The 57,435-nt window shown below is 60.3% G+C and carries 50 protein-coding genes and 3 pseudogenes (2 of these 53 running past the window's edge); 26 read left to right on the top strand and 27 right to left on the bottom strand.

Going from position 1 to position 57,435, the window contains the following annotated elements; all coding sequences use genetic code 11:
- Positions 1-886 carry the 5' portion of a GGDEF domain-containing protein gene (locus AB4N91_RS03550; protein ID WP_145309188.1) on the bottom strand. 221 nt of this gene lie to the left of the window's left edge, so the window shows 886 of its 1,107 coding nt (coding positions 1-886); its start codon is at positions 884-886; its stop codon lies off the left edge, out of view.
- 570 nt (positions 887-1,456) lie between these two features.
- Between AB4N91_RS03550 and AB4N91_RS03545 the strand changes: the two genes are divergently transcribed.
- The 8 genes and pseudogenes from AB4N91_RS03545 to AB4N91_RS03510 all read left to right on the top strand — a co-directional run bounded on the left by AB4N91_RS03545 (position 1,457) and on the right by AB4N91_RS03510 (position 9,607).
- Positions 1,457-2,980: a fumarate hydratase gene (locus tag AB4N91_RS03545; RefSeq protein WP_010457560.1), complete on the top strand. Its 1,524-nt coding sequence runs from the start codon at positions 1,457-1,459 to the stop codon at positions 2,978-2,980.
- Positions 2,981-3,141: 161 nt separating this feature from the next.
- Positions 3,142-4,908: a sensor histidine kinase gene (locus AB4N91_RS03540; protein WP_042932628.1), complete on the top strand. Its 1,767-nt coding sequence runs from the start codon at positions 3,142-3,144 to the stop codon at positions 4,906-4,908.
- Complete coding sequence (locus tag AB4N91_RS03535; RefSeq protein WP_102688722.1) at positions 4,902-6,227, top strand: sigma-54-dependent transcriptional regulator; 1,326 nt, start codon at positions 4,902-4,904, stop codon at positions 6,225-6,227. The genes AB4N91_RS03540 and AB4N91_RS03535 overlap by 7 nt, the downstream gene beginning before the upstream one ends.
- 121 nt (positions 6,228-6,348) lie before the next feature.
- Positions 6,349-6,549: pseudogene (locus tag AB4N91_RS03530) on the top strand (helix-turn-helix domain-containing protein); the annotation flags it as partial.
- Between the two features lie 121 nt (positions 6,550-6,670).
- A pseudogene (locus AB4N91_RS03525) lies at positions 6,671-6,871 on the top strand (helix-turn-helix domain-containing protein); the annotation flags it as partial.
- 121 nt (positions 6,872-6,992) lie between these two features.
- Positions 6,993-7,193, top strand: a pseudogene (locus tag AB4N91_RS03520) (helix-turn-helix domain-containing protein); the annotation flags it as partial.
- 311 nt (positions 7,194-7,504) lie between these two features.
- Positions 7,505-8,824, top strand: coding sequence for an MFS transporter (locus tag AB4N91_RS03515; protein ID WP_010457563.1), 1,320 nt, complete (start codon positions 7,505-7,507; stop codon positions 8,822-8,824).
- Between the two features lie 153 nt (positions 8,825-8,977).
- Positions 8,978-9,607 (top strand): flavin reductase family protein, encoded by a 630-nt coding sequence (locus AB4N91_RS03510; protein ID WP_010457564.1) that lies wholly within the window; start codon positions 8,978-8,980, stop codon positions 9,605-9,607.
- Here the strand turns inward: AB4N91_RS03510 and AB4N91_RS03505 are convergent, their stop codons facing one another.
- Both AB4N91_RS03505 and AB4N91_RS03500 read right to left on the bottom strand, forming a co-directional pair.
- Entirely contained in the window at positions 9,608-9,841 is a 234-nt protein-coding gene (locus AB4N91_RS03505) for a hypothetical protein (protein WP_077750449.1), read from the bottom strand.
- A 41-nt stretch (positions 9,842-9,882) separates the two neighbouring features.
- The gene (locus AB4N91_RS03500; protein WP_077750448.1) at positions 9,883-10,236 is read right to left on the bottom strand and encodes a putative quinol monooxygenase; all 354 of its coding nucleotides are present in this window, start codon (positions 10,234-10,236) and stop codon (positions 9,883-9,885) included.
- A 335-nt stretch (positions 10,237-10,571) separates the two neighbouring features.
- Between AB4N91_RS03500 and AB4N91_RS03495 the strand changes: the two genes are divergently transcribed.
- The gene (locus AB4N91_RS03495; RefSeq protein ID WP_460112129.1) at positions 10,572-11,501 is read left to right on the top strand and encodes an AraC family transcriptional regulator; all 930 of its coding nucleotides are present in this window, start codon (positions 10,572-10,574) and stop codon (positions 11,499-11,501) included.
- A gap of 153 nt (positions 11,502-11,654) precedes the next feature.
- On the opposite strand, the gene AB4N91_RS03490 is transcribed toward AB4N91_RS03495, so the two are convergent.
- The 6 genes from AB4N91_RS03490 to AB4N91_RS03465 form a co-directional block, all read right to left on the bottom strand.
- Entirely contained in the window at positions 11,655-12,710 is a 1,056-nt protein-coding gene (locus AB4N91_RS03490; protein ID WP_010457573.1) for an ABC transporter ATP-binding protein, read from the bottom strand.
- Positions 12,711-12,725: 15 nt separating this feature from the next.
- Positions 12,726-13,574, bottom strand: coding sequence for an ABC transporter permease (locus AB4N91_RS03485; protein ID WP_010457574.1), 849 nt, complete (start codon positions 13,572-13,574; stop codon positions 12,726-12,728).
- Complete coding sequence (locus AB4N91_RS03480; RefSeq protein ID WP_010457577.1) at positions 13,571-14,479, bottom strand: ABC transporter permease; 909 nt, start codon at positions 14,477-14,479, stop codon at positions 13,571-13,573. Before AB4N91_RS03480 ends, AB4N91_RS03485 begins: the two co-directional genes overlap by 4 nt.
- A 194-nt stretch (positions 14,480-14,673) precedes the next feature.
- The gene (locus AB4N91_RS03475) at positions 14,674-15,777 is read right to left on the bottom strand and encodes an extracellular solute-binding protein (protein WP_010457579.1); all 1,104 of its coding nucleotides are present in this window, start codon (positions 15,775-15,777) and stop codon (positions 14,674-14,676) included.
- A gap of 217 nt (positions 15,778-15,994) precedes the next feature.
- Positions 15,995-17,443 (bottom strand): aldehyde dehydrogenase family protein, encoded by a 1,449-nt coding sequence (locus tag AB4N91_RS03470; protein WP_083375872.1) that lies wholly within the window; start codon positions 17,441-17,443, stop codon positions 15,995-15,997.
- Positions 17,440-19,077: a 5-guanidino-2-oxopentanoate decarboxylase gene (locus AB4N91_RS03465; protein WP_077750445.1), complete on the bottom strand. Its 1,638-nt coding sequence runs from the start codon at positions 19,075-19,077 to the stop codon at positions 17,440-17,442. The genes AB4N91_RS03470 and AB4N91_RS03465 overlap by 4 nt, the downstream gene beginning before the upstream one ends.
- Before the next feature lie 159 nt (positions 19,078-19,236).
- Here AB4N91_RS03465 and AB4N91_RS03460 point away from each other — a divergent pair, with 159 nt between their 5' ends.
- Positions 19,237-20,118 carry a LysR substrate-binding domain-containing protein gene (locus AB4N91_RS03460; RefSeq protein ID WP_010457585.1) on the top strand — a complete coding sequence of 294 codons (882 nt, stop codon included), beginning with the start codon at positions 19,237-19,239 and terminating at the stop codon, positions 20,116-20,118.
- 129 nt (positions 20,119-20,247) lie between these two features.
- Here the strand turns inward: AB4N91_RS03460 and AB4N91_RS03455 are convergent, their stop codons facing one another.
- Both AB4N91_RS03455 and AB4N91_RS03450 read right to left on the bottom strand, forming a co-directional pair.
- Positions 20,248-20,862: an NAD(P)-dependent oxidoreductase gene (locus AB4N91_RS03455; RefSeq protein ID WP_083375870.1), complete on the bottom strand. Its 615-nt coding sequence runs from the start codon at positions 20,860-20,862 to the stop codon at positions 20,248-20,250.
- A 212-nt stretch (positions 20,863-21,074) separates the two neighbouring features.
- Entirely contained in the window at positions 21,075-21,962 is an 888-nt protein-coding gene (locus AB4N91_RS03450) for an MBL fold metallo-hydrolase (protein ID WP_169857994.1), read from the bottom strand.
- A 115-nt stretch (positions 21,963-22,077) separates the two neighbouring features.
- Here AB4N91_RS03450 and AB4N91_RS03445 point away from each other — a divergent pair, with 115 nt between their 5' ends.
- The gene (locus tag AB4N91_RS03445; RefSeq protein WP_460112124.1) at positions 22,078-22,983 is read left to right on the top strand and encodes a LysR family transcriptional regulator; all 906 of its coding nucleotides are present in this window, start codon (positions 22,078-22,080) and stop codon (positions 22,981-22,983) included.
- 355 nt (positions 22,984-23,338) lie between these two features.
- Positions 23,339-23,515, top strand: coding sequence for a hypothetical protein (locus tag AB4N91_RS03440; RefSeq protein ID WP_010457594.1), 177 nt, complete (start codon positions 23,339-23,341; stop codon positions 23,513-23,515).
- Between the two features lie 9 nt (positions 23,516-23,524).
- Here AB4N91_RS03440 and AB4N91_RS03435 read toward each other — a convergent pair whose 3' ends face one another.
- A complete protein-coding gene (locus AB4N91_RS03435; protein WP_010457596.1) occupies positions 23,525-24,421 on the bottom strand; it encodes a helix-turn-helix domain-containing protein in 897 nt (298 codons plus the stop codon).
- 188 nt (positions 24,422-24,609) lie between these two features.
- Between AB4N91_RS03435 and pobA the strand changes: the two genes are divergently transcribed.
- On the top strand, positions 24,610-25,794 hold the full coding sequence (pobA, locus tag AB4N91_RS03430; RefSeq protein WP_172962138.1) for a 4-hydroxybenzoate 3-monooxygenase: 1,185 nt from the start codon (positions 24,610-24,612) through the stop codon (positions 25,792-25,794).
- A gap of 79 nt (positions 25,795-25,873) precedes the next feature.
- Positions 25,874-27,391 carry an MDR family MFS transporter gene (locus AB4N91_RS03425; RefSeq protein ID WP_083375866.1) on the top strand — a complete coding sequence of 506 codons (1,518 nt, stop codon included), beginning with the start codon at positions 25,874-25,876 and terminating at the stop codon, positions 27,389-27,391.
- A gap of 136 nt (positions 27,392-27,527) precedes the next feature.
- On the opposite strand, the gene AB4N91_RS03420 is transcribed toward AB4N91_RS03425, so the two are convergent.
- The 4 genes from AB4N91_RS03420 to AB4N91_RS03405 all read right to left on the bottom strand — a co-directional run bounded on the left by AB4N91_RS03420 (position 27,528) and on the right by AB4N91_RS03405 (position 31,455).
- Positions 27,528-28,376 (bottom strand): cache domain-containing protein, encoded by an 849-nt coding sequence (locus tag AB4N91_RS03420; protein WP_077750482.1) that lies wholly within the window; start codon positions 28,374-28,376, stop codon positions 27,528-27,530.
- Positions 28,377-28,469: 93 nt separating this feature from the next.
- Complete coding sequence (locus AB4N91_RS03415) at positions 28,470-29,345, bottom strand: ATPase (protein ID WP_077750481.1); 876 nt, start codon at positions 29,343-29,345, stop codon at positions 28,470-28,472.
- Positions 29,346-29,466: 121 nt separating this feature from the next.
- Positions 29,467-30,459 carry an NAD-dependent epimerase/dehydratase family protein gene (locus AB4N91_RS03410; protein ID WP_010457606.1) on the bottom strand — a complete coding sequence of 331 codons (993 nt, stop codon included), beginning with the start codon at positions 30,457-30,459 and terminating at the stop codon, positions 29,467-29,469.
- A 96-nt stretch (positions 30,460-30,555) separates the two neighbouring features.
- Entirely contained in the window at positions 30,556-31,455 is a 900-nt protein-coding gene (locus AB4N91_RS03405) for a LysR family transcriptional regulator ArgP (protein ID WP_200666899.1), read from the bottom strand.
- A gap of 95 nt (positions 31,456-31,550) precedes the next feature.
- On the opposite strand from AB4N91_RS03405, the gene AB4N91_RS03400 reads away from it, so the two are divergent.
- The 3 genes from AB4N91_RS03400 (at position 31,551) to AB4N91_RS03390 (ending at position 33,334) form a co-directional block, all read left to right on the top strand.
- Positions 31,551-31,952 carry an ACT domain-containing protein gene (locus AB4N91_RS03400; protein ID WP_010457610.1) on the top strand — a complete coding sequence of 134 codons (402 nt, stop codon included), beginning with the start codon at positions 31,551-31,553 and terminating at the stop codon, positions 31,950-31,952.
- Between the two features lie 6 nt (positions 31,953-31,958).
- Positions 31,959-32,561: a LysE/ArgO family amino acid transporter gene (locus AB4N91_RS03395; RefSeq protein ID WP_010457612.1), complete on the top strand. Its 603-nt coding sequence runs from the start codon at positions 31,959-31,961 to the stop codon at positions 32,559-32,561.
- A gap of 176 nt (positions 32,562-32,737) precedes the next feature.
- Positions 32,738-33,334, top strand: coding sequence for a superoxide dismutase (locus AB4N91_RS03390; RefSeq protein WP_010457614.1), 597 nt, complete (start codon positions 32,738-32,740; stop codon positions 33,332-33,334).
- A gap of 200 nt (positions 33,335-33,534) precedes the next feature.
- On the opposite strand, the gene AB4N91_RS03385 is transcribed toward AB4N91_RS03390, so the two are convergent.
- Positions 33,535-34,482 (bottom strand): IS110 family RNA-guided transposase, encoded by a 948-nt coding sequence (locus AB4N91_RS03385; RefSeq protein WP_460112641.1) that lies wholly within the window; start codon positions 34,480-34,482, stop codon positions 33,535-33,537.
- A 245-nt stretch (positions 34,483-34,727) separates the two neighbouring features.
- A complete protein-coding gene (locus tag AB4N91_RS03380; RefSeq protein WP_010457616.1) occupies positions 34,728-35,084 on the bottom strand; it encodes a DUF6124 family protein in 357 nt (118 codons plus the stop codon).
- Between the two features lie 1,312 nt (positions 35,085-36,396).
- Between AB4N91_RS03380 and AB4N91_RS03375 the strand changes: the two genes are divergently transcribed.
- From AB4N91_RS03375 to AB4N91_RS03345, 7 genes are all read left to right on the top strand, one after another.
- Positions 36,397-38,448 (top strand): putative bifunctional diguanylate cyclase/phosphodiesterase, encoded by a 2,052-nt coding sequence (locus AB4N91_RS03375; RefSeq protein ID WP_010457618.1) that lies wholly within the window; start codon positions 36,397-36,399, stop codon positions 38,446-38,448.
- Between the two features lie 232 nt (positions 38,449-38,680).
- Complete coding sequence (locus AB4N91_RS03370) at positions 38,681-40,024, top strand: imelysin family protein (RefSeq protein WP_010457619.1); 1,344 nt, start codon at positions 38,681-38,683, stop codon at positions 40,022-40,024.
- 538 nt (positions 40,025-40,562) lie between these two features.
- The gene (locus tag AB4N91_RS03365; protein WP_460112120.1) at positions 40,563-41,990 is read left to right on the top strand and encodes a di-heme oxidoreductase family protein; all 1,428 of its coding nucleotides are present in this window, start codon (positions 40,563-40,565) and stop codon (positions 41,988-41,990) included.
- A 26-nt stretch (positions 41,991-42,016) separates the two neighbouring features.
- A complete protein-coding gene (locus tag AB4N91_RS03360) occupies positions 42,017-43,081 on the top strand; it encodes an imelysin family protein (protein ID WP_010457623.1) in 1,065 nt (354 codons plus the stop codon).
- Positions 43,082-43,095: 14 nt separating this feature from the next.
- The gene (locus tag AB4N91_RS03355) at positions 43,096-44,193 is read left to right on the top strand and encodes a DUF1513 domain-containing protein (protein WP_154501502.1); all 1,098 of its coding nucleotides are present in this window, start codon (positions 43,096-43,098) and stop codon (positions 44,191-44,193) included.
- Positions 44,194-44,433: 240 nt separating this feature from the next.
- A complete protein-coding gene (locus AB4N91_RS03350; RefSeq protein WP_010457626.1) occupies positions 44,434-45,582 on the top strand; it encodes an efflux RND transporter periplasmic adaptor subunit in 1,149 nt (382 codons plus the stop codon).
- 13 nt (positions 45,583-45,595) lie between these two features.
- The gene (locus AB4N91_RS03345) at positions 45,596-48,628 is read left to right on the top strand and encodes a multidrug efflux RND transporter permease subunit (RefSeq protein ID WP_460112118.1); all 3,033 of its coding nucleotides are present in this window, start codon (positions 45,596-45,598) and stop codon (positions 48,626-48,628) included.
- Positions 48,629-48,803: 175 nt separating this feature from the next.
- Here AB4N91_RS03345 and AB4N91_RS03340 read toward each other — a convergent pair whose 3' ends face one another.
- The 5 genes from AB4N91_RS03340 to colR all read right to left on the bottom strand — a co-directional run bounded on the left by AB4N91_RS03340 (position 48,804) and on the right by colR (position 52,528).
- Entirely contained in the window at positions 48,804-49,031 is a 228-nt protein-coding gene (locus tag AB4N91_RS03340) for a hypothetical protein (RefSeq protein ID WP_077749882.1), read from the bottom strand.
- A 2-nt stretch (positions 49,032-49,033) separates the two neighbouring features.
- Positions 49,034-49,747: a lipopolysaccharide kinase InaA family protein gene (locus AB4N91_RS03335; RefSeq protein ID WP_077749883.1), complete on the bottom strand. Its 714-nt coding sequence runs from the start codon at positions 49,745-49,747 to the stop codon at positions 49,034-49,036.
- A gap of 4 nt (positions 49,748-49,751) precedes the next feature.
- Positions 49,752-50,420, bottom strand: coding sequence for a class I SAM-dependent methyltransferase (locus AB4N91_RS03330; RefSeq protein WP_077749907.1), 669 nt, complete (start codon positions 50,418-50,420; stop codon positions 49,752-49,754).
- Positions 50,421-50,580: 160 nt separating this feature from the next.
- Positions 50,581-51,855: a sensor histidine kinase gene (locus AB4N91_RS03325; protein ID WP_083375858.1), complete on the bottom strand. Its 1,275-nt coding sequence runs from the start codon at positions 51,853-51,855 to the stop codon at positions 50,581-50,583.
- Complete coding sequence (gene colR / locus AB4N91_RS03320; protein ID WP_010457636.1) at positions 51,845-52,528, bottom strand: two-component system response regulator ColR; 684 nt, start codon at positions 52,526-52,528, stop codon at positions 51,845-51,847. The genes AB4N91_RS03325 and colR overlap by 11 nt, the downstream gene beginning before the upstream one ends.
- Positions 52,529-52,746: 218 nt before the next feature.
- On the opposite strand from colR, the gene AB4N91_RS03315 reads away from it, so the two are divergent.
- Positions 52,747-53,490, top strand: a complete 744-nt coding sequence (locus tag AB4N91_RS03315) for a phosphatase PAP2 family protein (RefSeq protein WP_083375857.1) — start codon at positions 52,747-52,749, stop codon at positions 53,488-53,490.
- Between the two features lie 169 nt (positions 53,491-53,659).
- On the opposite strand, the gene groL is transcribed toward AB4N91_RS03315, so the two are convergent.
- The 4 genes from groL to AB4N91_RS03295 form a co-directional block, all read right to left on the bottom strand.
- Positions 53,660-55,303: a chaperonin GroEL gene (gene groL / locus AB4N91_RS03310; protein ID WP_008155543.1), complete on the bottom strand. Its 1,644-nt coding sequence runs from the start codon at positions 55,301-55,303 to the stop codon at positions 53,660-53,662.
- A gap of 49 nt (positions 55,304-55,352) precedes the next feature.
- Positions 55,353-55,646: a co-chaperone GroES gene (locus tag AB4N91_RS03305; RefSeq protein ID WP_007948593.1), complete on the bottom strand. Its 294-nt coding sequence runs from the start codon at positions 55,644-55,646 to the stop codon at positions 55,353-55,355.
- 248 nt (positions 55,647-55,894) lie between these two features.
- On the bottom strand, positions 55,895-56,371 hold the full coding sequence (locus tag AB4N91_RS03300) for an FxsA family protein (RefSeq protein WP_010457646.1): 477 nt from the start codon (positions 56,369-56,371) through the stop codon (positions 55,895-55,897).
- Positions 56,372-56,437: 66 nt separating this feature from the next.
- Positions 56,438-57,169 (bottom strand): HugZ family pyridoxamine 5'-phosphate oxidase, encoded by a 732-nt coding sequence (locus AB4N91_RS03295; RefSeq protein WP_458724927.1) that lies wholly within the window; start codon positions 57,167-57,169, stop codon positions 56,438-56,440.
- Positions 57,170-57,335: 166 nt separating this feature from the next.
- On the opposite strand from AB4N91_RS03295, the gene AB4N91_RS03290 reads away from it, so the two are divergent.
- Positions 57,336-57,435 carry the start of an SDR family oxidoreductase gene (locus AB4N91_RS03290; RefSeq protein ID WP_077749886.1) on the top strand. The gene runs 659 nt beyond the window's last position, so only the first 100 of its 759 coding nucleotides appear in the window; its start codon is at positions 57,336-57,338; the stop codon falls past the right edge of the window.

Below are 57,435 nucleotides of genomic sequence, written 5' to 3'. Positions count from 1 at the left end.
CGGCGTTGCAGTCGGGCAGCAACACCACGAACTCCTCGCCACCATAACGGGCCAGCACATCGCCCTCTCGCAGGCAGGCGGTGGCCACGCCGGCAAAGGCTTGCAGCACCTGATCGCCAGCAGCGTGGCCATGAACGTCATTGATGCGTTTGAAGTGGTCGAGGTCGATCAACGCCAGGCCATGCACCACGCCCGCCTCCATCGCGTTCAGCTCGCGAGAAGCCAGGCGCAGGAAATGCCGGCGGTTGAACAGCCCGGTCAGTTCGTCGGTGGCGACCAGGTCTTCGAGCTGGCGCATCATCCCGCGCAGGGTGTCCTGGTGCGCCTGCAAGGCAAACCGTCGTTGGCGCATACGTTGACGCGAGGCCTGGACGTAACGGGCATAAAGCTCCAGCCACACCAACACGATAAACAGCACGCACACCTGCAACGCGGCCAGCGCCGGGTCGTGCAACTGGAAGTGGTAGCCCTCCCATAGCGTGATCGCACTGAAACTGAAAAACACCAACAGGGCACAGCGCACAAACGCACGGCGCGAAAGATGGAACAGCCCGAACAACATGATCAGCAGGTAGAACACCAGGAACGCGCCGCGCGCCTCATCCAGATTGGCAATCAGCCATGTCTGCCACCCCAGGCCCATCAACACTTGTGCTTCGGTCAGGCTCGGGTCGGAAAAGCGCAGGTTGCAGCCGCTGTAAAACACCGCGAACAACGTCCCCTGGGTGATCACCACCAGCGCGCTGCCGATGGCCACGCTGGTCAGCGGCTCATCGTAATGCCCGGTGAAAAACGCCATCCACAGCAAGACCAAAGCCAGGGCGTAGGTGCCGGCTGCGAGGGCGAAGCGTTTGAGCAAAAGCCGTTGGATGGCGTTATGGGTCAATCGTTGACTCACCGTGCGAAAGGAGGCTGATCGAGTGTCCTACTCTACAGACCGAATGCCACTTTAGTGGGGTGTCTGATAAATGACCATTCAATTTTCGGGGCAGAAAACTGGCGTCAAAAGCATGTCCCTGAATGACACAAAACCTGCGGTGAGGGAGCTTGCCTGTGGCGAGGGGATTTATCCCCGTTCGACTGCGAAGCAATCGCCCATCCGACACACGGGGTATACCTGTCTCACCGAGGTGTAGCTATCGGGGGCGGCTTCGCCACCCAACGGGGCGGGGCGACGTTTCGCTAAATCCCCACACCGCAGATAAATCCGCCTGCCGCAAGATTGACTTTCGGCGGGTGTGCCCGGAACCGAGGCGCGGTATACTGCCGCGCCTTTTTAGCGTCGCGCCAGCAGCCCCGGCGTGCCCTGACTCTTCGAGCCAGCTTCAAGTTGCAAGCTCCAAGCAGCAAGCTCAAAGCAGTACACACACTGCTCTTACTTGCCGCTTGTAGCTCAAAGCTTGAAGCTGGCTCGAAGAGCTATTGAATGTTCCCGTCTTTTAGAGGAGCGCGACTCATGACCGTGATCAAGCAAGACGACCTGATTCAGAGCGTTGCCGACGCCCTGCAGTTCATTTCCTATTACCACCCCGTTGACTTCATCCAGGCGATGCACGAGGCCTACCTGCGCGAAGAATCGCCGGCAGCTCGTGATTCGATGGCGCAAATCCTGATCAACTCGCGCATGTGTGCCACCGGCCACCGCCCGATCTGCCAGGACACCGGCATCGTCACCGTCTTCGTCCGCGTGGGCATGGACGTGCGTTGGGATGGCGCCACCATGGGCCTGGACGACATGATCAACGAAGGCGTGCGCCGGGCTTACAACCTGCCGGAAAACGTCCTGCGTGCCTCGATCCTCGCCGACCCGGCGGGCGCTCGTAAAAACACCAAGGACAACACCCCGGCCGTTATCCACTACTCCATCGTTCCGGGTAACACCGTGGAAGTGGACGTGGCAGCCAAGGGCGGCGGCTCCGAGAACAAGTCGAAAATGGCCATGCTCAACCCGTCCGACTCGATCGTCGACTGGGTATTGAAGACCGTTCCGGAAATGGGCGCCGGCTGGTGCCCACCGGGCATGCTCGGCATCGGCATCGGCGGCACCGCCGAGAAAGCCGCCGTGATGGCCAAGGAAGTGTTGATGGAATCCATCGACATTCACGAGCTGAAAAAGCGCGGCCCATCCAATCGCATCGAAGAGATGCGCCTGGAACTGTTCGAGAAGGTCAACCAACTGGGCATCGGCGCCCAGGGCCTCGGTGGCCTGACCACCGTACTCGACGTGAAGATCATGGATTACCCGACCCACGCCGCTTCGCTGCCGGTGTGCATGATCCCGAACTGCGCCGCCACCCGTCACGCGCACTTCGTATTGGATGGCTCCGGCCCGGCGACCCTGGAAGCGCCACCGCTGGACGCCTACCCGGAAATCGTCTGGGAAGCCGGCCCGTCGGCCCGTCGCGTCAACCTCGACACCCTGACCCCGGAAGACGTGCAGAGCTGGAAGCCGGGCGAAACCGTCCTGCTCAACGGCAAGATGCTCACCGGTCGCGACGCCGCGCACAAGCGCATGGTCGAGATGCTGAACAAAGGTGAAACCCTGCCGGTCGATCTGAAAGGTCGCTTCATCTACTACGTCGGCCCGGTTGATCCGGTGCGCGAAGAAGTGGTGGGCCCTGCCGGTCCGACCACCGCCACGCGGATGGACAAGTTCACCCGTCAGATCCTCGAGCAAACCGGCCTGTTGGGCATGATCGGCAAATCCGAGCGCGGCCCGACCGCGATCGAAGCGATCAAGGACCACAAAGCCGTGTACCTGATGGCAGTGGGCGGCGCGGCTTACCTGGTGGCGCAAGCGATCAAGAAATCCCGTGTCGTGGCATTCGCCGAACTGGGCATGGAAGCGATCTACGAGTTCGACGTCAAAGACATGCCGGTGACTGTTGCAGTAGACAGCAAGGGCGAGTCGGTACACATCACCGGTCCTGCCATCTGGCAGAAAAAGATCAGTGAAAGCTTGGCGGTCGAAGTGCAATAAGCGCGTCGACGACGAAAAAAAAGGCGACAGGAGCTATGCTCTTGCCGCCTTTTTTATTTGCTTTATATATCTATGTCAAAAGGCGGTGGATTTCAGCGTGGGAATGCTTAACACCGTCGTGATATGGTTCGCGCCCTCCGCACACTTGTGTAATCCCCGGCATGCTTGAGTCTTCTCGCTCTTTGCGCATAACTCTATACACCCTCCTTATCTTCGTCGGTGCCGCACTGGCGGCCGGAATTGCCCTGCGTCACACCGAACGCCAAGCGCTGGTCGAGGACGCTGCGCGGGCCAATCAGCAACTGGCGCTCTACGCCAATTCCCTGCACACCCTGATTGATCGCTACCGCGCCCTGCCCGCCGTGCTGGCGCTGGACCCGGAGTTGCGCGCCGCGCTCAACGGTCAGGTCACGGCGGAACAACAGGACGCGTTGAACCGCAAACTGGAAAAAATCAACGGCGCCGCGCAGTCCTCGACCCTGGAACTGCTCGACCGCACCGGCCTCGCCGTGGCGGCCAGCAATTGGCGTTTGCCCAGCAGTTACGTCGGCCACAACTATGGTTTTCGCCCCTACTTCAGCCAGACCCGCACCCAGGGCACCGGGCGCTTTTACGCGGTGGGGGTGACCAGCGGCATTCCGGGCTATTTCCTGTCCAGCGCGGTCACCAGCGACAGCGGCGAGTTCCTCGGCGCGATGGTGGTGAAGCTTGAGTTTCCGGAACTGGAACGCGAATGGCGTCAGGGCAGCGACACGCTGCTGGTCAGCGACGCACGCGGCATTATCTTCATCGCCAACCAGCCGGGCTGGCGCTACCGCTCGTTGAAACCCTTGAGCGACAGCGATCACGCCGAGCTCAAGGCCACCCGCCAATACGACAAACAACCGCTGACCCCGCTGGACTACCAATCGCTGCAGCGCTTTGACGACAACAGCGATCTGACGCGGGTCGTCGGGCCTGACGGCACGGCCAATTACCTCTGGGAATCGCTGCCGCTGAGCACGGAAGGCTGGACCCTGCACCTGCTGCGCCGCCCGCACGTCGCCTTCGAAGACAGCCGCAACGCCGCACTCGCCGCTGCCGGGCTGTGGCTGGCGCTGGTGTTTCTGTTGCTGTTCCTCAACCAGCGCTGGCGCCTGGCGAAAATGCGCCAGCGCAGCCGTGAAGAACTCGAACAATTGGTCGAAGAGCGCACCCGCGACCTGCGCACGGCTCAGGACGGTCTGGTGCAATCGGCCAAACTCGCGGCCCTCGGCCAGATGTCCGCCGCCCTCGCCCATGAAATCAACCAGCCACTGACCGCCCAGCGCATGCAACTGGCCACCTTGCGTCTGCTGCTCGATCACGGTCGGGTCGACGATGCCTACAAGGCGTTGAAACCGGTGGACGACATGCTGACGCGCATGGCCGCCCTCACCGGCCACCTGAAAACCTTCGCCCGCAAAAGCCCCAGCGGCTTGCGCGAACGTCTGGACCTGGCGGCGGTGGTGGACCAATCGCTGCAATTGCTCGACGCGCGCCTGCGTGATGAGCAGGTCAGCACCGTGCTGCACCTGACGCGCCCGGCGTGGGTGCGCGGCGATGCGATTCGTCTGGAACAGGTGTTGATCAATCTGCTGCGCAATGCCTTGGACGCGATGCAGGACAAACCCTGCAAACGCCTGGAAATCCGCCTCGAAGCCGACGAGCAACTCTGGCGCCTGACCGTCACCGACAATGGCGGCGGCATCGCCGAAGAGCATCTGCCGAACGTGTTCGATCCGTTCTTCACCACCAAACCGGTGGGTGATGGCCTGGGCCTTGGCTTGGCGGTATCGTTTGCCATCGTGCACGAATCGGGCGGTCGCCTGAGCGCCGACAATCATGCCAACGGCGCCGTGTTCACCGTGACTTTACCCATCGACCTGGAGGCCCACAGTCCATGCTGAATTCCGTGATGGTGGTCGACGACGAAAGCAGCATTCGCAGCGCCGTCGAGCAATGGCTGAGCCTGTCGGGTTTCGAGGTGCAACTGTTCAGCCGCGCCGATGAGTGCCTGGCGCAATTGCCGGGGCACTTCCCGGGCGTGATCCTCAGCGACGTGCGCATGCCCGGCATGACCGGCCTTGAGTTGCTGGCCGAGGTTCAGCGTCGTGATGCCGACTTGCCGGTGATTCTGCTGACCGGCCATGGCGATGTGCCGATGGCGGTCGAAGCCATGCGCGATGGTGCCTACGACTTTCTGGAAAAACCCTTTAGCCCGGAAACCCTGCTGAGCAGCTTGCGCAGGGCGCTGGACAAGCGCCGGCTGGTGCTGGAAAACCGCGCCTTGCATGAGTTGGCCGACAACCGCGCCAAACTCGACGCGACGCTACTGGGCGTGTCACGCGGCTTGCAGACGTTGCGCCGACAGGTGCTGGATCTGGCGACGCTGCCGGTCAACGTGTTGATCCGTGGTGAAACCGGCAGCGGCAAAGAGTTGGTCGCCCGCTGCCTGCACGACTTCGGGCCGCGCGCGGACAAACCGTTCGTGGCGCTCAATTGCGCGGCGATTCCCGAGCAGCTGTTCGAGGCGGAATTGTTCGGCCATGAGAGCGGCGCGTTCACCGGTGCCTCGGGTAAACGTATCGGCAAGCTTGAATACGCCGATGGCGGCACGCTGTTTCTCGATGAAATCGAAAGCATGCCCCTGGCCCAGCAGGTGAAATTGCTGCGGGTGTTGCAGGAGCAGAAGCTTGAGCGACTGGGGTCGAATCAGAGCATTCGCGTGGATCTGCGGATCATCGCCGCGACCAAGCCTGATCTGCTGGATGAGGCACGGGCCGGGCGTTTTCGCGAGGACCTTGCGTATCGCTTGAACGTCGCTGAGTTGCGCCTGCCGCCCTTGCGCGAGCGGCGTGAAGACATTCCGTTGCTGTTCGAGTCGTTTGCGCAGAAGGCCGCCGAGCGGTTGGGACGGACTTTTCCACCATTGAGCGGCCCGCAGTTGAGCCATCTGCTGAGCCACGACTGGCCGGGCAATGTGCGCGAATTGGCAAACGTGGCCGAACGTCAGGTGCTGGGGCTGGGCGAGCCGGAACCGGCCGGCATCGATCCCGGCCAGTCGCTGGCGGCGCAGGCCGAAGCGTTCGAAGCGCATTGCCTGCGCGCGGCGCTGACCCGGCACAAGGGCGACGTGAAAGCGGTACTTGAAGAACTGCAACTGCCGCGCCGGACCTTCAATGAAAAGATGCAGCGGCATGGGCTGACTCGGGAGATGTTCTCGTAGTGCCTGAACGGCCCCCTTCGCGGGCAAGCCTCGCTCCTACAGGGTTTGCGTCGTTTGCAATATTGTCGAGCAACACAAATACCGTAGGAGCGAGGCTTGCCCGCGAAAAGGCCAATGCAAGGGCGAGCCGGAACCGGCCGGCATCGATCCCGGCCAGTCGCTGGCGGCGCAGGCCGAAGCGTTCGAAGCGCATTGCCTGCGCGCGGCGCTGACCCGGCACAAGGGCGACGTGAAAGCGGTACTTGAAGAACTGCAACTGCCGCGCCGGACCTTCAATGAAAAAATGCAGCGGCATGGGTTGAGTCGGGAGATGTTCTCGTAGTGCCTGAACGGCCCCCTTCGCGGGCAAGCCTTGCTCCTACAGGGTTTGCGTCGTTTGCAATATTGTCGAGCAACACAAATACCGTAGGAGCGAGGCTTGCCCGCGAAAAGGCCAATGCAAGGGCGAGCCGGAACCGGTCGGCATCGATCCCGGCCAGTCGCTGGCGGCGCAGGCCGAAGCGTTCGAAGCGCATTACCTGCGCGCGGCGTTGACCCGGCACAAGGGCGACGTGAAAGCGGTACTTGAAGAACTGCAACTGCCGCGCCGGACCTTCAATGAAAAGATGCAGCGGCATGGGCTGACTCGGGAGATGTTCTCGTAGTGCCTGAACGGCCCCCTTCGCGGGCAAGCCTCGCTCCTACAGGGTTTGCGTCGTTTGCAATATTGTCGAGCAACACAAATACCGTAGGAGCGAGGCTTGCCCGCGAAGAGGCCAATGCAAGGGCGAGCCGGAACCGGTCGGCATCGATCCCGGCCAGTCGCTGGCGGCGCAGGCCGAAGCGTTCGAAGCGCATTGCCTGCGCGCGGCGCTGACCCGGCACAAGGGCGACGTGAAAGCGGTACTTGAAGAACTGCAACTGCCGCGCCGGACCTTCAATGAAAAGATGCAGCGGCATGGGCTGACTCGGGAGATGTTCTCGTAGTGCCTGAACGGCCCCCTTCGCGGGCAAGCCTCGCTCCTACAGGGTTTGCGTCGTTTGCAATATTGTCGAGCGACACAAATACCGTAGGAGCGAGGCTTGCCCGCGAAGAGGCCAATGCAAACAACGCACATCCACGAGCCTGATAAGCAATTTTCCGCTCACGCCCAGCCCGGCATAAGCGGATTTCCGCTCACCCAATCCCCGCAACCCCTCTAAACCAGCCCTCCTTGATCTGGCACACCTTCTGCTATAGCCCATGCAGGCTGCGTTTCAACGCGCTCCACAAAAACAATTAAACGAAGGATCCTTCAATGGATAACTCCAACGCCCTGCCCCTTGGGTCGGCTGCCGTGCCCGCCAAAGAAAGAACCACCGCCAGTCGCATCAAGTCGATCTTCAGCGGCTCTGTCGGCAACATGGTCGAGTGGTACGACTGGTACGTCTACGCTGCCTTCTCCCTGTATTTCGCCAAGGCCTTTTTTCCCAAAGGCGACACCACCGCACAACTGCTCAACACCGCCGCGATCTTCGCCGTGGGCTTCCTGATGCGCCCGATCGGTGGCTGGCTGATGGGCCTGTACGCCGACAAGGCCGGTCGCAAGAAAGCATTGATGGCTTCGGTGTACCTGATGTGTTTCGGCTCGCTGCTGATTGCCCTGAGCCCCGGTTATGAAACCATCGGCATCGGCGCACCGATCCTGCTGATTTTCGCCCGCCTGCTGCAAGGCCTGTCGGTCGGTGGCGAGTACGGCACCTCGGCCACCTACCTCAGCGAGATGGCGACCAAGGATCGTCGCGGCTTCTACTCCAGCTTCCAGTACGTGACCCTGATTTCGGGTCAGCTCATCGCCTTGGCGGTGTTGATCGTGCTGCAACAAGTCCTGACCACCGAAGAGCTGTACGCCTGGGGCTGGCGCATCCCGTTCGCCATCGGCGCGCTGTGTGCCGTGGTCGCGCTGTACCTGCGTCGTGGCATGGAAGAAACCGAGTCGTTCACCAAGAAAGAAAAGGCCAAGGAAAGCGCAATGCGCACCTTGATGCGCCACCCCAAGGAACTGATGACCGTGGTCGGCCTGACCATGGGCGGCACCCTGGCGTTCTACACCTACACCACGTACATGCAGAAATACCTGGTGAACACCGTCGGCATGAGCATCTCCGACTCCACCACCATTTCCGCCGCCACGCTGTTCCTGTTCATGTGCCTGCAACCGATCATCGGCGGCTTGTCGGATAAGGTCGGTCGTCGTCCGATCCTGATCGCCTTCGGCGTGCTCGGGACGTTGTTCACCGTGCCGATCCTGACCACCCTGCACACCATTCAATCCTGGTGGGGTGCGTTCTTCCTGATCATGGCGGCGCTGATCATCGTCAGCGGCTACACCTCGATCAACGCGGTGGTGAAGGCCGAACTGTTCCCGACCGAAATCCGTGCACTGGGCGTCGGCCTGCCGTATGCGCTGACCGTATCGATCTTCGGCGGCACCGCTGAATACATCGCACTGTGGTTCAAGAGCATCGGCATGGAAACCGGTTACTACTGGTACGTGACGGCGTGTATTGCCGTGTCGTTGCTGGTGTACATCACCATGAAAGACACCCGCAAGCATTCGCGGATCGAGACGGACTGAGTCAGCCCGCGCAATAAAAACAGGGGCAGACCTTAACGGGTCTGCCCCTTTTGTTTGCAACCGACACAAAACCCGTATTTGAATCTCATCGCTGGAAATTATCCGTTCGTCCTTGCACCATGACCGCCTCCCGATCCTCCCGGAATATATGCCATGCCCGACGACATCCACTTCTACGAACCCGCCAACGGCCACGGCCTGCCGCATGACCCGTTCAACGCCATCGTCGGCCCGCGCCCTATCGGCTGGATTTCCTCACAGGACGCCAACGGCCGCTTGAACCTGGCGCCTTACAGCTTCTTCAACGCCTTCAATTACATTCCGCCGATCATCGGGTTTTCCAGCGTCGGCCGTAAAGACAGCCTGAACAACATCGAGCAGACCGGCGAGTTCGCCTGGAACCTGGCCACCCGGCCACTGGCCGAGCAGATGAACCAGAGCTGCGCCATGGTCCCGCCCGAGGTCAACGAGTTCGAGCTGTCTGGCCTGACCCCGGTCGCCTCGAAAGTCATTCAAGTGCCACGGGTCGCCGAAAGCCCGGTGTCCTTCGAGTGCAAGGTCACGCAGATCATTCAGTTGCAGCGGGCGGACGGGAACGTGGTGCCGAGCTGGCTGATTCTGGGCGAAGTGGTCGCCGTGCATATCGCCAAGTGGCTGTTGAAAGACGGGGTGTACGACACCGCCGCGGCAGAACCGATTCTGCGCGGCGGCGGGCCAGCGGATTACTTTCAGCTGGGGCCAGAGGCATTGTTCAAAATGTGGCGCCCGGGGGCGGTCAAGTGATTACCAGAGCAGCCCGCCCTCTTCGTCGACGCCCTTGAGGTGAGTCAACTGCATCGCGGCGGCTTCGTCCGCCGAGGTAGCGGTGGTGAATGTCTGGTCTTCCAATAGTTTGTTGAAGCGCGGCGCACCGGAACCGCCGATGGCTTTGGTGGCTATCGCCGCGAAATAACCGCCACCCTCACGGGGCATTACAGCGGATACAGCTTCGAAATGATCAAAGGCTTTACGTGCCATGTCGCGGATCCTGGCTGATTGAGAATGCAGCCATTAAACCCTCAACCCGCCATTTTGTGTACCCACGACCCGGACTGCCCCCGCGCCTGGTCGGCCGACACGTCCTTGAAGGTATGAAAATCCAGGCTGTTGACCACCAACTCCTGCACCAGCTCGGCGAAAATCTCCATCGCCGGGGTGCCGAAATAGGCCGTCATCGCTTGCTGGTTCGTCCAGAAACCGGACACCAGCCACAACTCCGGATCGCATTGCGAATGCTGCAGGGAAAAACTCAGGCAACCCGGCGCGCTGCGGGACGGCTCGATCAAGGCGCTCAGGCGCGCACCGAGTTCTGCCGAACGCCCGGCGCGGGCACGAACAAAAGCCATGTGACTGACGGGGATCTGCGTAGACATGTTCAACCCTCCCAGGGAGTCGAGTGGCAGCCGGGGGACGGGCTGCGACAGGATCAAAGGTTAAGCGCGCAGGGGAAAGCGCGGTTAGTCGATTCCTGCCGGCTTGTTGCACAATCCTGCGCGGCGTTTCGATAAACCTGTAACAACCTGTAAAAGCGTTCGTACCAACAAAACTCGGCTTTCAAGCAAGTTTCCCTGAGTTGCAGCAGCCATAGAGGCACCGCTGATCCACTCGATGCAGAATCAGGCAAGCTTGAGGCAGGATGTGTCTACCGCTCTGTCTTGCACAAACTTAAGCTGGCCTCATTACCAACGCCTCAACGAGGATGCCCGGCATGTCGTCGTTCGATCACTTTCAAGCCCCGCTGGATGCCGACATGGAGAAACAGCGCGCTGAACTGGCCACTATCATCCGGCGCAACACCACGGACGATGGCACTTATGCCACTGCCGTCGGCTCGCTGTTCATGTCCAAACACTGCAAGTCCCATGAATTTGCCCCGGTGCTGGCGCAACCCGCGCTGTGCATCATGGCGCAGGGGCGAAAAGAGGTCAGGCTGGCCGACGAATACTTTAATTACGACCCGCTGAATTACCTGGTGGTGTCGGTTTCGATGCCGTTGAGCGGGCGGGTGGTGAACGTCACGTCGCAAGAACCGATTCTCGCGGTGCGACTGGATATTGATCCGGCTGAAATCACCGCGCTGATTGCCGACGCCGGCCCTTTGGGCGTACCGACCCGTCCCACCGGACGCGGCTTATATGTCGAACGGATCGATACGGCGATGCTCGACGCGGTGTTGCGTCTGGCGCGTTTGCTCGATACCCCGAAAGACATCGCCATGCTCGCACCGCTGGTTCGCCGGGAGATTCTTTATCGGTTGTTGCGCAGTCAGCAGGGCCATCGGCTGTATGAGATTGCGATTGCCAATAGCCAGAGCCACCGCATCAGCCAGGCGATCAAGTGGCTTAACGGCAACTATGAGCAACCGCTGCGCATCGATGATCTGGCGAAGGAAGTGAACCTGAGCGTCTCGACGTTGCATCACCGGTTCAAGGCGATGACGGCGATGAGTCCGCTGCAGTATCAGAAGCAACTGCGCTTGCAGGAAGCGCGGCGGTTGATGCTGGCCGAAGGGCTGGAGGCTTCGGCGGCGGGGTATCGGGTGGGGTATGAAAGCCCATCGCAATTCAGCCGGGAATATAGCCGGTTGTTTGGGGCACCGCCGTTAAGGGATCTGGCGCGGTTGCGGTTGTCGGTTTGATCTTGTTTTTGCGGTAATTTTGCCGGCCCCATCGCGAGCAGGCTCGCTCCCACATTTGATCTGGGGTGTTCACAAATTCTGTGTTCACAGGAGATCCACTGTGGGAGCGAGCCTGCTCGCGATGGGGCCAGTACAGCCAACCCAATTCTAGTGTCAGGCGCCGAGTACGCGGCACGCCTCAGCCGGCAAGGTCACCGACACCGGGTTGCCAATGCTCAACCCAAACCCCTGACACGGCGTGCTCAGCGCCGTAAATGAAACCCCGGAACACTCCACCGTCGTTTCAATCGTCGCGCCGATGTCGCGCACGAACGTCACCGTACCGAGCAACCGATTTCCCGCCGTGGCCTGCGGGTGCGACAGTTGCAGGTCTTCAGGACGAATCAGCATCTTCACCTTCTCCCCCACCACAATGCTGCTGCAAATCGGCACTTCCAGCGCGGCGCCCCCCGGCAACCCGACCTTGCCGTTGCCCAGCGCCGTGGCGGGGAAGATGTTGCCCGAGCCGATAAAGTCGGCGACAAATTCGTTGGCCGGGTGCCGGTAGATTTCAATCGGCGACCCCACCTGCTGCACCCGATGCTCACCCAGCACTACCACGATATCGGCCATGGTCATGGCTTCACGCTGGTCGTGGGTCACCATGATCGTGGTGATATTCAGGCGTTGCTGCAACTGACGGATTTCCACCTGCATCGATTCGCGCAACTTGGCGTCGAGCGCCGACAGCGGTTCATCCAGCAGGAGGATTTTCGGGTGGTTGGCAATCGCCCGGGCAATCGCCACGCGCTGGCGTTGACCGCCGGAGAGTTTGGCCACCGGGCGATCAATCATCTCGCTCAGCTGAATCAATTCCAGCAACTCCACCACCCGCGCCTGCTGATCAGCCTTGCTGACCCCGCGCAGTTTCAGCGGATAGGCGATGTTCTCCCCCACCGTCATGTGCGGGAACAGCGCCAGGGACTGGAACACCATGCCGAAGTTGCGCTGATGCGCCGGGGTGTGGCCGATGTCTTCACCGTCCAGGCGAATTTCGCCGCCGCTCAGGGTCTCAAGCCCGGCGATCATCCGCAGCAGGGTGGTTTTACCGCAGCCCGACGGGCCGAGGAAACACACCAGTTTGCCTTCCGGCAAATGCAGGTTTACATCCTTTACCGCGCAGGCCGAGCCGTAATGTTTCTCGACGTTTTCCAGAATCAGACCAGACATAAATCACCTCAAGAATCAGAACGAAACGCCACCTTCACCGACCAGCTTCTCCAGCGCCCAGATCAGGACGAAGTCGATCAGCACGATCAGCACGGCAAACGAAAATACGGTGGGGTCGAGCGACGACACGGTGCGGCTGTACATCCAGATCGGCACGGTCATCACATCGATGGTGTAGAGGAAATAGGTCACGGTGAATTCGTTGAACGAGACGATGAACGCCAGCAGCATGCCCGCCAGAATCCCCGACTTCATCAACGGCACCACCACATCGATGATCGCCCGCAGCGGTGAAGCGCCAAGCATTTGCGCGGCCTCTTCGACTTCGCTGCCGATGGAGAGCATCGCGGCGGTGCAGTTCTTCACCACGAACGGCAGGGCCAGGATCACGTGGGCAATCACCAGCCGCGAGGTGGTCATCTGGAACGGCAGGCTGTCGAACACCAGCAGCAATGCCAGGCCCAACACCACCATCGGAAACACCAGCGGCAGCGACATCAGTTGCAGCGCCACGGCCTTGCCACGGAACTCGCAACGGGTCAGCGCGTAAGCCGCCGGCACCGCCACAATGGTGGCGAAGACCATGGTCAGGCACGCCACCATCAGGCTGGTGGTCATGGCTTTGCCCAGGCTCAGCACATCGCTGGCATCAGGCGACACAAAGGTGTGCCAGGCCGCCTTGTACCATTGCAGGCTGTAACTGCTCGGCGGGAAGTCGAGGTTCGATGCGCCGCTGAACGACATGACGATCATGGTCAGGATCGGCAACACCGCCAGCAGCAGGATGAAGCCAGAGAGAATGCCGGCAAACTTGCCGGTCTCACCGGGCAGCAGCCCATAACGTTTCTTGGTCAACGTGCTCATTGGGAAGCCTCCAGCATGCGCCGACGACGGCCAGTGATGAATTCGGACAAGGTCATGATCGCCAGCGTGGTGACAATCAGCACCACACCGGCAGCGGACGCGGCGGGCCAGTTCATCAGCGGGGCGATCTGGTCATGCACCATCACCGCCAGCATCGGCACGCGCCGACCGCCGAGCAACAACGGCACCACAAAACTGCTGGCGTTGTAGGCAAACACCAACGTCGCGCCGGTGATGATCCCCGGCATGCTCATCGGCAGCACCACCTGGCGGAACACCTGGAAGCGACTTGCCCCCAGGGTGGCGGCGGCTTCTTCGTAAGTGCGGGCGACGCCGCGCATGGCGCTGGCAATCGGCAGCACGGCCAACGGGAACGCGGTTTGCACCAGGCCCATCAACACGCCGTTCTGGTTGTAGAGCAGCATGATCGGTCGCTTGATCAGGCCCAGGCCCATCAGTGCCTGATTGAGCATGCCGCCAGGGCCGAGAATCACCAGCCAGCCGTAGCTTTGCAGCAGCAGGTTGACCAGCAACGGCAGCAGCACCGCCGCGAGGAAGATCCGTCGCACGAACGGCGAGGTCAGGCGCGACATGGTGTAGGCCACCGGGATCGCCAGCAACACCGCGATCACCGCGCTGATCAGCGCCAGACGCAGGGTCAGCAGCAAGGATTTGAGGTAATAGGGTTCGAGCAATTGGGCATAACTGGCCAGGCTGAACCCGGTCCACTCTGCGCCTTTGGTGCCCACGCTCATGCGCAGTACCAGCAGGCTGGCGGCAATCAGCACGCCCAGAAACAGCATCGAGGGCGAGAGGAAAAACCACGCACGCGCCGTCGGCGAAACACCCCGATTGGCACGCACGGGAGCGGCGGCGACCGGATGAGTCAGAGGTTGGTGTTCCATAGCAAAGGTCTCGTCAATGGAAAGCAGCTGACAAACACAGGACCTCAGACCACTCCGCCCCCTTGTAGGAGTGAGCCTGCTCGCGATGGCGGTCTATCAGCCGACACAATCGTTGGATGTCGGTCCGCATTCGCGAGCAGGCTCGCTCCCACAGGGGATCTTCAGTGGTTGAAGATCTTGTGTTCGCCACTCAATCAGGAAGAAAAGATTTCCGTGTAACGACGAATCCATTGGTCATGCACGGAGGCCAGGAAGGCGTTGTCGTGCATGATCGCCTTCTCGGCAATCTGCTCCGGCGTGAGGATGTAAGGGCTCTTGCGCGCTTCGGCGGAGATGATCGCCTTGGCGTTGACCGGGCCGTTGTAGATGTCCTCGGCCATCTTGCCCTGCACCAGCGGGTCCAGAGAGTGGTTGATGAAGGCGTAGGTCAGGTCGGTATCGCCTGGACGGTTCTTCGGCATCACCGAGAGCATCAGGTCGGTGTAGAAACCTTCCTTCATCCCGAACGTAGCGCCCAGGCCGTAGGCCGGATCGCGGATCTGTTTCGGGAAGAACGCCGGTGCGTACAGGCCGCCCATGTCCAGGGAACCGGTGCGGAACAATTCGGCGATCTGGTTCGGGTTTTCACCCAGGGTGACCACACGGTCTTTCAGCTCGGCAAGTTTCTTGAAGCCCGGCTCAATGTTGTGCTCGTCACCCCCGGCCAGTTTGGCGGCGATGATGATCAGGTCCATCGCTTCGGTCCAGTTCGGCGGCGGCAGGAAGATGTTCGGCGACAGCTCGGCGTCCCACAGGGCGGCGTAACTGTCCGGTGCTTCCTTGATGGTGCGGGTGCTGTAGACGAGGCTGTTGCACCACAGCAGGTAACCGATGCCGTGACCGTTAGCGCCGGTACGGTATTTCTCCGGTACGTCGACCAGGTTGGGAATGCGGTTGAGGTCTGGTTTTTCCAGCAGATTGGCTGCTGCCAGACCTTCGGCGCCGACGCCGGCCAGGGTGATGATGTCGTACTGCGGACGATCACCGGCGGCCTTGAGTTTGGCGACCATTTCCGAGGTGCTGCCGGTGCGGTCAGCGATGACCTTGCAACCATATTTGTCTTCGAAGGTGGCCGCGATGTTACGCAGTGCAGCCAGGCCGGTGTCGTCGGACCAGGTCAACAGGCGCAGGGTCTTGCCCTGGAAGCGCGTGTCGCTGGCATTGGCCTTGACGAAGGGCAAACTCATGGCCGCCGCAGCTACGGACGCCACGCCCACGGTTTTGATGAATTGACGTCTGTTCAGATCATGTTCGCCCATTACGGACTCCCTTTGTTTTTGTAGGTATAAGGCAGGTCGAAACTGTTGCATCCGCGCAGCCGGATCAGCGTTTTCCCTCGTATTTTCGGGGGTTTGGCTGAACCAGTGAGTTCATCCTGAGGTCGTGCAAAACACCTGACTATCGATAAAAACTCATCGAAGCCATGACACCAGTGCATGCCTCGATACGAGGCATGCACTCACCTGTTTCGTGCCTTCAGACGGCGCGAATCACGTGTTTGATTTCCTGGAAAGCCTGCAAGCCCCACGGCCCCAATTCGCGGCCGATGCTGCTCTGTTTGTAGCCACCCCAAGCGGTCTGCGGGAAGATCACTTGCGGCGCGTTGATCCACACCAGCCCCGCCTGCAAGGCGTTGGCGACCCGATCCGCGGCTTCGTTGTCGCGAGTCACCACGCTGGCCACCAAACCAAACTGGCTGTCGTTGGCCAGGGCAATCGCTTCGGCTTCTGTGGCGAAACTGCGCACGCAGATCACCGGGCCGAAAATCTCTTCACACCACAACGCACTGCCCTGGGGCACTTCGGTGAAAATCGTCGGCTGCAAAAAATAGCCGCGGGGCAGGTCTGCAGGGCGATTACCGCCGCTAACCAGCTTGGCCCCGGCGCTCAAACCGCGATCGATGTGGCCCAGCACACGCTGGTATTGCGCCTGATTGACCAGCGCGCCCATTTCCACGTTCGGGTCGAACGGGTCGGCGACGCGAATGGCTTCGGCGCGGGCCTTCAATCGGATGAGGAACTCATCTGCCAATTCATCAGCGACCAGCACGCGGCTGGTGGCGGAGCACATTTGCCCGGCGTTGAAGAAACCGCCGCCACAGGCCACTTCCACCGCCAGTTCGATGTCGGCGTCAGCGAGCACCAGCAGCGAAGATTTGCCGCCCAGTTCCAGGCTCACGCCTTTGACGGTTTCCGCCGCACGTTGCATGACCTGCACACCGACCGCATTGCTGCCGGTGAAGGAAATTTTGGCGATGCGCGGGTCGGCCGACAGCGGCGCGCCGACGGCCAGGCCCGTGCCGCAGACCAGGTTGAACACGCCATCCGGCAAGCCGGCCTCAGCGACGATCGCCGCCAGTTCCAGCTCGGGCAACGGCGTGACTTCGGACGGTTTGAGCACCACGCAGCAACCGGCCGCCAGGGCTGGGGCGAGTTTCCAGGCCGTGGTGACCATCGGGAAATTCCACGGCACGATCAGGCCGACCACGCCGCACGGTTCACGGCGCACGCGAGCGCTGAAATCGTCGGTGGGCAGCTCGACGTTGCTGTCTTGTCTGGCATCGAGGCCTTCGGCGAGACCGGCGTAGTACTCGAACGTCGCGATCACGTCATCGACGTCGATGGCGGCCTCGAACAGCGGCTTGCCGTTGTTGCTCGACTGCAACTTCATCAAGTGGTCGCGCCCGGCCTGCACGCCGGCGGCGATTCTGCGCAGGATCGCGCCGCGTTCGGCACCGGTGGTTTTCGACCATTCGCCGAACGCCTGGGTGGCGGCGGTGACCGCTTGATCGACGGCTTTTTCATCGCCGCCATTCACGGTGGTCAACAGGGCTTCGGTCGCCGGGTTGATCACGCGCAGATGTTCGTTGCCAGCCGACCATTGGCCGTTGATGTACAGGCCGTCCAGAGTGGTAGGGAAACTCATTTCGACACCGCCTTCATCCACTGGGTCTGATCGATTTCAATCAGGGTCGGGCCCTGACGGTCGGCGGCGCTGCGCAAGGCGCTGCGCAGTTGTTCAACACCGTTGACCGCTTCCGCCGCACAGCCCAGCGCCTTGGCCACACCGATGAAGTCCGGGGTGTAGATGTCCACGCCCACCGGTTCGATGGCGCGGTTGACCATGTATTTCTTGATCTCTTCGTAGCCCTGGTTATTCCACAGCAGGACGATCACCGGGGTGCGCGCTTCAACGGCGCTGGCCAGTTCCGGCAGGGTGAATTGCAGGCCGCCGTCACCGATCAGGCACACCACCGGAGGACGCGCGCCGTTTTCAAGGCTGCCACCGAGCCAGGCGCCGATTGCCGCCGGCAAGGCGTAACCGAGGGTGCCGTAACCGGTGGACGAATTGAACCAGCGACGCGGGCGTTCCGGGTTGAAGGTCAGGTTGCCGGTGTACACCGGTTGGGTCGAATCGCCGACGAACACTGCGTCCGGCAATTCGTGCAACACGGTTTCGAGGAAGCGGGTCTGGGCCAGGGTCGGGGCGTCCCAGGTGGCGGCGAGGTCGTCACGCAGACGGGCAGCGCGGACTTGTCCCCAATCGTTGCGACGCTCGGCCAGCGAGTGCTTGGACAGTTCACTGAGCAAGGCTTGCGCGGCGTTACGCGAGTCCGCCACCAGGGCGACTTTCGGCGGGTAATTGCGCACGGTCTGGTCGGGGTCGATGTCCACGCGCAGCAGCACGCCGGGAATCTCGAAACCGCCGGCAAACGTGACGTCGTAATCGGTCTCGGCCAGTTCGGTGCCGATGGCCAGCACCACGTCGGCCTCGGCGACCAAGGCACGGGTCGCAACCAGGCTCTGGGTCGAACCGATCAGCAGCGGGTGACTGGATTCGAGCATGCCTTTGGCATTGATGGTCAGGGCCACGGGTGCGTCCAGCCGTTCGGCCAACTCGGTCAACTCGGCGGCGGCATCAATGGCACCGCCACCCGCGAGAATCAGTGGGCGCTTGGCGCCGGCCAGCAGCGCGGTCATGCGGCTGATGGCGCTTGGCGAGGCGCCAGCACGGTCGATGTTCACTGGCAGGCTGGCGAGCAGGTCGTCGGCTTCTTCGACCAGCACGTCCAGCGGAATTTCGATGTGAACCGGGCGTGGACGGCCGGCCTGGAACAGAGCAAAGGCGCGGGCCAATACGCCAGGCAATTCAGCTGCCGACATCAAGGTGTGGGAGAACGCCGCCACGCCGCCGACCAAGGCGCTCTGGTTCGGCAGCTCGTGGAGCTTGCCGCGACCACCGCCCAACTGGCTGCGCGATTGCACGCTGGAAATCACCAGCATCGGGATCGAATCGGCGTAGGCCTGGCCCATGGCGGTGGTGATGTTGGTCATGCCAGGGCCGGTAATGATGAAGCACACACCCGGTTTGCCACTGGTGCGCGCATAACCGTCGGCCATGAAACCGGCGCCCTGTTCGTGACGCGGCGTGACGTGGTTGATGCTCGAACGGGCCAGCCCGCGATACAGCTCCACGGTATGAACCCCGGGAATGCCGAACACCTGCTCGACCCCGTAATCTTCGAGTAACTTGACCAATACTTCGCCGCACGTCGCCATGTCTTTGCCCTTTTTGTTCGTTTGAGACGCCGGGCCTGCGCAGTGTTTATGATGCGTGGGCAGGTCCAGGGATGGCCTCATTGGAACGGGCGACACGTAGCCGCAACAATGGATAAAAAGTCATACTAGCCATGTCCTCACGTCATACCTTGGATCCAAATGAAACGATTGCCTCCCCTGCCGGCGCTGCACACTTTTCTGATTACCGCGCAGTGCTGCAACTTCACTCGGGCCGCCGAACAGCTCTACATCACCCAAGGCGCGGTGAGCCGGCAGATCGCCGGGCTGGAAGAACATCTGGGTTATGAGTTGTTTATCCGCCAGGCCCGGGGCTTGAGCCTGACCGCTGAAGGACGCGAGTGGCTGCCACGGGTGCAGCAGATTTTCGGCTTGATCGACGAGGCGGTGGAACAGATCGGCGAGAAGCGCGAAACCCTGCAACTCAAGGCCCCGACGTGCGTGATGCGCTGGTTGTTGCCGCGCCTGGTGCAGTGGCAAAGGGAGCGTCCGGATGTGCCGGTCGAACTGACCACCACGGTGAAACACGGCGTGGATTTTCATCGCGAGCAGTTCGATGCGGCGGTGATCTATGGCGTACCGCCGGAGACATCACTGGCGTCCCATCGGCTGTTCGATGAGCAACTGACGCCAGTCTGCTCCCGGCCGTACCTCGAGGGGCCGGTGCCGTTGCAGGCGCCGGAGGATCTGGAACAACACATGCTGTTGCACCCGACCCGCGATGAACGCGACTGGAAAGCCTGGCTGGCCAGCGCCGATATTCGCTTGAGCAATGTCGGCAAGGGCCAGCATTTCGAAACCCTGGACCTGGCGATGTCGATGGCGTCCCAAGGAACTGGCGTGGCGATTGGGGACTGGTCGTTGATTGGCGACGACCTGAGCGCTGGGCGACTGGTCATGCCGTTTGAATTGAAGGTGAAGACAGGGTTGGCGTATTACCTGGTGTTCCCGGAAAAACCCGGGCCTTCGCCGAAGTTGCGCGAGTTGTTGGGGTGGTTGGTGGAGCAGGCTCAGTCACGCTGAGCCCCGAAGACTTGGCGCATAACCCTGTGGGAGCGAGCCTGCTCGCGATAGCAGTGGGTCAGTCGGCATATTTGTTGAATGACCCACCGCTATCGCGAGCAGGCTCGCTCCCACAGGTTTTTCAGTGACTCAATAACCGACGGTGAACCGCTGCCGCGAATGCTTCGGCGCTTCCACTTCATCGATCAGCGCAATCGCGTAATCGGCGAACGAAATCCAGCTCCGCCCTTCGCTGCTCACCAGCAAATCATCCTTGCCCACCCGAAACGCCCCGGTGCGCTCACCTTCGACGAATTCCGCCGACGGGGACAGAAAGGTCCAGTCCAGATCCTGTTCCTCACGCAGGTTTTCCAGAAACAAAGCCCCAGCGCTCGCCTCAGCCTTGTACTCCTCAGGAAAGCCCTTGCTGTCGATCACTCGAGTGCCGTCCGGCAGCAACAGCGAACCCGCACCGCCCACCACCAGCAGGCGTTTCACCCCGGCCTTTTTCACCGGCCCGATCACCGCGCTGGCGGGAAGGGTCGCGAAGTGCGCCGCGCTGATGACCACGTCATGACCAGCGACGGCCGCCTGCAACGCTTGGGCATCAAGGGCATCGACGTTCCTGGTAACCACACCGGCACGCGGGCTGATCTTCGAGGTGTCGCGGGCAATGGCCGTGACGCTATGACCCCGACGCAGGGCTTCTTCCAGCAATTGGCTGCCGGCACGGCCGGTGGCACCGATGATTGCGATTTTGCTCATGACGTTCTCCAGTTGGCTTGAGTACACGCGTATTCGTTTGGCATCCAACATTGTGGCGAGGGAGCTTGCTCCCGTTCGGCTGCGCAGCAGTCGTAAAACCTGAGAGTGCGCTGTGGCTCAAACACTGCGTGGGAGCGCTTCGCACTGGAGCGCCAGCCCGGTCCAGCGGGAGCAAGCTCCCTCGCCACAGTTAATCCACTCGCCACATAAACTCATTCACCCCACTTCATCTCGCCCTTGGCGACTTTCGCGCTCAGCTCCAGCGAGCTGTCTTCGCCCAAAGTCGGGAAGCGTTTTTTCATGGCGGCGATCAGCGCGGCGGCGTCTTTGGCCTTTGGGGTTTCTTCGTCAAAGGCCTTGATGTAATCGGCAGTAAACTGCACCGCGGCCAGCGAACGGGCGCTCTCACCGAGGTAATGACCCGGCACGATGGTTTTCGGTTTCAAGGTTTCGATGGCATGTAGCGTAGCCAACCAATCGGTGTGGGATTGCGCGGTCTGGGTGTCGGCCATCCACACGTGGATGTTTTCGGCGACGACCACGCCACCGACCACGGCCTTGATCGACGGGATCCACACAAAGGTCCGGTCCGGCTGCTTGCCGTCCAGGCCCACCACCTGCAACTTCTGCCCTTCAAGCATCAGGCTGTCACCCTTGAGTACGCCCGGCACGATGGTTTTGGCCGGCACGTCGGCGCCCATTTTCGGGCCCCAGAACGCCAGTTTGCCGTCGACGGTGTGCTTGATGTGATCCACGGTCGGCTGCGAGGCCAGCACTTTGGCGTTCGGGAAGGCGGCGGTCAGGGTGTCGAGGCCGAAGTAGTAATCCGGGTCACCGTGGCTGATGTAGATGGTGGTCAGTTGCTTGCCGCTGGCGCGGATTTTCTCGACCACCTGTTCGGCCTGGGACTTGCCGAATTGCGCGTCGACCAGAATCGCTTCTTTCTCACCGCTGACCAGAACCGAGGTCACCGGGAAGATTGCCTTGTCGCCCGGGTTATATACGTCCAGGGTCAGGGTCGATGCCGCAGCCGCGTGGGCCGCGAAGCCAAGGGTGGCGGTGGCCAGCAAAAAGCGCTTGAGAGAGGTGAAGCCGATCATCTGTTGCTCCGTTGTCCAAATGCCGTGTCTGGCGATGGGGACAGAGCTTAGTTGCATGACTCAGTACAAAAAATGCGATGCTTGAACATAGTTTGTTTCTGAAAGCGGGCAAATCATGGATCGTCTACAAGCAATGCGAGTGTTCGTCTCAGTGGTCGACCTCGGCAGCCAGTCGGCCGCCGCCGATCATCTGGACCTGTCACGGCCGGTGGTATCGCGTTATCTGGCCGAGCTGGAAGATTGGGTCGGCGCGCGTTTGATGCACCGCACCACGCGCAAATTGAGCCTGACCGCCGCCGGCAGCGAGATTCTGCCCCGGTGTCGGCAGATGCTCGACCTGTCCACCGACATGCAAGCCGCTGTCAGCGAGCCGGACGAGGCGCCACGTGGCCTGCTGCGCATCAGCGTCAGCACCTCGTTCGGCCAGGCGCAATTGGCGGATGCCATGGCGGCTTTCGTCAAAAGGTACCCCGGTGTCAGCATCGACATGCAGATGCTGGACCGCACGGTGAACCTGGTGGATGAACGCATCGACCTGGCGATCCGCACCAGCAACGACCTTGACCCGAACCTGATCGCCCGGCGGCTGACCGTCTGCCGCTCGGTGATCTGCGCCTCCCCTGCTTACCTGAGCGAACACCCGACACCGCAGCGGGTCGAGGACTTGAGCCAGCACAACTGCCTGACCCACTCCTACTTCGGCAAAAGCCTCTGGCATTTCGAGGAGAACGGCGAGCCGGTGTCGGTGCCAGTGCAAGGCAACATCAGCGCCAACGAAGCCAGCACATTGCTGCGCGCAACCATGGCCGGTGCGGGGGTGGCAATGCTGCCCAGTTATCAGGCGGGTGTGCATATCCACAGCGGCGAGCTGATCCGCCTGCTGCCACACGCCGAGCCCCGGCAGATGAACGTGTACGCGGTGTACGCCTCACGCAAGCACATGCCGGCGGCGCTGCGCAGCATGCTGGATTTTCTGGTGCTCAGGTTTCCCGAAGAACCGGCATGGGATATCGGCCTGTAATCGCATCCATTTGTGGGAGCGAGCCTGCTCACGATGACGGTCTGAAATCTGACATCTTTGTTGCCTGGCACTCCGCTATCGCGATCAGGCTCGCTCCCACAGTTTGATTGGTGATACCGCAGCCTTTGCCCTCGACTCCACTCCCCTTGTGGGAGCGAGCCTGCTCGCGATGACGGTCCGACATTCAACATCTCTGTTGCCTGGCACTCCGCTATCGCGAGCAGGCTCGCTCCCACAGGGGGGTATCAGTGTTCTGAATGTCGGGGTACATACAAAAGCCCTGTCACTGGCAACTCACTCCCGCTGACCTATGCTCAAAGTAATACCGGAGGGTATTCGTTCAGAGGTCAACGCCATGAACACCAAAACAAGAAGATACCTCGCCATTTTCGTCACCTGCGCGGCGACGCTGGCGCTGTATGGCACCGCCGCCTGGCGTGTCGAGCAGTTGCGACAACTGCCCCGCGACTACGCGAGTTGTAACTTCGAGCGCTGCATTCCCCACAACGCGACCCTCAATGCCCTTCGGTAACGAAGGCGGTCAGGCCTCGTTGTCCTGATCGGCCTTCAAGCGGTCGCGAAAAGCCTTGGGCGAGATCCCTACCCGACGCCGGAACAGGCGTGTGAAGTTGGTCGGATCGGAAAACCCCAACACGTCGGACATTTCGTAAATGGTCATGCTGGTGTAGGTCAGCAAGCGCTTGGCTTCCAGCAACTGTCGCTCGTGCATGATCTGCAACGCCGGTTGCCCCGCCAGCTCACGACAGGTGCCGTTGAGGTGCGACACGGAGATCCCCAGCCGATGCGCCAGGTCCTCGACCTTGACGTGCTGACGGTAGGTCTCTTCCACCAGCTGGATAAAACCGTTGAGGTACTCCCGGGCACGGTGCGGACGCTGACTGGCAGCGCGGCGCGAAATCACCTGGCGGCTGACCCACACCATGATCACGCTGACCAGCGAATGCATGAGCATTTCACGCGCAGGCTGGTGCCCGGTGTATTCCTCTTGCAGCGCTGAAAACAGGCTGTTGAGGTAATCGCTGTCCTTGCCCGCCGGGTAACTTTCGGCTTGGGCCAACGCGTTCACCGAATTGCCCAGTTGCGCCTGAAGATGGGCAATCAATGGCGCGGCCAGGGTCACGACGAACCCTTCGACGTCCTCGGAAAACCGGTAACCATGCACCGATAACGGCGGCAGGATCAGGATCGCCGGTTCGGTCAGCTCCGTGTGTTTGCCTTCGATTTCAAGCTCTGCCTGACCTTTGAATACGAAGAGCAACTGGCACAAATCAGCGTGACGATGGGGTTTGATTTCCCATTGATGTTCGCGGCTGCGTTTGGAAATGGTTTCACAGTGCAGCAAGTCGGGGGTCGGCCAGTCCAGGCTTTCACCGTAGAGCTTGAACACTGGAATCGAAGGTAGGTCAGGCTTGTTCATCACTTCAATCCAGGCCTCAGAGGGTTACGGGCGATAATCGCACCGATTGGCAGAATGTACAGGTATCGGCTCAGTTTTCACCTTCAATTGACAGACCCGCAAGGGAAAAATGCAAGCACTCGATCCATAAAAATCATTCACCGGCCGTGGTCGCGTGAAGCTTGCGAGTCATAAAAACAATGAAAACGCTGAAAACCCAAATCGCCATCATTGGCGCCGGCCCCTCCGGTTTGCTGCTCGGCCAATTGCTGCATAACGCCGGAATCGACACCCTGATCCTTGAACGACAGACCCCCGACTATGTGCTCGGCCGAATCCGCGCCGGTGTCCTCGAACAAGGCATGGTAGAGCTTTTGCGTCAGGCCGGGGTGGGTCAGCGCATGGATGCCGAAGGGCTGGTCCATGGCGGTTTCGAGCTGGCCCTCGACGGACGCCGGGTACACATCGATCTGCAAGCCCTGACCGGTGGCAAAACCGTGATGATCTACGGTCAGACCGAAGTCACCCGGGACCTGATGGCCGCTCGTCGGGAGGCTGGCGCGCAGACGATTTACCAGGCCGGCAACGTCGTACCGCACGCAATGAAAACCGCAGAACCGTTCGTGACGTTTGAGAAGGATGGCGAGACCTGGCGCCTAGATTGCGACTACATCGCCGGGTGCGACGGTTTCCATGGCGTGGCGCGACAGTCGATTCCTGCCGAATGCCTGAAGGTCTTCGAGCGGGTCTATCCATTCGGCTGGCTCGGGATTCTCGCTGATACGCCGCCGGTCCATGACGAACTGGTCTACGCCCGCCACGAACGCGGTTTTGCCTTGTGCAGCATGCGTTCGGCAACCCGCACGCGTTACTACCTTCAGGTGCCGGCCGACGAGAAGGTCGAGGCCTGGTCGGATGAGCGCTTTTGGGAGGAGCTCAAATCGCGCCTGCCTGCGGCGCTGGCCGATACTCTTGTGACCGGGCCGTCCATCGAAAAAAGCATCGCGCCCCTGCGCAGTTTTGTGGTCGAACCGATGCAGTATGGGCGGATGTTCCTGGTCGGCGACGCGGCGCACATCGTCCCGCCCACTGGCGCCAAAGGCCTGAACCTGGCGGCCAGCGACGTCAGCACCTTGTTCACCATTTTGCAAAAGGTGTACACCGAGGGACGCCTCGATCTGCTGGAGAAATACTCTGAGATCTGCCTGCGCCGGGTCTGGAAAGCCGAACGGTTTTCCTGGTGGATGACGTCGATGCTGCACCGCTTCGATGATCACGACGCCTTCAGCCAGCGCATCTGCGAGTCAGAGCTGGACTACTTCGTACACTCCGAGGCCGGTCGAAAAACCATTGCAGAAAATTACGTCGGGCTTCCTTATGAGGCTATCGAATAGCCTCCTACCGACTTACACTGGCGAGCATCCCCGCTCGCCATTGCCTCGTGCGGGACACTCACTGCCCGCAGGTTCCACCGTGACCAATCTCAACCAGCCTGAAACGCCTAAACCGGCTATTCGCAGCGTGTTGATCGCCCTGATGCTGGCGATCTTTCTCGGCGCACTGGACCAGACCATCGTCGCCGTTTCCATGCCGGCCATCTCCGCGCAATTCAAGGACGTCAGCCTGCTGGCCTGGGTGATTTCCGGCTACATGGTGGCGATGACCGTGGCGGTGCCGATCTACGGCAAGCTCGGCGACCTGTACGGCCGACGCAAGTTGATGCTGTTCGGAATGGGGCTGTTCACCCTCGCCTCGCTGTTCTGCGGCATGGCCCAAAGCATGGAACAACTGGTGCTGGCGCGAATCATCCAGGGCATCGGTGCGGGCGGGATGATTTCGGTCAGCCAGGCGATCATCGGGGATATCGTCCCGCCCCGGGAGCGCGGTCGCTATCAGGGTTATTTCAGCAGCATGTACGCCGTGGCGAGTGTTGCCGGCCCGGTGCTCGGCGGTTACATGACCGAATACCTGTCGTGGCGCTGGGTATTTCTGATCAACCTGCCGCTGGGCATCGGAGCCTGGCTGGTGGCCAATCGCACACTGGTGGGTTTGCCCGTGCCACAACGCCAACCGATCATCGATTACCTCGGCACGTTGCTGATGATTATCGGTTTGACCGCCTTGCTGCTGGGCATCACGCAAGTTGGTCAGGGCCACTCATGGCGCAGCGCCGAAGTGCTGGGCCTGCTCGGGGGCGCGGTGCTGGTGCTGGCGCTGTTCGTCTGGCATGAGCGCCGGGCGCGGGAGCCGTTGCTGCCGATGCACCTGTTTGCCAACCGCAACGCGATCCTGTGCTGGTGCACGATTTTCTTCACCAGTTTCCAGGCCATCTCGCTGATCGTGCTGATGCCGCTGCGCTTCCAGAGCGTCACCGGCGCCGGGGCCGACAGCGCCGCGCTGCACCTGTTGCCGCTGGCCATGGGCTTGCCGATCGGGGCTTATTTCGCCGGACGCCGCACCTCGGTGACCGGGCGCTACAAACCGATGATCCTGGCAGGGGCGGTGCTGATGCCGATCTCGATTCTCGGCATGGCTTTCAGTCCGCCCCAGGCGTTCTTGCTCAGCAGTCTGTTTATGTTGCTCAGCGGCATTGCCAGCGGCATGCAATTCCCGACGTCATTGGTCGGGACGCAGAACTCGGTGGAACAGCGGGACATCGGCGTCGCCACCAGCACCACCAACCTGTTCCGCTCGCTGGGCGGCGCGGTGGGGGTGGCATTGATGTCGGCGCTGTTGCTGGCGCTGCTGCAGGATTCGAGCTTCGCCCACCTGGCCGGTTCGTCGATGATTGCCGAGGGCCGTTCAGGGAATGTGTTGCTGGACGGTTTGAACGCTGCACCGGGGGAGGCGCAGAACGCCTTGCGCGCCGAGTTGGCGCTGACGTTCAGGCATTTGCTGATGGTCAGTGCGGCGGTGTCGTTGCTGGGGTTGGCGGCGGCGGTTGCGATGCCGAACAGGGTGTTGCGGGGGCGTGAGGATAAAGTCCGATAGATAGACCGAGTCGCCCGCCATCGCGAGCAGGCTCGCTCCCACAATGGATCTTTGTCGTCCACAAATGCTGTGAACACTGGAGATCTACTGTGGGAGCGAGCCCGCTCGCGAAGGCGTCCTCACAGACACCGATGAATCAAGGGCTGTAATACCCGACCGCCACCAGAAAATGCCCGACCTTTTTCAGGTAGGCATGCTTGTCTTCAACCTTGCTGGTGACCGGGTTTTTCCAGCGGTATTCGTATTCGCCGTAATCCTGCTTGGCAATCAACGCCAGGATCGGCTCGCCCACCGGTTTGCCTTCCGGGTCCTTGATCTTGCCGAAGTCGGTATTGATCAGCCGCAGGTTGGTGCCGTGGGCCACGTAACGCTGGGTGTTGAGGTCAACGACGAACACGTACAGGTCATCCTGCAAGTAGCCGCCCTTGAGGGAGTTGATCGCAGTCAGCGTGCCCTTTTCGTCTTTGGCCAGATCCGTCGCCGCTTTGTTCAGCAAGGCCATCGCCTGTTCCGCCGACGCCCGTGGCAGGTAGTAACCCACGGCCAGAATCCGCTGGCCAACGCGCTGATAGAACACATGCTTGCGCTCGACCTTGCCGTCGGACCAGTTCTGCCAGCGATATTCAGCCTGCTGAATCCCATTGCCCTCCGGCACTTTCAAGGCGTCCTTGAAGGCCTTCTGCAAATCCGGTCCCAGGGTTTCGGTCACATCACGCCCGATCAAGGCCGAAGACGGCCCGCCACTGGCAAGCATCACGCCCTTGGTATCGACCACGAAGACGTAACGATCCTTGTCGACAAACTCGCCCTGACGGCTGAACGCCGCGAACGCCTTGTCGCCGTTGTCGTGGTAGTAGGCCAGGGCTTTTTCCAGCAAGGCTTTGGCCGCCTGGCTGTCATCCTTTTCCGCCGTAGCCGCCTGAACCTGCCCCAGACACAACAACAGCATCCACCCCAGCACGGCCCACTTGTGCAGAACCCCCATAGCGCATCCCCTCGTTCTTGTCGGTGTTTCAAGAGCGTAGACGGCTATGGGATATGTACGAATTTTCAGGCCCTTGTAGCAGCTGTCGAAGGTTTACTGCCTTGCGCGGAGTTGCTGCTGCAGATTCTGGATCTGCGCCTGAAGGGTGTTGATGTTGCGGGTGGTCTGGCCGCGGAAGGCATCGAACTCGGCGGTATTGGTGACGCCTTGCGCTGCTGCCGGGCGGTTGTCCTGCTGGCTTTTGAGCACGATCATGTCTTGTTCCAGTCGCTCGATGGCGGCGCTCGGGTTGCCCTGTTTTTTCAGCGCGACGATGTCGGCACCGAGGCTTTTGAGCTGGGCGTCGAATTTGCTGGTGTCGTCCGGGGCGCTTTTCAGCGCAGCCAACTCGGTGCTCAAGGCTTTGACCTGCGCCTGCAATTGCGTGTTGGCGGCCTGGTGTTCGGTGCTCTGGGCAGTCATCTGCGCCAGGCGCTTGTCCAGGTCGGTGGTTTGCGCGGTCATTTGTGCCAGACGCTTGTCCAGGTCGCTGGTCTGACCGACCACACCTTGCTGCTGCTTGCTTTGGTCCTGCAACTGGTTTTCCAGCTGCTTGATTTGCAACTTCAGGGCTTCGCTGTCGCTAGTGACGTTGGTCTGGCTGGCGACCACCTTGCCGGAAATGTCCTGCAAGCGTCCCGCCGCATCCTCACTGATCCGCGCGAAACTTTCCTGGGTGGCCACCAGTTGCTGTTCCATCAGCGAAATCTGCTGAAAGCTCCACCAGGCAAGGCCAGCGAATGCGAAGAACAAAGCGCCGACCAATGCCCAAAGAGGCCCGGTACTGGCGCTTTTGACCTTGACCACCGGTGCCGGGCGCGAATGCACGGAGGTGCGTTTCGAGGTCGGAAAATCATCGTCATCGGGGACGTCGGCGCGCAGGCTTGGAACATCATCGAAGTCGTCGTTGGCATCGTTACGCATGGACATTGAGTCAACCTTTGTGGAACGCGGTGATGGCTATAGGCAGCGAGTATAAACCCCACGGCCGCAGCGATTGACCCTCAACGCCAAACTCGGTTCAGTGCTGGCAGGTTTGTCACTGCAAAAGTCAGCGAATGTCCTGGGCTTTCCACCAGCCGCAGAATTCATCGAGGGCCGTCCAGAGACTGACTTTCGGATCGTAGTCCAGATAATGCCGGGCGCGGCTGATGTCCAGGGTGAAATTTTTGTTCATCACCTGCATGCCCAGCCGTGACAACGTCGGCTCGGGACGGCCCGGCCACAATTTACACACCCCTTCGTTGAGCGCGGCAACGCTGTAGGCCAGGCCGTAGGAACGGTAGCGCGTCACTTGTGGGACTTCCATCTTGCGCATGACGTAATTGACCACGTCCCACAACGGCACAGGCGTGCCGTTGCTGATGTTGTAGGCCTTGCCCAAGGCCGAGTCGCTGGCCAGCAAGCTGCTGAGCAATGCTTCATTGAGGTTTTGCACACTGGTGAAGTCGACCTTGTTCAGGCCGTTGCCGATGATCGCCAGGCGTCCCTTGCGCTGCATGTTCAGCAGCCGCGGGAAGATACTCATATCACCCGCCCCGGTGACGAAACGCGGGCGCAGGGCGAGGGTTTCGAGACCGAACTCCTGTGCGCCAAAGACCTTTTGCTCGGCGAGAAATTTGGTGGCGGCGTAGGGATGCTTGAAACGTTTAGGCACTTGTTCTTCGGTCAGCCCCAGATGATCACGGCCATCGAAGTAGATCGACGGTGACGACAAATGCACCAGGCGTCGGACCCGCTGTTTCAGGCAGGCCTCGACCACGTTTTCAGTGACCTGCACGTTGCCTTGATGAAAGTCCTGATAACGTCCCCACAAACCGACCGCGCCGGCGCAATGCACCACCGCTTCGACATCGGAACACAGCTCGCGCGCCAGTTCCGGGTCGCTCAAGTCGCCCGGGATAAACTCGGCGCCACGGCGCACCAGGTGTTCGACGCTTTCGGCCCGGCGACCATTGACCCGCACGTCCAGGCCCTGCTCCAGGGCGAAACGCGCAAAGCGTCCGCCAATGAAGCCGCTTGCGCCGGTAACCAGAATTTTCATGTAGAGCTCCAACAAATGCAGCGGTGAGCATCAAGCTACACGCAGCAAGTTAAAAACGGTCCGCAAGCGCTTCACTTGCGGCTTGCAGCTTGACGCTTATGGCTGCTTCCAGGGCACCAGCCATTGCTTCGACGAACGCACCAATTGATCGGTCAGCAACCCCAGCAGCTGACCGCCATTGCGCCAATGATGCCAGTACAGCGGCACATCGATGGGCTTATCTGCCAAAAGCTCCACCAATACACCGCGCTCCAGCTGCTCGCGCACCTGCAATTCGGGCACCAGGCCCCAGCCAAGCCCGGCTTCGGTCAGGCGGATAAAGCCTTCAGACGACGGGCATAAATGGTGTTCGAAACCGCCATCGACCCCGAGGGATGCGAGGTAACGATGCTGCAGGAAATCGTCCGGGCCGAAGACCAGCGCCGGGGTTTTCGCCAGCAGGTCAGCACGCACGCCTTCAGGAAAATGCCGGGCGATAAACGCCGGGCTGGCCAACGCGCGATAACGCATGGCGCCCAATAACACGCTACGTGCGCCAGCCACCGGGCGCTCGCTGGCGCAGATGCACGCGGCCACTTCGCCAGCGCGCATGCGTTTGAGGCCGACGGTCTGGTCTTCGACGACCAGGTCCAGCAGCAGGTGTTGCTCGGCGCAGAAATCACTGACGGCTGCGGCCCACCAAGTCGCCAGGCTGTCGGCGTTCAGGGCGATGCGCAGACGTTCCGGCAGACCTTCTTCGTCCAGCGCCGGTACCAGCGTCTGTAGATCCCGTTCCAGCAAACGCACCTGCTGGACATGGTTGAGCAGCCGCCGACCAATCTCGGTAGGCGCCGGTGGCGTGACCCGCACCAACACCGGCTGGCCGACCCGCGCCTCCAGCAACTTGATGCGCTGGGAAATCGCCGATTGCGACAAGCCCAGAACCTGCGCGGCACGTTCAAACCCGGCCTGCTCGACCACGGCGGCCAGGGCGGACAGCAATTTATAGTCGAACATCAGTTTTCCTAATGAGCGATCAGCATGATTGGTTTTTCTTATACCGCGTTGCACCGGAGAATAGCCAGTAAGCACTCTTGAACAGGATCACCGACATGGCTGGCGAAACTTCATTGGCAACCCTGCTGCGCAGCATGAGCCCGCACCTCAATGAGGGCGAATATGTATTTTGCACCCTGCGCGACGGCCAATTGCCCGCCGGCCTCGCGATCGTCGGCAGCTTTCGCGAGCAGGAGGGGCTGACCGTCATTCTCGAACGCTCCCTCGCCGAGCAGGCCGGTTTCAGCTTCGACTACGTCGCGGCCTGGATCACCTTGAACGTGCACTCAGCCCTCGAAGCCGTCGGCCTCACCGCCGCCTTCGCCACGGCATTGGGCCAGGCCGGCATCAGTTGCAACGTGATCGCCGGTTACTACCACGACCATTTATTCGTCGGTCAGGCCGATGCCCAACGCGCAATGCACGTGTTGCGCGACCTGGCAGCCAACGCGGAGTAAACCCTTATGTGGCAAAGCTATGTGAACGGCCTGCTGGTGGCCGCCGGGCTGATCATGGCGATCGGCACTCAGAACGCGTTTGTGCTGGCGCAGAGCCTTCGACGTGAACATCACCTGCCGGTGGCGGCGCTGTGCGTCACCTGCGACGCCTTGCTGGTGGCCGCCGGGGTATTCGGGCTGGCGACGGTGCTGGCGCAAAACCCGACCTTGTTGGCGGTCGCCCGCTGGGGTGGCGCGGTATTTCTGATTTGGTATGGCAGTCAGGCGCTGCGTCGGGCGTGCTCGAAACAAAGCCTGCAACAAGGTGAAAACCAGACGGTGCGCTCGCTACGTGCGGTGATGCTCAGCGCGTTGGCCGTCACCTTGCTCAACCCGCACGTTTATCTGGATACCGTGTTGTTGATCGGCTCCCTCGGCGCGCAGCAAACCGAGCCCGGCGCTTATGTCGTGGGGGCGGCCAGTGCGTCGTTGTTGTGGTTTTTCACTCTGGCACTCGGCGCGGCATGGTTGGCACCCTGGCTGGCACGGCCCAGCACCTGGCGGATTCTTGATCTGTTGGTGGCGGTGATGATGTTTGCCGTGGCGTTTCAATTAATCGTCGCCAGCTGATTATTCCAAAAGGCTCTGGAACCTCTATCCCACACAGTTGTTGCGTGGTTATGCCGCACCCCCGGTGCTATGATCCGATCCGATGCGCCGCAAAGAGTACAAACTCCCCGGCGCTTGTCTGGCCGCCCGTGATCGGCCTTGCGCTCACCGCAACTGACCTGATTAGGAGAATCATCATGGCTTTCGAATTGCCGCCGCTGCCTTACGCACACGATGCCCTGCAGCCGCACATTTCCAAGGAAACTCTGGAATACCACCACGACAAGCACCACAACACCTACGTCGTGAACCTGAACAACCTGGTGCCAGGCACCGAGTTCGAAGGCAAGACCCTGGAAGAAATCGTCAAGTCTTCCTCGGGCGGCATCTTCAACAACGCCGCTCAAGTCTGGAACCACACTTTCTACTGGAACTGCCTGGCGCCAAACGCCGGCGGTCAACCAACCGGCGCACTGGCTGAAGCCATCAACGCTTCCTTCGGTTCGTTCGACAAGTTCAAAGAAGAATTCAGCAAAACCTCCATCGGCACCTTCGGTTCCGGTTGGGGCTGGCTGGTGAAAAAAGCTGACGGTTCCCTGGCCCTGGCCAGCACCATCGGCGCCGGCAACCCGCTGACCAGCGGCGACACCCCGCTGCTGACCTGCGACGTCTGGGAACACGCTTACTACATCGACTACCGCAACGTTCGTCCGAAATACGTCGAAGCGTTCTGGAACCTGGTCAACTGGAAATTCGTGGCTGAGCAATTTGAAGGCAAAACCTTCAAGGCTTAAGCTCGACGCCAGACAAGAAACCCGGCTTTTATGCCGGGTTTTTTTTATGGACTTTGGAAGTATTCACTGCCGTATGTCGCTCTAAACATCGAATCAACTACCCGGCCGCCTTCGCGAGCAGGCTCGCTCCCACAGTGAACACACCCTTTATAAAACCCGCTCGATCTCCTGTGGGAGATTCTATGGTTGAGGGGAAACCCTCAACTCACCTTTGACTGATATTCGCTTTGCCCTTTCAGCAAGGCGAATGCCACCCGCGCAAGCTTGCGAGCCAGCATCACCAGCGCCTCAGTGGTGCTGAAGCCCCGGGCTCTTTGGGCTTCGTAAAACCCTTTCCAGGCTTTCGTACGGCTAGCCGACATCGCTGCATTGTGCAGAAGCCGGCGGGCCTCGGGGTCACCGCGCTTGGTCAAACTGCGGCGACCGTCCTTCTGTCCTGATTTAGACACCCGTAAATCCATGCCCAGGAAGGCGATAAACGCATCCGCGTTTCTAAAATGCCCGCGCTGAAATGCAGTTATCAAGCGAGCCCCAGTCAAAAATCCAATGCCTTCAACTTTCAGGCAACGTTTCAGTTGACCGAGTAAACCGGCTTCTTTGAGCTGATCGTTGATCGTCTTTTCGATCAGCGTTTCAAGCTGCTGCATGGACTTCACTTGTTCTGCAAAAGCCGCTTTCAGCAGCGGCTCATTCGACCAACTCTGCACCAGGCCAACCCTAGCCTGGACCAAGGCAGCCCGGCGGCGGAAGAGGCTCAGGAGCTGGCGGTACAGCGGTGATGGAGGGGTCCAAGGGCGCAACTCCTCGGCTTCGTTCTTCAGGTAACGGGCCAGCAACTTGGCGTCCAGCGCGTCGGTTTTGGCGCGGATCTTCACGCCTTCGCGATAATGTTTGAGTTCATAGCCTCCCACCATGTAAATCGCACATCCGGCCTCATAGGCCAGATCAGCAAAGTCCAGGTGATAGATGTTGGTCGCCTCAATGGCAATAGCCACCGTCCCCGGCAACGTATTCAGCCACTGCTTGATGGATGTTTTAGTGTTGGGAATCTCTTTAAGCAAATCGTTATCAGCCTGATAAATCACCAGTTCATTCTTGGCGACATCCACGCCCACGATCGGTTTTGATAGAGAGACCGGCATTGCCATAGGATTTTCTCCGAGATAAGGTTTGAGCACTTGAAGGGCTCACCCAGAGGCGCAGGCTTGTTCCTATCGTCGGTCTAGCCAGATGCATTCTTTATCGGCGCTTGGGTGAAAGGAGGAGGGGCGAAATCTCCCACAGTCTGTACTGCGTCAACAGTCAGAATCGAGCCTTGTCCCTCCTCCTCCCTTCAAGTCCTACCATACAAGCGAGCCTGCTCGCGAAGAACGATGACGGGGTCTCTGGAATGCTATGCCGGATCGACGTTATCAAGCGCCCGGTTCACCGCCAACTCCGCCAGCATGATGATCTGCTGGATTGCCAGCACGGTGTTGCGCTGCGGACCGATCAGGTTCGAGGCGAAATCGCTGGCCATGACGCTGGCCGAAGCCAGGGACTCGCAGGCTTGGGCCAGGAGGCTTTCAGTGTCCATGTCGGGGGCGATCATGAACATCGTGCTGGGGCGCCGGGGTTTTTCGAGGTATTGGTTTGGCGGGTCGAGGTAGTAGTCGAGGGCGCGTTTTATGGCTTCGTGGTCTTTGAGGAGCGTTTCGGCTTCGGTGGTGGGAGCGATGTTGACGGGTGGGTCGGGGATTAACTTATCCAAACTGAAATTCCTCTAATCAAACGGGAGCCATCACCCGTCGTTTCTCACGCGACGGAGGGGAGGCAGCTATGTGCGGAGTGAGAAACCGGTAGAGGAATAGACCCGGCCAGACCGAAGTCTGCCCGCACACAGCCGCCATAAAAAACTTGCTGGCAGCGGATAAGCTGGCGGCAATTATGGTGGTACTGGCGCTGTATTAAAACCTCTACGGGCTCTCACACCCGGTCGCTGAGTTTTCAGCGACAGCCAGAGGTTAGAGAACACGCTTCCTACCCGGCAACCTGAAAAATGCGTGGGAAAACGCTGAGTTTTTTACACATTGTTCAACACACAAAAATGGAACGCGGAGCGTCCCGGGCGACATTCCCACGCGGAGCATGGGAACGATCAATCGGGAGGCATCAGGAAGAGATTGGTTGGCTGTCAGGCCGCCTTCGCGAGCAGGCTCGCTCCTACAATGGAATGTGTGTACCTGCAAGAGATTGGTCGGCTGTCAGGCCGCCTTCGCGAGCAGGCTCGCTCCCACATTTGGATTGCGTACATCTGTCAGAGATTGGTCGGCTGTCAGGCCGCCTTCGCGGGCAAGCCTCGCTCCTACAAGAATTCAGCGTACAGCTTTTGATTCTCACCACTCATCAGGCCGAGCGTTAGCTCGCCTGCAGCTCTTGATCTTGATCCACCCGCCCCTTCGGGAGGCTGAGTGGAGGTGTTCATCCGGGGAGTGGCGCGCAGCGCCGTTCGACGCAGTCGAACACGCTGCATGTAGGTCGTCGCGAAGCAGACCGGAGGGCAGTGTCCCCGGATGGATACCGGAGCGAAGGTACGCCGAGCCTTAGCGAGGGGCCGGACGCTTGGGGCGAGACTTTTTGGTTCCTTTTGTGGCGTTTGACAAAAGGGACTCGCCGTAAGGGCGAAACCATAAGTGGCCGTTGCCGCAGAAACGGATATGTACCCGGTCAACCACAACATGGTCGGCCCGAAGGCCGCCATCGCGAGCAGCCTCACTCCCACAGTTGAAATGTGGACACCAGCAGAACCCAAGCCAATCTCCGACAATAAAACCAGCATTCAGCCCCTTGCCCCCCGCCACAGCAGGCTAACATCAACAAAAGGAAAAATAGTCCCAATCCCCCTCAAGTTGAAGGACCCAACTACCGACACAGTACTAATAGGGCAAATACTCAAAACAACAGCATTTCTGCCAAGCTGCAGGCAAAAAACCATGAGATTGAATGTCCCTTTGACTGCCATCACGGGATTGCCAATACTCATGGCAACTTGATGCTACCCGCACGGAACAAGGAATAACCCTTTGAAGCTGGAACTCAAGAACAGCTTGTCGGTGAAGTTGCTCCGGGTCGTGCTCCTGTCGGCATTGATCGTCGGCGTAGTCTTGAGCTGCGCGCAGATCGTTTTCGATGCCTATAAAACACGCCAGGCCGTGGCCAACGATGCACAACGCATCCTCGACATGTTCCGCGACCCCTCCACCCAGGCCGTCTACAGCCTGGATCGGGAAATGGGCATGCAGGTCATCGAAGGCCTGTTCCAGGACGAAGCCGTGCGCCAGGCCTCCATCGGCCATCCCAACGAAGCCATGCTCGCGCAAAAATCTCGTGAGTTGCACCATTCAAACAGCCGCTGGCTGACCGATCTCATTCTTGGCAAGGAACGCACCTTCACCACCCAACTGGTCGGCCGCGGCCCCTACAGCGAGTATTACGGCGATCTGAGCATCACCCTCGACACCGCCACCTACGGGCAGGGTTTCATCGTCAACTCGGTGATCATCTTCATTTCCGGCGTATTGCGCGCCCTCGCCATGGGCCTGGTGTTGTACCTGGTCTACCACTGGCTGCTGACCAAACCTCTGTCGCGCATCATCGAACACCTGACCGAAATCAATCCGGACCGCCCCAGCGAACACAAGATCCCACTGCTCAAGGGTCACGAAAAGAACGAACTGGGGATCTGGATCAACACCGCCAACCAGTTGCTCGAATCCATCGAACGCAACACCCACCTGCGCCACGAAGCGGAAAACAGCCTGCTGCGCATGGCCCAGTACGACTTCCTAACCGGTCTGCCGAACCGTCAGCAATTGCAGCAACAACTGGACAAGATCCTGGTTGACGCCGGCAAGTTGCAACGCCGGGTTGCGGTGCTGGTGGTGGGCCTGGACGACTTCAAAGGCATCAACGAACAGTTCAGCTATCAGACCGGCGACCAGTTGCTGCTGGCCCTGGCCGATCGTCTGCGCGCTCACAGCGGTCGCCTCGGCGCCCTCGCCCGTCTCGGTGGTGACCAGTTCGCCCTGGTCCAGGCCGATATCGAACAACCTTACGAAGCCGCCGAACTGGCGCAAAGCATTCTCGATGATCTGGAAGCGGCGTTTGCCCTCGATCATCAGGAAATCCGCCTGCGCGCGACCATCGGCATCACCCTGTTTCCCGAGGACGGCGACAGCACCGAGAAACTGCTGCAAAAAGCCGAGCAGACCATGACGCTGGCGAAAACCCGCTCGCGCAACCGTTATCAGTTCTACATCGCCAGCGTCGACACCGAGATGCGTCGCCGTCGGGAACTGGAAAAAGACCTGCGCGACGCCCTGCGGCGGGACCAGTTCTACCTCGTCTATCAACCGCAGATCAGCTACCGCGATCACCGGGTGGTGGGTGTCGAGGCACTGATTCGCTGGCAGCATCCCGAACACGGTCTGGTGCCGCCGGACCTGTTCATCCCGCTCGCCGAGCAGAACGGCACCATCATCGCCATTGGCGAATGGGTACTGGATCAAGCCTGCAAGCAATTGCGCGAATGGCACGATCAGGGTTTCCCGGATCTGCGCATGGCGGTGAACCTGTCGACCGTGCAACTGCACCACGCCGAATTGCCGCGAGTGGTCAACAACCTGCTGCAGATGTACCGCCTTCCCCCTCGCAGCCTGGAGCTGGAAGTCACCGAAACCGGCCTGATGGAAGACATCAGCACCGCCGCCCAGCATCTGTTGAGCCTGCGCCGCTCCGGCGCATTGATTGCGATCGACGATTTCGGCACGGGTTATTCGTCCTTGAGCTACCTGAAAAGCCTGCCGCTGGACAAGATCAAGATCGACAAGAGCTTCGTGCAGGACCTGCTCGATGACGACGACGATGCCACCATCGTTCGGGCGATCATCCAGCTGGGCAAGAGCCTGGGCATGCAGGTGATTGCCGAAGGCGTGGAAACCGCCGAGCAAGAGGCCTACATCATCTCCGAAGGCTGCCACGAAGGTCAGGGCTACCACTACAGCAAACCGCTGCCGGCACGGGAATTGAGCGCCTACCTGAAACAGGCGCAGCGCAGTAACGCAGCCATTTTGTAGAGATCAAACAATCGCAGCCTCGTTCCACTCAACAGCTGCTACGGGTCCGTGTGCTTGTAGCCGCTGTCGAGTGAAACGGGGCTGCGATGTTTTTGATCCACGACACAACGCTTGTACGAATAAGAAATATTTCCAGCTACAACCCTTTACAGATAATGCGAAAGATTTGCATTATGTCGCAGTTTTGCGCACCCGCTGCGCCATACCCCCCTCTCGAAGCAGGATGTTCGCCATGATTCGTATGCCTCTGGCTACCGCCAGTCTGTTGGCCATCGCTATTTCCCTCGCCGGTTGTGGCGAAGGTAAAGACAAGAACGCCGCTACGCCGACGCCGGCCGCCAGCACCGCTGCGGCTCCAGCTGCCGCCCCGGCCGCTACCAGCAAAGTCGACGAAGCCGCCGCCAAAGCCGTTGTCGCGCACTACGCCGACATCGTCTACGCCGTTTACAGCGATGCCGAATCCACCGCGAAAACCCTGCAAACCGCCGTCGACGCCTTCCTCGCCAAGCCGAACGCCGACACCCTGAAAGCCGCCAAGGCTGCCTGGGTGGCTGCCCGCGTTCCTTACCTGCAGAGCGAAGTGTTCCGCTTCGGCAACACCATCATCGACGATTGGGAAGGTCAGGTGAACGCCTGGCCACTGGACGAAGGCCTGATCGACTACGTCGACAAATCCTACGAGCACGCACTGGGTAACCCGGGCGCCACAGCCAACATCATCGCCAACACTCAGGTGCAGGTCGGCGAAGACAAGATCGACGTCAAAGACATCACCCCGGAAAAACTCGCCAGCCTGAACGAACTGGGCGGTTCGGAGGCCAACGTCGCCACCGGCTACCACGCCATCGAATTCCTGCTTTGGGGCCAGGACCTGAACGGCACCGGCCCTGGCGCCGGCAACCGTCCAGCCTCCGACTACCTGGAAGGCAAAGGCGCCACCGGCGGTCACAACGATCGTCGCCGCGCTTACCTGAAGTCCGTGACCCAGCTGCTGGTCAGCGACCTGGAAGAAATGGTCGGTAACTGGAAGCCGAACGTGGCCGACAACTACCGCGCCACCCTGGAAGCGGAACCGGTTGATTCGGGCCTGCGCAAAATGCTGTTCGGTATGGGCAGCCTGTCCCTGGGCGAACTGGCGGGCGAGCGCATGAAGGTTTCCCTGGAAGCCAACTCCCCTGAAGACGAACACGATTGCTTCAGCGACAACACCCATAACTCGCAGTTCTACGATGCCAAGGGTATCCGCAACGTGTACCTGGGCGAATACACCCGCGCAGACGGCACCAAAATGACCGGCGCCAGCCTGTCGTCCCTGGTGGCCAAAGCCGACCCGGCTGCCGACACCGCGCTGAAAGCCGACCTGGCCGCAACCGAAGCCAAGATGCAGGTCATCGTCGATCACGCCAACAAGGGTGAGCACTACGACCAGCTGATCGCCGCCGGTAACACCGCTGGCAACCAGATCGTGCGCGACGCCATCGCCGCCCTGGTCAAGCAGACCGGTTCGATCGAAGCCGCCGCTGGCAAACTGGGTATCAGCGACCTGAACCCGGACAACGCTGATCACGAATTCTGATCAACGCTGGCTGAGTGACTAAAGAGGCGACCTTCGGGTCGCCTTTTTCATGCCTGCCAGACACGGACCACTGTAGGAGCGAGCCTGCTTGTGATGGCGCCGTGTCAGCACCATCCATGTTGAATTCAATACCGACTTCGCGGGCAAGCCTCGCTCCTACAGGGTCTGCGCTGAACCCGTGGGAGCGAGCCTGCTCGCGAAGGCGCCGTGTCAGTCTCCCTCCATGTTGAATTCAATACCGACTTCGCGGGCAAGCCTCGCGCCTACAGGGGCTGCGCTGAACCCGTGGGAGCGAGCCTGCTCGCGAAGGCGCCGTGTCAGTCTCCCTCCATGTTGAATTCAATACCGCCTTCGCGGGCAAGCCTCGCTCCTACAGGGGCTGCGCTGAACCCGTGGGAGCGAGGCTGATTGCGATGGCGGCGCCTCGGTCCCCTGTGAAAACCTGCCCCACATCAACCAAACGATAATTCCTCTTATTCAAACTCCCTTGCCCTGTTAGACTTTGCGCCCTTGTTTTGCTCGTCTTGCAGGATGTCTGATGCCCTCGCTGCTTCTTCGCTTGTCCGCACTGTTTCTGGCCCTGGGCCTGAGTGCCTGCGATGACGCCCCGCGTTTTACCAAGGCCGAACCCGGTGAAGCCCGGTCCGGTGGCGCGGCGACTGTGCGCAAGACCGATCAAAATGCGTTCTCCCTGCCCTCCGCGAACCTGTCGCCGTCACGGCGCGTGGATTTCAGCGTCGGCAACAGTTTCTTCCGCAACCCTTGGGTGATCGCCCCTTCGACCACCACCGCCCGGGACGGCCTCGGTCCGCTGTTCAATACCAACGCCTGTCAGGGCTGTCACATCAAGGACGGTCGCGGTCATCCGCCGACGCCCGATGCGGCGAACGCGGTATCGATGCTGGTGCGCCTGTCGATCCCGAATGCACCGGCCTATGCCAACGTCATCGAGCAGCTCGGCGTGGTCCCGGAGCCGGTCTACGGCGGCCAGTTCCAGGACATGGCCATACCCGGCGTGCCCCCGGAAGGCAAAGTGCGGGTCGATTACACCCCCGTTCCGGTCCGCTTCAAGGACGGCACCGAAATCGAGTTGCGCAAGCCCAGCCTGAACATCACTCAACTGGGTTACGGCCCGATGCACCCCGACACCCGTTTCTCGGCACGCGTTGCCCCGCCAATGATTGGCCTGGGCTTGCTCGAAGCCATCCCCGACGAAGCGATCCTGGCCAACGCCGAGGCTCAGGCCAAGGACAAAAACGGCATCGCCGGGCGACCGAACCGGGTCTGGGACGACGTGCAGCAGAAGACCGTTCTCGGCCGCTTTGGCTGGAAGGCCGGGCAACCGAACCTCAATCAGCAGAACGTTCACGCGTTCTCCGGTGACATGGGCCTGACCACCAGCCTGCGCCCCTTCGACGACTGCACCGAGGCGCAAACAGTCTGCAAACAGGCGCCGACCGGCAACGGCCCGAATGGCGAGCCGGAAGTCAGCGATAACATCCTGCGCCTGGTGCTGTTCTACAGCCGCAACCTGGCTGTACCGGCTCGTCGCGACGTCAATGCGCCCGAAGTGCTGGCCGGCAAGAACCTGTTTTTCCAGGCCGGATGCCAGTCCTGTCACACACCGAAATACACCACCGCCGCCAACGCCGCCGAACCTGAACTGGCCAATCAAGTGATTCGCCCTTACAGCGATCTGCTGCTGCACGACATGGGCGACGGCCTGGCCGACAACCGCAGCGAATTCCAGGCCAGTGGCCGCGACTGGCGCACCCCGCCGTTGTGGGGCATCGGCCTGACACAAGCGGTCAGTGGCCACACCCAGTTCTTGCATGACGGCCGCGCGCGCAATCTGCTCGAAGCCGTGCTCTGGCATGGCGGCGAAGCGAAAGCGGCCCAGCAACAGGTTTTGTCTTTCAATGCCGAGCAGCGCGCTGCGTTGCTGGCGTTTTTGAATTCCCTTTAATACGTATTCCATAGCGGGAGCCCGACATGTTCCGTCCCAAATTGTTGTTCACCAGCCTCGCAGCACTCGCCCTCGGCGCTTGCTCGCCACAGGACCCGCAAGCCGTCACCTCGGCCGCCATCGCCAAATCGGTGATCCTGCCAACGTACACCCGCTGGGTTGAAGCCGACCGCCAATTGGCCGTCAGCGCCCTCGCCTACTGCGAAGGCAAGGAAAACCTCGACACCGCCCGCGCCGACTTCCTGCACGCGCAGAAAGCCTGGGCCGAGCTGCAACCGCTGCTGATCGGGCCGCTGGCCGAAGGCAATCGCGCCTGGCAGGTGCAGTTCTGGCCGGACAAGAAAAACCTGGTGGGCCGTCAGGTCGAGCAATTGGTCACCGCGCAGCCGCAGATCGATGCCGCCGCCCTGGCCAAGTCCAGCGTCGTGGTTCAAGGCCTCTCGGCCTATGAATACATCCTGTTCGACAGCAAGCCGGACGTGGCCAACGACGCGCAAAAAGCCAAGTACTGCCCACTGTTGAAGGCGATTGGCGAGCGTCAGAAACTGCTGGCCGAAGAGATTCTGCAAAGCTGGAACAACACCGACGGCATGCTCGCGCAGATGAGCAAGTTCCCGAACCAGCGCTACGCCGACTCCCACGAAGCCATCGCCGACCTGCTGCGCGTCCAGGTCACCGCCCTCGACACCTTGAAGAAAAAACTCGGTACGCCGATGGGCCGCCAGAGCAAGGGCGTGCCGCAACCGTTCCAGGCCGATGCCTGGCGCAGCCAGTCGTCCCTGGCCGGCCTTGAAGCCAGTCTCGCCGCCGCCAAAACCGTGTGGGAAGGCGTCGACAACAAAGGCCTGCGCGGCCTGTTGCCGAGTGAGCAAAAACCGTTGGCCGACAAGATCGACGCCGCTTACGCCGCGTCCCTGAAACTGTTCGCCAGCAACCAGCGTTCGCTGACCGAGATGCTCAACGACGATGCCGGCCGCCAGCAACTCAACGATCTCTACGACAGCCTCAACGTCGTCCATCGCCTGCACGAAGGCGAACTGGCCAAGGCGCTGGGCATCCAACTGGGCTTCAACGCCAACGACGGTGACTGATGAGGGCGAGTGCCATGCTGCGACGTCAGGCTCTGACTTTAGGTAGTTTGCTGCTGGGAGCAGTGACACTGGGCGGCTGGACGCTGTTCAAACAAAAGGACAAGAGCCCACTGCTGCTTTCGGCGCGGGACGATGGCGACGGCAAGCATTACGCCGTCGGTTATCGGCTGGACGGCACCCGGGTGTTCGCCACCCAGGTCGGGCAGCGTTGCCACGACATCATCAACCACCCGACGCTGCCGATTGCGCTGTTCGTCGCACGGCGTCCGGGCACCGAAAGCTATCTGATCGACCTGCGCGACGGCGCGCTCCTGCAAACCGTGGCCTCGCTGCCCAACCGGCATTTCTACGGGCACGCGGTGATTCACAAGAGCGGCGACTGGCTGTACGCCACCGAAAACGACACCTCCGATCCGGGTCGCGGACTGTTGGGTGTGTATAAGTTCGAAGGTGAACGGCTGGTGCACAGCGGCGAGATTTCCACCCATGGCATCGGCCCCCATCAGGTGTCGTGGATGCCAGACGGCGAGACGCTGGTGGTGGCCAACGGCGGCATTCGCACCGAGGCTGAGAGCCGGGTCGAGATGAACCTCAACGCCATGGAGCCGAGCCTGGTATTGATGCAACGCGACGGCACCCTGCTGAGCAAGGAAACCCTCGCCCAGCAGATGAACAGCGTGCGTCACCTGGGGATCGCCAGCGATGGCACCATCGTCGCCGGCCAGCAATTCATGGGGCCGTCCCACGAGTCCTCAGAGTTGCTGGCGATCAAGCGTCCGGGCCAACCGTTCGTGGCGTTTGCGGTGCCTGAACATCAGTTGCAGGCGATGGGGCATTACACCGCCAGCGTGGCGGTCCACAGTGACTTGCGATTGGTCGCGTTGACTGCGCCGCGCGGCAACCGCTTTTTCATCTGGGACCTGGACAGCGGTGAAGTGCGCCTGGATGCGCCGCTTCCCGATTGCGCCGGGGTTGGCGCCGTGGCCGACGGGTTTGTCGTGACCTCGGGTCAGGGCCGCTGCCGGTATTACGATTGCCGTCAGACAACGCTGGTTGCAAAACCATTGGAGCTTCCGGCGGGGCTTTGGGATAACCACCTTCACCTCATCTGAGCCCGTTTCCTGTGGCGAGGGAGCTTGCTCCCGCTGGGCTGCGAAGCGGCCCCAAAATGGGACTGCTGCGCAGTCCAGCGGGAGCAAGCTCCCTCGCCACAGGTTATTCATCGTTCGTTAGTCCCCTTGAGTGACAGGCGCTCGATGGCCTCGCCTGTAATTTCTTCCAGTTGGAATCACCCTGCGACTCAGATAATGTGCCCCACTGTCTCACCTGATTTTCTCCAAGGAAGTGGAAATATGCTGCGTCGCCGCATGCTGATCATGTTGGGTGTTGTTCTGCTGATCGTGCTGATCCTGGCCGGTTATAAAGCCTTCTCCATCTACACGATGATTCAAGGCTTTTCCGCGCCGAAACCGCCGATCAGTGTCGCCGCGACCACTGCCGTGGAACGTCCGTGGCAAGCTCGCCTGCCAAGCGTCGGCACCCTCAAGGCGCTGCAAGGCGTGGACCTGAGCCTGGAGACCGACGGCACCGTCATCGATTTGCAGTTCGAGTCAGGCCAGAAGGTCAAGGCCGGCCAACCGCTGCTTCTGCTTGATAGCGTGGTAGAAACCGCCCTGCTCGAAACCGCTCAAGCCGACCTGGGGTTGGCACAGCTCGATTACGGTCGCGGCAGCCAATTGGTGGGCAGCCAGGCCATTTCCAAAGGCGAGTTTGACCGGCTCTCGGCGATATTGAAAAAGAGCCGGGCCACGGTGAATCAGCTCAAGGCGGCGCTGGCCAAAAAACGGCTGCTCGCGCCGTTCAGCGGGACCATCGGTATTCGTCAGGTGGACATCGGTGACTATCTCGCCAGCGGCACCATGATCGCCACCCTGCAAGACCTCAGCAGCCTCTACGTCGACTTTTTCGTGCCCGAGCAGTCGGTGCCGAAGATCGGCGTCGGCCAGTCGGTGCAGATCATTGTCTCGGCCTACCCGACACAGACCTTCCCCGGCACCATCAGCGCGATCAACCCGAAAGTCGAAAACAGCACCCGCAATGTTCAGGTCCGCGCGACCCTGGCCAACCCCGACGGCAATCTGTTGCCGGGCATGTACGCCAGCCTGCAGGTGATGCTGCCCGACCCGCAGCCGCGCATCGTCGTGCCGCAAAGTGCGATCACGTACACGCTGTACGGCAACTCGCTCTACGTCGTCGCGCAGAAAAAAGCCGAAGACGGCAGCCTCGAAAAAGACGACAAGGGCCAGCCGATCCTGATCGCCGAACGGCGTTTCATCGAAACCGGCGAGCGCCGCGACGGGCTGGTGGTGATTACCAAAGGCTTGCAGAACGGCGAAAAAGTGGTCACGGCCGGTCAGATCAAACTGGACAACGGCGCACACATTGCCATCAGCGACGACAAGACCCTGACCGATAAGAACAGTCAGCCACGCACTGACTGATCAAGGAATCCTCATGGCTTTTACCGATCCGTTCATCCGCCGCCCGGTGCTCGCCACCGTGGTCAGCCTGTTGATTGTGCTGCTGGGCTTCCAGGCCTGGAGCAAGCTGCCGCTGCGCCAATACCCGCAAATGGAAAACGCCCTGATCACGGTCACCACGGCGTACCCCGGGGCCAACGCCGAAAACATCCAGGGCTACATCACCCAACCGATGCAGCAAAGCCTGGCCAGCGCCGAGGGCATCGACTACATGACCTCGGTCAGTCGCCAGAACTTCTCGGTGATCTCGATCTACGCGCGCATCGGCTCCAACAGCGACCGCCTGTTCACCGAGCTGCTGGCCAAGGCCAACGAGGTGAAGAACCGGCTGCCCCAGGACGCAGAAGACCCGGTGCTGAGCAAGGAAGCCGCCGACGCCTCGGCCCTCATGTACATCAGTTTCTTCAGCAAGGAGCTGAGCAACCCGCAGATTACCGATTACCTGTCGCGGGTCATCCAGCCAAAACTGGCGACCCTGCCGGGCATGGCCGAAGCCGAGATTCTCGGCAACCAGGTGTTCGCCATGCGCCTGTGGCTGGACCCGGTAAAGCTGGCCGGTTTCGGCCTGGCCGCCAGCGATGTGACCAACGCGGTGCGCCAGTACAACTTCCTCTCTGCGGCCGGTGAAGTGAAAGGCGAGTACGTCGTCACCAGCATCAATGCCAACACCGAACTCAAGTCCGCTGAAGCGTTCGCTGCGATTCCGCTCAAGGTCGAGGGTGACAGCCGGGTGCTGCTCAGCGATGTGGCGCGGGTTGAGATGGGCGCGGAAAACTACGACTCGATCAGTTCGTTCGGTGGCACTCCCTCGGTGTACATCGGCATCAAGGCCACGCCGGGCGCCAACCCGCTGGACGTGATCAAGGAAGTGCGCAAGATCATGCCGGAGCTGGAAGCCCAGTTGCCGCCGAACCTCAAAGGAGAAATCGCCTACGACGCCACGCTGTTCATCCAGGCCTCAATCGATGAAGTGGTGAAAACCCTCTTCGAAGCCGTGCTGATCGTGATCGTGGTGGTGTTTCTGTTTCTCGGGGCGCTGCGTTCGGTGGTGATCCCGGTGGTCACCATTCCGCTGTCGATGATCGGCGTGATGTTCTTCATGCAGATGATGGGCTACTCGATCAACCTGCTGACACTGCTGGCGATGGTGCTGGCGATCGGGTTGGTGGTGGACGATGCCATTGTGGTGGTGGAGAACATTCACCGACACATCGAGGAAGGCAAGAAGCCGCTGGATGCGGCCATCGAAGGTGCCCGGGAAATCGCCATGCCGGTGGTTTCGATGACCATCACCCTGGCGGCAGTGTATGCGCCCATCGGTTTTCTGACCGGGCTCACGGGGGCGCTGTTCAAGGAGTTCGCCCTGACGCTGGCCGGTGCGGTGGTGATTTCCGGCGTGGTCGCGTTGACCCTGTCGCCGATGATGTGTGCCTTGCTCCTGCGCCACGACGAAAATCCCAGCGGCCTCGCGCACCGCCTGGACCTGATTTTTGAAGGCCTCAAGCGCCGATACCAAAGCATGCTCCACGGCACCCTCAACACCCGGCCGGTGGTCCTGGTGTTTGCGGTGATTGTGCTGTGCCTGATTCCGGTGCTGCTCAAGTTCACCAAGTCGGAACTGGCGCCCGATGAAGATCAGGGCATCATTTTCATGCTGGCCAACGCCCCGCAACCGGCCAACCTCGATTACCTGAACACTTACACTGACGAATTCATCACGATCTTCAAGGAGTTTCCCGAGTACTACTCTTCGTTCCAGATCAATGGATTCAACGGCGTGCAATCGGGGATTGGCGGTTTCCTGCTCAAACCGTGGAACGAGCGCGACCGCACGCAGATGGCCATCCTGCCCGAGGTCCAGCGCAAACTGGAGGGCATTGCCGGACTGCAGGTCTTCGGCTTCAACCTGCCCTCGTTGCCCGGCACGGGTGAAGGGTTGCCGTTTCAGTTCGTCATCAACACGGCCAACGATTACGAAGCGCTGCTGCAAGTGATGGACCGGGTGAAAAAACGGGCGATGGAGTCCGGCAAGTTCGCCTTTGTCGATGTCGACCTGGCCTTCGACAAACCCGAAGTCGTCGTGGACATCGATCGCGCCAAGGCCGCGCAGATGGGCGTGTCCATGCAGGACCTGGGCGGAACACTGGCCACATTGCTGGGACAGGCGGAAATCAACCGCTTCACCATTGAGGGTCGTAGCTACAAGGTCATCGCTCAGGTCGAACGACCGTTCCGCGACAACCCGGACTGGTTGAACAACTACTACGTGAAAAACAACCAAGGCCAACTGCTGGCCCTGTCGACCCTGATCACCGTCAGCGATCGGGCGCGTCCACGGCAGTTGAACCAGTTCCAGCAGCTCAACTCGGCCATCCTGTCAGGTGTGCCGCTGGTCAGCATGGGTGAAGCCATCGATGTCGTGCGACAGATTACGCTGGAAGAAGCGCCGGCCGGTTTTGCCATGGATTACGCCGGCGCCTCGCGCCAATATGTCCAGGAAGGCAGCGCGCTGTGGGTGACCTTCGCCCTGGCGCTGGCGATCATTTTCCTGGTCCTCGCGGCCCAATTCGAAAGCTTCCGTGACCCGCTGGTGATTCTGGTGACAGTGCCGCTGTCGATCTGTGGCGCGTTGATTCCACTGTTCCTGGGTTGGTCGAGCATGAACATTTATACCCAAGTGGGCCTGGTGACCTTGATCGGCCTGATCACCAAGCACGGGATCCTGATCGTCGAGTTCGCCAACCAGCTGCGCAGAGAGAAAGGCCTGACACCTCGCGAAGCGGTGGAAGAAGCTGCTGCAATCCGGCTGCGCCCGGTGTTGATGACCACGGCGGCGATGGTATTCGGCATGGTGCCATTGATCATCGCCACGGGCGCGGGCGCGGTCAGCCGGTTTGATATCGGAATGGTGATCGCAACCGGAATGTCGATCGGCACGTTATTTACGCTGTTCGTGTTGCCGTGCATCTACACCCTGCTGGCCAAACCCGACGCAAAAGAACACTGATAATCCATGTGGGAGCGAGCCTGCTCGCGATGGCGGTGTGTCAGGCACCTCAATGTTGACTGTTCCGCCGTCATCGCGAGCAGGCTCGCTCCTACCTTGGGCCATGCACGGCTTGAAATTCGGCACAAAAAAAGGCCTCGCATTGGCGAGGCCTTTTATTTTGGCTTCAATCTGTTCAACTCTGCGGCCTCATTCCTTGAGAAAGTCCGAACATGAACAGCAATAAATCATGATCGGGTTGAGATGCCACAGATGCCTTGGCAACCCGTGGCAACGGACAGTGCGCGTCACCGTTCACTGAACTGAGAACTTGCGTGCGGGGCTGCTCCCACGCCGCCACCGCCAATGAAGCAACTGCCAAGGCTCCTATCAGAAACACACCTCGTGCAATTTCTAGTTTCATTGCTATAAACCTTTGATAGCGCTGCCAAACGCCGTCTCATAAAAGTAGACGAGTTTGCGCCAGTCCGCCGTGCTGAACGACGAGTGGCGACGAAGCTGCTTCATGTCGTGAGCCGCCGCCCGATAGGCGGTCAAGCGCTGCCGGCATTTCTCCAGGTCGATCAAGGCGATTTCGACCTTGGCCGACTCGCCTTCACCGGTCACCCGCACGAAAACGTGCTTGATATAGATGCAGCTGTGCTGCCAACGGCCCTTGTGCATGCGGGCCAGGTTTTCGGCCAGGTCCTTCAAGACTCGGTCATGCACCGCCTCGCCGTGACGCTCGCGACCGCCGCCGGCGTACCAGTGTTCGATTTCCTCGAAGCCGTCCAGCGACTTGGTCACCAGCAATGCGCGCCATTTGTGCACGGGGTCGCGCTGTGCGCCGCAGAAAACGATTTCCGGAACTCCCACCCCAAGCGCGCGCAGGCCAATGAGCGCATCACGCTCGCGCAACACGGTCGGACGACCGAAGGGGTGCAACCAGCTGCGATAGATATGCCCGGTCTGTCGCTTGGCGTAGAGCAGCTGACCATCGTTGCCCATGACCCGCTGCACGCCACTTTCTCCACCGCGACGGACGTTGGGTTCTTCTACCCATTCACCGCGCTGATTCCAGAAATAGTCGAAGCGGTCCTGAGAGGCGACGTCCGTCTCTGCTGCACATTGCACTGCCATCCTGTTACCTCTTGCGTAATACGTAAACTCGCCACATGGCATAGAGCGGTAAAAAGTCCAATCGTTCCTGAATACGGAACCCCGCTTGTTCAAACTCTTTTTCGACCGTGGCCGCCGGTAACACAAACCGGTTTTGGTAACCTTCCTGCCCACGCCGTTTCTCTGAGCGCTTGCGTTTCCAGGCCTTGAAATTGCCGTCCACCCACAAGGAAAGGATCACGCTGTCACGCGTGACTCGTTCAAATTCGCGCAGAATGGCCAGTCGATGCTCGGCTTCACCGATGTGATGCAGCAAACGCATGCAGAAAATGCTGTCGACAGCGTTGTCGGGCAAAGCAATGTCGAATGCGGAAGTGTGCAAGGGTTGTACCCGTTTCACCACGTCAGCCGGTTGCGCCTGGGTTGCAATCTTCAACATTGACTCGGAGTTGTCGGCCCCGATGATCGCTCGATTGGCTTTCTCCGCCAGCATTGGCCAAAAACGCCCTGCCCCGCACGGCAAATCGAGGACCAGCCCTGGCTCACCGACCAGCTTCAGCGCCTTTCGCGCCAACTGCACGTCACGCCAGTGGGATAGCTTACGACCAAGACCATCCTGGTGCTTCTGCAAATACCTTTGAGCGTGTTGATCGTCGTACTTCTCGGAAAAATCGAGTTTGATCGGGCCGTCCATCATTAAGGTCTCCTGAACTTCTGATGACGCCCACCTTAGGTAGCGTAGTGTCGGTGTCAGGTCATACCTTTGTGAAAAAATTGTTAAGGAAATGTTGAATCATTACAAGATTTTTCAAGTTGACCAGCATGGCTCGGAGCCCCGACTGCTCAAGCAACCGCTAGCTTTGGCTCAATTGCACCTGAAAACGACAGCCATTAGGTTCCATATTGGTCAAGCTGACGCTCCAGCCCTGGTTCTCGCAAATCCGCTGCACCAGCGACAACCCCAGTCCCAGGCCCTCGCCGCGCTTTTCACTGCCGCGCACGAAAGGTTCGAACATTGCCTCGCGTTTTTCCTCGGGAATGCCCACACCGCTGTCCTCGACCGTGAAACCCGTGGCCGTGAGGGTCAAGCGGATAAACCCGCGCTCGGTGTAATGCAGCGCGTTACGCAACAGGTTGCCCATGACGGCGTGCAAGAGGGTTGCGTTGTAACAGGTGTCCAGCGGATTGCCCGGTTCGAAGATCAGGCTCAGCCCCTTGGCTTCGATCGGTTCGCGCCACTGGTTGAGCAGCCCGTCGGCGACCTGGCTCAATGTCTGCTGCGGCGACATGCTCGCGTCTTCTCGCTGGGCCCGGGCCAACATCAGGAACGTTTGCACCAGCTCGCGCATCTCGGCGCACGCGCGGGCAATTCGCTCGACCTGGGCATGGCCACGCTGGTCGATACCGGGGTTTTCCAACAGCAGCTCACAGGAACTGGCCAGCACCATCAAGGGCGTGCGCAGTTCGTGGCTGACGTCACTGGTAAACAATCGCTCACGGGTCAATGCCTGGCGCAGCCGACCAAGGGTGGCGTCGAAGGCAACCGCGAGCTCGCCCACTTCGTCAGCGGCATAATCCGGTGCCAGGGGTGGCGCCAGCCCCAGCAATTGATCGCGATGACGCACCTGGCGGGCGAGTCGCACCACCGGCGCCATCACTTTGCGCGCCAGGACCCAACCGAGAAAGACTGCCAGCGCCAGGCTCAGTACGAAGCCCACCAGCACCACGGCAAACAGCACTCGCTCACGCTCTTCGAAATCGCTTTGATCCTGCAGCAGTACGTAATGCCGGCCATCGACCACTTCAACCATCGCGTGATACGACAGCTGCTCGCGAAAGACCTCGTGGAAACCGGGCTCCAGATGCCGTAAATCCTTGGGCAACTCGAAGTCCCCCGGCCCACCGCTGAAATAGAACAGCTGGTCCGGCTCGGGGCGATGGCTCCAGTCAGAGACGCTGTCCATCAGCAGGAGCCGTTGAAGATCGCCACCCAGCCCGGCTGAAATCAGCTTTTCTTCCACCAGGTGCACGGTCGCCACAATGCCCATGGCGAAGGCGCCTGCCACCAGTGCGCTCATCAGCGCAAAGGCGATGATGATCCGTTGAGCGAGGCTCTGCTTAAACTCCATCGCGACTCTCGGCCAAGCGATAACCCACACCGTGCACGGTTTGCAGCAAGGGCTTGGCGAAGGGCTTGTCGATCACCTGGCGCAGTTGATGGACGTGGCTGCGCAGGCTGTCGCTGTCCGGGCAGTCATCACCCCAGAGGGCTTCTTCGAGAATTTCGCGGCGCAGAACATGCGGGCTTTTCTGCATCAGCACGGCCAGCAACTTGAGGCCGACCGGGTTGAGCTTGAGCAGGCGACCTTCGCGGGTCACCTCCAGGGTATCGAGGTCGTAGCTCAGATCACCCACCTGCAAGGCGCGTCGACCGCCACCCTGGGCACGACGCATGACCGCTTCGATACGCGCCGCCAGTTCGGACAGGGCGAACGGTTTGATCAGGTAGTCATCGGCACCGGACTTGAAGCCTTGCAGCCGGTCATCCAGCTGATCGCGCGCGGTGAGCATGATCACCGGCGTGTCGCGGCGGGCGTCTTCGCGCAGGCGTTTGCACAGCGTATAGCCGTCAATGCCGGGCAACATGATGTCGAGCACGATCAAGTCATAGTGCTCGGTGGCCGCCAGGTGCAGGCCTGACAAACCGTCCTGCGCGCAATCCACGGTGTAGCCTTTGAGCCCCAGGTAATCGGCCAGATTGGCCAGGATATCGCGGTTGTCTTCAACCAATAGAATTCGCATGGGCACCTCCTCCGCACACAGTAACGGCCGTCATGGCCCGCGCAGCTTAAGGCCAAGTGTGGCTCAGGGCTAGGACTGCGTGCAGTTGTCAATCCGATAGAAAAACCGATGAAGGCTTAACAAGTTTTTCACTATCGATTCACACGCCAATGACAGCGCCGGGCTCAGACTCCGCGCGGATGCGCACTTCATACCCCTTCACCGACCAAGGAACTGCCATGGCTTCGACCGCTGCCCGCCCCGCTTCCAGACCGCTCAACTTTTGGGTGTGTCTGGGTGTGCCCGCTATCACAGCGATCAGTTTGGTGCTGCTTGAGCTGACGTCTCTGGACATGAACCTGGCCAAACTGTTCTACGACCCGGTCGCCGGGGAGTTCATCGGACGCCACAGTTACTTCCTTGAAGACATCCTGCATGACCGAGCCAAGCAATTGGTCATCGCCTTTTCGGTGTTTGCGATCATCGGCTTTATCGGCTCGTTTTTCATCGCCAGGCTCAAGCCGTTCAAACGCGAACTGGGTTGCCTGGTGATGTCGCTGGCGCTGGCGACCTCGTTCGTGACCCCAGTGAAAGCGGTGACGGCCGTGCAATGCCCGTGGAGCCTCGAGCAATTCGGCGGCCACGAAACCTACAGCGAACTGCTCAGCCCGCGTCCGCAAACCGACAAGCCTGGGCGTTGCTGGCCTGGGGGTCATGCGGCGACGGGGTTTACCTTGTTCGCGCTGTTTTTTGTGTTGCGTGACCGTCGCCCGCGTCTGGCGCGCCAGGCCTTTGTGTTTGCGTTTGCACTGGGGACGGTGTTTTCGGTGAGCCGGATGATGCAGGGGGCGCACTTCTTTTCGCATAACGTGTGGACGGCGATTTTCTGCTGGCTGATCTGTCTGGGGTCTTACTACTACATCCTGTATCGACCGGCGTCCAAGGCTGAGAAAGCGTCCGAAGCACAACCGGTTAGCGTATGAACTGACGCCTTCGCGGGCAAGCCTCGCTCCTACAGGGATTTCGCTGGACCTGTAGGAGCGAGGCTTGCCCGCGAAGAAGCCCTTAAAAACCACACAACTTTATGCCGGGCAATAAAAAACCCCGCCGGTTCATCACCGGCGGGGTTTTCATGTACGGGGTAAGGCTGGCTTACATCATGCCGCCCATGCCACCCATACCGCCCATGTCTGGCATGCCGCCACCCGCTGGGCCGTCTTCCTTGATCTCGGCGATCATGGCTTCGGTAGTGATCATCAGGCTGGCAATCGACGAAGCCGCTTGCAGAGCCGAACGAGTCACTTTAGCCGGGTCCAGGATACCCATTTCGATCATGTCGCCGTATTCGCCGGTCGCAGCGTTGTAACCGTAGTTACCCGAACCTTGCTTGACCTTGTCGACCACAACGCTTGGCTCGTCGCCGGAGTTGGCAACGATCTGGCGCAGTGGCGCTTCTACAGCGCGACGCAGCAACTGGATGCCAACGTTCTGGTCATCGTTGTCGCCTTTGAGCTCGGAGATTGCCTGCAGAGCGCGAACCAGTGCCACGCCGCCGCCAGGTACCACGCCTTCTTCAACGGCTGCACGGGTAGCGTGCAGGGCGTCTTCAACGCGGGCTTTCTTCTCTTTCATTTCAACTTCGGAACCAGCGCCAACCTTGATCACTGCAACGCCGCCGGACAGCTTGGCCAGACGCTCTTGCAGTTTTTCACGGTCGTAGTCGGACGAAGTGTCAGCCACTTGCTGACGGATCTGCAGAACGCGAGCCTGGATGTCAGCTTCAACGCCGGCGCCGTCGATCACGGTGGTGTTTTCTTTGGACAGGATCACGCGCTTGGCATTACCCAGGTGTTCCAGGGTAGTGCTTTCCAGGCTCAGGCCGATCTCTTCGGAGATAACGGTACCGCCAGTCAGAACAGCGATGTCCTGCAGCATGGCCTTGCGACGGTCGCCGAAGCCTGGAGCCTTGACGGCTGCAACTTTGACGATGCCACGCATGTTGTTCACAACCAGAGTCGCCAGGGCTTCGCCTTCAACGTCTTCGGCCACGATCAGCAGTGGACGGCCGGCTTTGGCAACGGCTTCCAGGACTGGCAGCATTTCGCGGATGTTGGAGATCTTTTTGTCGACCAGCAGGATCAGCGGACCGTCCAGCTCGGCAGTCATGGTCTCTGGCTTGTTGACGAAGTACGGGGACAGGTAGCCACGGTCGAACTGCATGCCTTCAACAACCGACAGTTCGTTTTCCAGGCCCGAGCCTTCTTCAACGGTGATCACGCCTTCTTTACCGACTTTTTCCATGGCTTCGGCAATGATGTCGCCGATGGAGCTGTCGGAGTTGGCCGAGATGGTGCCGACCTGAGCGATGGCCTTGGTGTCAGCGCAAGGCTTGGACAGGGCTTTCAGCTCTTTGACGATAGCGATGGTCGCTTTGTCGATGCCGCGTTTCAGGTCCATCGGGTTCATGCCGGCAGCGACGGCTTTCAGGCCTTCGTTGACGATCGACTGAGCCAGAACGGTAGCGGTGGTGGTGCCGTCGCCTGCGTCATCGTTGGCACGGGAGGCAACGTCTTTGACCAGCTGCGCGCCCATGTTTTCGAAGCGATCTTTCAGCTCGATTTCTTTGGCAACGGACACGCCGTCCTTGGTGATGGTCGGAGCGCCGAAGCTCTTCTCGATGATCACGTTACGGCCTTTAGGGCCCAGGGTCGCTTTTACTGCGTCAGCCAGGACGTTGACACCGGCGAGCATTTTCTTGCGGGCGGAATCGCCGAATTTAACTTCTTTAGCAGCCATGATCGATATTCCTTAAATACTTTGTAGTAACGGGAAAATGAGCGGGGAATCAGCCTTCGACAACAGCGAGGATTTCGCTCTCGCCGATGACCAGCAGGTCTTCGCCGTCAACTTTCACAGTGTTGCTGCCGGAGTAAGGGCCGAACACAACCTTGTCACCCACTTTCACGGACAGCGCACGCACTTCACCGTTGTCCAGGACTTTGCCCGGGCCTACAGCGAGGACTTCGCCCTGGTTTGGCTTTTCAGCAGCCGAACCTGGCAGGACGATACCGCCAGCGGTTTTCTTTTCTTCTTCGCTGCGACGGACGACGACGCGGTCATGCAGAGGACGAAGCTTCATTGTCGATCTCTCCTAATTGTGGTTTTCATCGGCCGGTGTATTCCCGGCGGGTTTAACAAATCCGGCGGTGCCGGGTGCGGTTCGTCAAGCGAACCGCGGAAGTCTGTCTGGCGTGATCGCCAGAAACCTTGCGGTGACCGTTACATAAGGGCGCATAAGCTTATTACAAGGGCGGGGATCGAAATTTTTTTGCATCAATGCCCCGAAAACGAACACGGCACCCGAAGGTGCCGTGCAGCTGAAACGCTTTACTTGGAATCGCGGTGTTCGAACTCGCCTTCGATTACGTTCGGCTCGCGGCCCAGCGGCTGCTGCGGAGCAGGACCGCCACGTGGTTGAAGATCATCGGCAAACGCCCGCTGGCGGATCGCTGCCTCTTCAGCGCGCTGGCGCATTTTATTGGCCAGCAGTCGACGGGAGATCGGCAGCAGCATGATCAGACCCAGCACGTCCGTGACGAAGCCCGGCAGAATCAACAGACCGCCCGCCAGGGCCAGCATCAAGCCTTCAAGCATGGTCTGGGCCGGCAACTCGCCGCGGTTCAGGCTTTCACGCGCACGCAACGCAGTGGCCAGACCGGCGATGCGCAGCACGAACACGCCGAGCATCGAGCCGAGAATGATCAGCAGCAGGGCCGGGAAAAACCCGATGGCCCCGCTGACCTTGACGAATACGAACAGCTCCAACACCGGAAACAGTACAAAGAGCAATAAAAAAGGGCGCATCAAATGGTTCCTCAACGCAAGAATGCCTTGCCAGTCTTCCCTAGATGACGTCGCCGTTTCGTGAATTCAAGCGTCAGCCACTTCATTTTTCGGCCAATGCTCGGCGTGAGCCAGGAAAACCAAGGCTTCGCGCACTTGTGTCGGCGTATTACAAGTTGCCTGGAACGGCAGCCAGTACAGGGCCTGGCCAATGCGTAGGTGCATGCCTTCGCTGTCGATACCCGCCAGTTGCGCCGGCTCGGTTTTCGGCAGCCCCGCCAAATCGACGTAATGGGCGATGGCTTTGGCGTGATCGGTGTTCATGTGCTCGACCATGCTCAGTTCGGCTTTGCCGGCGAACGGATTGGCCAGGGTCAGTTGGTCGACCCAGTGAATCGCACCGAAACCGCCGATGTAACGGTGACGCACAGGCTTGAGCACCCAGAAATCGAAATCGTGGGCCTTGTGGTAGCTCTGCGACTCCGGGAAATAGCGGTAGTAACGCTCGGCGGCCGCTTCGATCGCGGCCTCGTCTTCGAGCTTTTCTGCTTCGGCGAGATAAGTCAGGCGACCAACGGCTTGCACATCGTCGGCCTCACGTTCGCCCACAAAAAGCGAGCATTTCGGATCTTTCTGCAGGTTATGGGTGTGCTGGGCGATGCGGCTGATAAGGATCAGCGGCCGACCCTGCTCGTCCAGGCAATACGGAACCACGGAGCCAAACGGGAAACCGGGCATCGACTTGGAGTGCGTCGACAGCACCCCGCGGTATTCCTTGAGAAGCAATTCTCGGGCATTCTTGGCCGCTTCAACGCTCAATTTATGACTCCTTATATAGAATCCGTCGAAAAAACGGACAGGCGCCTGGGGATAAGTTCCAGTACGCCATCGGGGCAGTTCTCATGTGCAACCAGGCCACATCAGGTGCAGATCGAGAGGCCCTCTAGGAAGGAAACCACTCTGAACCTGCTATTGGGGCATGCGAATGCAACTCACTGACAAAGTAATCATTATCACTGGCGGTTGCCAGGGTTTAGGCCGTTCCATGGCCGAGTATTTCGCGGGTAAAGGCGCGAAGCTGGCGC

The organism is Pseudomonas sp. H3_D04 (genome assembly GCF_054669175.1).
The sequence above is the reverse complement of the archived record's forward strand: the minus strand, read 5'-3'. Positions and strand labels throughout refer to the sequence as shown.

Coding starts and splice junctions, on each gene's coding strand:
- AB4N91_RS03545 (WP_010457560.1), top strand. CDS start 1,457: ATGACCGTGATCAAGCAAGACGACCTGATTCAGAGCGTTGCCGACGCC.
- AB4N91_RS03540 (WP_042932628.1), top strand. CDS start 3,142: ATGCTTGAGTCTTCTCGCTCTTTGCGCATAACTCTATACACCCTCCTT.
- AB4N91_RS03535 (WP_102688722.1), top strand. CDS start 4,902: ATGCTGAATTCCGTGATGGTGGTCGACGACGAAAGCAGCATTCGCAGC.
- AB4N91_RS03515 (WP_010457563.1), top strand. CDS start 7,505: ATGGATAACTCCAACGCCCTGCCCCTTGGGTCGGCTGCCGTGCCCGCC.
- AB4N91_RS03510 (WP_010457564.1), top strand. CDS start 8,978: ATGCCCGACGACATCCACTTCTACGAACCCGCCAACGGCCACGGCCTG.
- AB4N91_RS03505 (WP_077750449.1), bottom strand. CDS start 9,841: ATGGCACGTAAAGCCTTTGATCATTTCGAAGCTGTATCCGCTGTAATG.
- AB4N91_RS03500 (WP_077750448.1), bottom strand. CDS start 10,236: ATGTCTACGCAGATCCCCGTCAGTCACATGGCTTTTGTTCGTGCCCGC.
- AB4N91_RS03495 (WP_460112129.1), top strand. CDS start 10,572: ATGTCGTCGTTCGATCACTTTCAAGCCCCGCTGGATGCCGACATGGAG.
- AB4N91_RS03490 (WP_010457573.1), bottom strand. CDS start 12,710: ATGTCTGGTCTGATTCTGGAAAACGTCGAGAAACATTACGGCTCGGCC.
- AB4N91_RS03485 (WP_010457574.1), bottom strand. CDS start 13,574: ATGAGCACGTTGACCAAGAAACGTTATGGGCTGCTGCCCGGTGAGACC.
- AB4N91_RS03480 (WP_010457577.1), bottom strand. CDS start 14,479: ATGGAACACCAACCTCTGACTCATCCGGTCGCCGCCGCTCCCGTGCGT.
- AB4N91_RS03475 (WP_010457579.1), bottom strand. CDS start 15,777: ATGGGCGAACATGATCTGAACAGACGTCAATTCATCAAAACCGTGGGC.
- AB4N91_RS03470 (WP_083375872.1), bottom strand. CDS start 17,443: ATGAGTTTCCCTACCACTCTGGACGGCCTGTACATCAACGGCCAATGG.
- AB4N91_RS03465 (WP_077750445.1), bottom strand. CDS start 19,077: ATGGCGACGTGCGGCGAAGTATTGGTCAAGTTACTCGAAGATTACGGG.
- AB4N91_RS03460 (WP_010457585.1), top strand. CDS start 19,237: ATGAAACGATTGCCTCCCCTGCCGGCGCTGCACACTTTTCTGATTACC.
- AB4N91_RS03455 (WP_083375870.1), bottom strand. CDS start 20,862: ATGAGCAAAATCGCAATCATCGGTGCCACCGGCCGTGCCGGCAGCCAA.
- AB4N91_RS03450 (WP_169857994.1), bottom strand. CDS start 21,962: ATGATCGGCTTCACCTCTCTCAAGCGCTTTTTGCTGGCCACCGCCACC.
- AB4N91_RS03445 (WP_460112124.1), top strand. CDS start 22,078: ATGGATCGTCTACAAGCAATGCGAGTGTTCGTCTCAGTGGTCGACCTC.
- AB4N91_RS03440 (WP_010457594.1), top strand. CDS start 23,339: ATGAACACCAAAACAAGAAGATACCTCGCCATTTTCGTCACCTGCGCG.
- AB4N91_RS03435 (WP_010457596.1), bottom strand. CDS start 24,421: ATGAACAAGCCTGACCTACCTTCGATTCCAGTGTTCAAGCTCTACGGT.
- AB4N91_RS03420 (WP_077750482.1), bottom strand. CDS start 28,376: ATGGGGGTTCTGCACAAGTGGGCCGTGCTGGGGTGGATGCTGTTGTTG.
- AB4N91_RS03415 (WP_077750481.1), bottom strand. CDS start 29,345: ATGTCCATGCGTAACGATGCCAACGACGACTTCGATGATGTTCCAAGC.
- AB4N91_RS03410 (WP_010457606.1), bottom strand. CDS start 30,459: ATGAAAATTCTGGTTACCGGCGCAAGCGGCTTCATTGGCGGACGCTTT.
- AB4N91_RS03405 (WP_200666899.1), bottom strand. CDS start 31,455: ATGTTCGACTATAAATTGCTGTCCGCCCTGGCCGCCGTGGTCGAGCAG.
- AB4N91_RS03400 (WP_010457610.1), top strand. CDS start 31,551: ATGGCTGGCGAAACTTCATTGGCAACCCTGCTGCGCAGCATGAGCCCG.
- AB4N91_RS03395 (WP_010457612.1), top strand. CDS start 31,959: ATGTGGCAAAGCTATGTGAACGGCCTGCTGGTGGCCGCCGGGCTGATC.
- AB4N91_RS03390 (WP_010457614.1), top strand. CDS start 32,738: ATGGCTTTCGAATTGCCGCCGCTGCCTTACGCACACGATGCCCTGCAG.
- AB4N91_RS03385 (WP_460112641.1), bottom strand. CDS start 34,482: ATGGCAATGCCGGTCTCTCTATCAAAACCGATCGTGGGCGTGGATGTC.
- AB4N91_RS03370 (WP_010457619.1), top strand. CDS start 38,681: ATGATTCGTATGCCTCTGGCTACCGCCAGTCTGTTGGCCATCGCTATT.
- AB4N91_RS03365 (WP_460112120.1), top strand. CDS start 40,563: ATGCCCTCGCTGCTTCTTCGCTTGTCCGCACTGTTTCTGGCCCTGGGC.
- AB4N91_RS03360 (WP_010457623.1), top strand. CDS start 42,017: ATGTTCCGTCCCAAATTGTTGTTCACCAGCCTCGCAGCACTCGCCCTC.
- AB4N91_RS03355 (WP_154501502.1), top strand. CDS start 43,096: ATGCTGCGACGTCAGGCTCTGACTTTAGGTAGTTTGCTGCTGGGAGCA.
- AB4N91_RS03350 (WP_010457626.1), top strand. CDS start 44,434: ATGCTGCGTCGCCGCATGCTGATCATGTTGGGTGTTGTTCTGCTGATC.
- AB4N91_RS03345 (WP_460112118.1), top strand. CDS start 45,596: ATGGCTTTTACCGATCCGTTCATCCGCCGCCCGGTGCTCGCCACCGTG.
- AB4N91_RS03340 (WP_077749882.1), bottom strand. CDS start 49,031: ATGAAACTAGAAATTGCACGAGGTGTGTTTCTGATAGGAGCCTTGGCA.
- AB4N91_RS03335 (WP_077749883.1), bottom strand. CDS start 49,747: ATGGCAGTGCAATGTGCAGCAGAGACGGACGTCGCCTCTCAGGACCGC.
- AB4N91_RS03330 (WP_077749907.1), bottom strand. CDS start 50,420: ATGGACGGCCCGATCAAACTCGATTTTTCCGAGAAGTACGACGATCAA.
- AB4N91_RS03325 (WP_083375858.1), bottom strand. CDS start 51,855: ATGGAGTTTAAGCAGAGCCTCGCTCAACGGATCATCATCGCCTTTGCG.
- colR (WP_010457636.1), bottom strand. CDS start 52,528: ATGCGAATTCTATTGGTTGAAGACAACCGCGATATCCTGGCCAATCTG.
- AB4N91_RS03315 (WP_083375857.1), top strand. CDS start 52,747: ATGGCTTCGACCGCTGCCCGCCCCGCTTCCAGACCGCTCAACTTTTGG.
- groL (WP_008155543.1), bottom strand. CDS start 55,303: ATGGCTGCTAAAGAAGTTAAATTCGGCGATTCCGCCCGCAAGAAAATG.
- AB4N91_RS03305 (WP_007948593.1), bottom strand. CDS start 55,646: ATGAAGCTTCGTCCTCTGCATGACCGCGTCGTCGTCCGTCGCAGCGAA.
- AB4N91_RS03300 (WP_010457646.1), bottom strand. CDS start 56,371: ATGCGCCCTTTTTTATTGCTCTTTGTACTGTTTCCGGTGTTGGAGCTG.